The sequence below is a fragment of the Pseudomonas fluorescens genome, from assembly GCF_041354075.1.
Lineage (GTDB): Bacteria > Pseudomonadota > Gammaproteobacteria > Pseudomonadales > Pseudomonadaceae > Aquipseudomonas > Aquipseudomonas fluorescens_CE.
Map to the genome: position 1 here is coordinate 1 of NZ_JARZGC010000005.1, position 55489 is coordinate 55489.

General features: G+C 62.0%; 55 protein-coding genes and 1 pseudogene (1 of these 56 cut by a window edge). 30 read left to right on the forward strand and 26 right to left on the reverse strand.

The window, feature by feature from the left end:
* Positions 1-85: 85 nt before the first annotated feature.
* The 7 genes from QIW53_RS07900 to QIW53_RS07930 form a co-directional block, all read right to left on the reverse strand.
* Entirely contained in the window at positions 86-1336 is a 1251-nt protein-coding gene (locus tag QIW53_RS07900; RefSeq protein WP_371049081.1) for a 2-aminoadipate transaminase, read from the reverse strand.
* 249 nt (positions 1337-1585) lie between these two features.
* The gene (locus tag QIW53_RS07905) at positions 1586-1924 is read right to left on the reverse strand and encodes a HopJ type III effector protein (RefSeq protein WP_371049082.1); all 339 of its coding nucleotides are present in this window, start codon (positions 1922-1924) and stop codon (positions 1586-1588) included.
* Positions 1917-2213 carry a DUF1244 domain-containing protein gene (locus QIW53_RS07910; RefSeq protein WP_371049083.1) on the reverse strand — a complete coding sequence of 99 codons (297 nt, stop codon included), beginning with the start codon at positions 2211-2213 and terminating at the stop codon, positions 1917-1919. The genes QIW53_RS07905 and QIW53_RS07910 overlap by 8 nt, the downstream gene beginning before the upstream one ends.
* 97 nt (positions 2214-2310) lie before the next feature.
* Entirely contained in the window at positions 2311-2682 is a 372-nt protein-coding gene (gene folX, locus QIW53_RS07915) for a dihydroneopterin triphosphate 2'-epimerase (RefSeq protein WP_027924563.1), read from the reverse strand.
* A 2-nt stretch (positions 2683-2684) separates the two neighbouring features.
* Positions 2685-3260, reverse strand: a complete 576-nt coding sequence (gene folE / locus QIW53_RS07920) for a GTP cyclohydrolase I FolE (RefSeq protein WP_192309763.1) — start codon at positions 3258-3260, stop codon at positions 2685-2687.
* A 21-nt stretch (positions 3261-3281) separates the two neighbouring features.
* Positions 3282-3992, reverse strand: coding sequence for a dihydromonapterin reductase (folM, locus tag QIW53_RS07925; RefSeq protein WP_371049084.1), 711 nt, complete (start codon positions 3990-3992; stop codon positions 3282-3284).
* Positions 3993-4186: 194 nt separating this feature from the next.
* A complete protein-coding gene (locus tag QIW53_RS07930) occupies positions 4187-4756 on the reverse strand; it encodes an antibiotic biosynthesis monooxygenase (RefSeq protein WP_371049086.1) in 570 nt (189 codons plus the stop codon).
* Between the two features lie 205 nt (positions 4757-4961).
* On the opposite strand from QIW53_RS07930, the gene QIW53_RS07935 reads away from it, so the two are divergent.
* On the forward strand, positions 4962-5918 hold the full coding sequence (locus QIW53_RS07935; protein WP_371049087.1) for a MerR family transcriptional regulator: 957 nt from the start codon (positions 4962-4964) through the stop codon (positions 5916-5918).
* A gap of 16 nt (positions 5919-5934) precedes the next feature.
* Here QIW53_RS07935 and QIW53_RS07940 read toward each other — a convergent pair whose 3' ends face one another.
* Positions 5935-6540 carry a hypothetical protein gene (locus QIW53_RS07940; protein ID WP_371049088.1) on the reverse strand — a complete coding sequence of 202 codons (606 nt, stop codon included), beginning with the start codon at positions 6538-6540 and terminating at the stop codon, positions 5935-5937.
* A gap of 72 nt (positions 6541-6612) precedes the next feature.
* Positions 6613-7071, reverse strand: a complete 459-nt coding sequence (locus QIW53_RS07945) for a PAS domain-containing protein (RefSeq protein ID WP_371049089.1) — start codon at positions 7069-7071, stop codon at positions 6613-6615.
* Positions 7072-7172: 101 nt separating this feature from the next.
* On the opposite strand from QIW53_RS07945, the gene QIW53_RS07950 reads away from it, so the two are divergent.
* Positions 7173-7628, forward strand: a complete 456-nt coding sequence (locus QIW53_RS07950; RefSeq protein WP_371049090.1) for a flavodoxin — start codon at positions 7173-7175, stop codon at positions 7626-7628.
* Here the strand turns inward: QIW53_RS07950 and QIW53_RS07955 are convergent.
* Positions 7609-8505, reverse strand: a complete 897-nt coding sequence (locus tag QIW53_RS07955; RefSeq protein WP_371049091.1) for a LysR family transcriptional regulator — start codon at positions 8503-8505, stop codon at positions 7609-7611. The two genes, QIW53_RS07950 and QIW53_RS07955, sit on opposite strands and share 20 nt — an antisense overlap.
* Positions 8506-8598: 93 nt before the next feature.
* Here QIW53_RS07955 and QIW53_RS07960 point away from each other — a divergent pair, with 93 nt between their 5' ends.
* From QIW53_RS07960 to QIW53_RS07980, 5 genes are all read left to right on the forward strand, one after another.
* Positions 8599-8985 (forward strand): CidA/LrgA family protein, encoded by a 387-nt coding sequence (locus QIW53_RS07960; protein WP_371049092.1) that lies wholly within the window; start codon positions 8599-8601, stop codon positions 8983-8985.
* Positions 8975-9661, forward strand: coding sequence for an LrgB family protein (locus QIW53_RS07965; RefSeq protein ID WP_371049093.1), 687 nt, complete (start codon positions 8975-8977; stop codon positions 9659-9661). The genes QIW53_RS07960 and QIW53_RS07965 overlap by 11 nt, the downstream gene beginning before the upstream one ends.
* A 131-nt stretch (positions 9662-9792) precedes the next feature.
* Positions 9793-10575 (forward strand): class II aldolase/adducin family protein, encoded by a 783-nt coding sequence (locus tag QIW53_RS07970; protein ID WP_371049095.1) that lies wholly within the window; start codon positions 9793-9795, stop codon positions 10573-10575.
* Entirely contained in the window at positions 10575-11477 is a 903-nt protein-coding gene (locus QIW53_RS07975) for an alpha/beta fold hydrolase (protein ID WP_371049096.1), read from the forward strand. The genes QIW53_RS07970 and QIW53_RS07975 overlap by 1 nt, the downstream gene beginning before the upstream one ends.
* 166 nt (positions 11478-11643) lie before the next feature.
* Positions 11644-12555 carry an SDR family oxidoreductase gene (locus tag QIW53_RS07980; protein ID WP_371049097.1) on the forward strand — a complete coding sequence of 304 codons (912 nt, stop codon included), beginning with the start codon at positions 11644-11646 and terminating at the stop codon, positions 12553-12555.
* A gap of 168 nt (positions 12556-12723) precedes the next feature.
* Here the strand turns inward: QIW53_RS07980 and QIW53_RS07985 are convergent, their stop codons facing one another.
* Entirely contained in the window at positions 12724-13491 is a 768-nt protein-coding gene (locus QIW53_RS07985; RefSeq protein ID WP_371049098.1) for an N-acetylmuramoyl-L-alanine amidase, read from the reverse strand.
* Between the two features lie 14 nt (positions 13492-13505).
* On the opposite strand from QIW53_RS07985, the gene QIW53_RS07990 reads away from it, so the two are divergent.
* From QIW53_RS07990 to QIW53_RS08010, 5 genes are all read left to right on the forward strand, one after another.
* A complete protein-coding gene (locus tag QIW53_RS07990; RefSeq protein WP_371049099.1) occupies positions 13506-13748 on the forward strand; it encodes a hypothetical protein in 243 nt (80 codons plus the stop codon).
* Between the two features lie 321 nt (positions 13749-14069).
* Positions 14070-15863 carry a DUF1302 domain-containing protein gene (locus tag QIW53_RS07995; RefSeq protein ID WP_371049100.1) on the forward strand — a complete coding sequence of 598 codons (1794 nt, stop codon included), beginning with the start codon at positions 14070-14072 and terminating at the stop codon, positions 15861-15863.
* Positions 15864-15886: 23 nt separating this feature from the next.
* On the forward strand, positions 15887-17254 hold the full coding sequence (locus QIW53_RS08000; protein WP_371049101.1) for a DUF1329 domain-containing protein: 1368 nt from the start codon (positions 15887-15889) through the stop codon (positions 17252-17254).
* Positions 17255-17393: 139 nt separating this feature from the next.
* Positions 17394-19940: a helix-turn-helix transcriptional regulator gene (locus QIW53_RS08005; protein WP_371049102.1), complete on the forward strand. Its 2547-nt coding sequence runs from the start codon at positions 17394-17396 to the stop codon at positions 19938-19940.
* A 197-nt stretch (positions 19941-20137) separates the two neighbouring features.
* Positions 20138-20464, forward strand: a complete 327-nt coding sequence (locus QIW53_RS08010) for a hypothetical protein (RefSeq protein WP_371049103.1) — start codon at positions 20138-20140, stop codon at positions 20462-20464.
* Positions 20465-20488: 24 nt separating this feature from the next.
* Here the strand turns inward: QIW53_RS08010 and QIW53_RS08015 are convergent, their stop codons facing one another.
* Positions 20489-21283, reverse strand: coding sequence for an IclR family transcriptional regulator (locus QIW53_RS08015; RefSeq protein WP_371049104.1), 795 nt, complete (start codon positions 21281-21283; stop codon positions 20489-20491).
* Positions 21284-21446: 163 nt separating this feature from the next.
* Between QIW53_RS08015 and hmgA the strand changes: the two genes are divergently transcribed.
* The 3 genes from hmgA to maiA are packed head-to-tail and all read left to right on the forward strand — an operon-like array spanning position 21447 to position 24706.
* The gene (hmgA, locus tag QIW53_RS08020; RefSeq protein ID WP_371049105.1) at positions 21447-22751 is read left to right on the forward strand and encodes a homogentisate 1,2-dioxygenase; all 1305 of its coding nucleotides are present in this window, start codon (positions 21447-21449) and stop codon (positions 22749-22751) included.
* A gap of 3 nt (positions 22752-22754) precedes the next feature.
* Positions 22755-24059 carry a fumarylacetoacetase gene (gene fahA / locus QIW53_RS08025; RefSeq protein WP_371049106.1) on the forward strand — a complete coding sequence of 435 codons (1305 nt, stop codon included), beginning with the start codon at positions 22755-22757 and terminating at the stop codon, positions 24057-24059.
* Positions 24060-24070: 11 nt separating this feature from the next.
* The gene (gene maiA, locus QIW53_RS08030; RefSeq protein WP_371049107.1) at positions 24071-24706 is read left to right on the forward strand and encodes a maleylacetoacetate isomerase; all 636 of its coding nucleotides are present in this window, start codon (positions 24071-24073) and stop codon (positions 24704-24706) included.
* 165 nt (positions 24707-24871) lie between these two features.
* Here the strand turns inward: maiA and QIW53_RS08035 are convergent, their stop codons facing one another.
* Positions 24872-25675, reverse strand: coding sequence for a SirB1 family protein (locus tag QIW53_RS08035; RefSeq protein WP_371049108.1), 804 nt, complete (start codon positions 25673-25675; stop codon positions 24872-24874).
* Positions 25676-25848: 173 nt separating this feature from the next.
* On the opposite strand from QIW53_RS08035, the gene QIW53_RS08040 reads away from it, so the two are divergent.
* Complete coding sequence (locus tag QIW53_RS08040; RefSeq protein WP_371049109.1) at positions 25849-26868, forward strand: Glu/Leu/Phe/Val dehydrogenase family protein; 1020 nt, start codon at positions 25849-25851, stop codon at positions 26866-26868.
* A 174-nt stretch (positions 26869-27042) separates the two neighbouring features.
* Here the strand turns inward: QIW53_RS08040 and QIW53_RS08045 are convergent.
* Positions 27043-27282 (reverse strand): annotated as a pseudogene (locus QIW53_RS08045) (YebG family protein); the annotation flags it as partial.
* 283 nt (positions 27283-27565) lie between these two features.
* On the opposite strand from QIW53_RS08045, the gene QIW53_RS08050 reads away from it, so the two are divergent.
* On the forward strand, positions 27566-28051 hold the full coding sequence (locus QIW53_RS08050) for a phosphate-starvation-inducible protein PsiE (RefSeq protein ID WP_371049110.1): 486 nt from the start codon (positions 27566-27568) through the stop codon (positions 28049-28051).
* Here the strand turns inward: QIW53_RS08050 and QIW53_RS08055 are convergent.
* Positions 28048-28365 (reverse strand): DUF3509 domain-containing protein, encoded by a 318-nt coding sequence (locus QIW53_RS08055; protein ID WP_371049111.1) that lies wholly within the window; start codon positions 28363-28365, stop codon positions 28048-28050. The genes QIW53_RS08050 and QIW53_RS08055 overlap by 4 nt on opposite strands.
* Positions 28366-28868: 503 nt before the next feature.
* Between QIW53_RS08055 and QIW53_RS08060 the strand changes: the two genes are divergently transcribed.
* Positions 28869-29276 carry an HPF/RaiA family ribosome-associated protein gene (locus QIW53_RS08060; protein ID WP_371049113.1) on the forward strand — a complete coding sequence of 136 codons (408 nt, stop codon included), beginning with the start codon at positions 28869-28871 and terminating at the stop codon, positions 29274-29276.
* A 74-nt stretch (positions 29277-29350) separates the two neighbouring features.
* Here the strand turns inward: QIW53_RS08060 and fecA are convergent, their stop codons facing one another.
* From fecA to QIW53_RS08075, 3 genes are all read right to left on the reverse strand, one after another.
* On the reverse strand, positions 29351-31687 hold the full coding sequence (gene fecA / locus QIW53_RS08065; RefSeq protein WP_371049114.1) for a TonB-dependent Fe(3+) dicitrate receptor FecA: 2337 nt from the start codon (positions 31685-31687) through the stop codon (positions 29351-29353).
* Between the two features lie 100 nt (positions 31688-31787).
* A complete protein-coding gene (locus tag QIW53_RS08070; protein ID WP_371049115.1) occupies positions 31788-32726 on the reverse strand; it encodes a FecR domain-containing protein in 939 nt (312 codons plus the stop codon).
* Positions 32723-33229, reverse strand: coding sequence for a sigma-70 family RNA polymerase sigma factor (locus tag QIW53_RS08075; RefSeq protein ID WP_371049116.1), 507 nt, complete (start codon positions 33227-33229; stop codon positions 32723-32725). Before QIW53_RS08075 ends, QIW53_RS08070 begins: the two co-directional genes overlap by 4 nt.
* 210 nt (positions 33230-33439) lie before the next feature.
* Between QIW53_RS08075 and QIW53_RS08080 the strand changes: the two genes are divergently transcribed.
* The 6 genes from QIW53_RS08080 to QIW53_RS08105 all read left to right on the forward strand — a co-directional run bounded on the left by QIW53_RS08080 (position 33440) and on the right by QIW53_RS08105 (position 39784).
* Positions 33440-33745 (forward strand): DUF3649 domain-containing protein, encoded by a 306-nt coding sequence (locus tag QIW53_RS08080; protein WP_371049117.1) that lies wholly within the window; start codon positions 33440-33442, stop codon positions 33743-33745.
* Entirely contained in the window at positions 33742-35322 is a 1581-nt protein-coding gene (locus QIW53_RS08085; protein ID WP_371049118.1) for a PepSY-associated TM helix domain-containing protein, read from the forward strand. The genes QIW53_RS08080 and QIW53_RS08085 overlap by 4 nt, the downstream gene beginning before the upstream one ends.
* A complete protein-coding gene (locus QIW53_RS08090; protein ID WP_371049119.1) occupies positions 35323-35643 on the forward strand; it encodes a DUF3325 domain-containing protein in 321 nt (106 codons plus the stop codon).
* A gap of 9 nt (positions 35644-35652) precedes the next feature.
* Complete coding sequence (locus QIW53_RS08095; protein WP_371049120.1) at positions 35653-36216, forward strand: RNA polymerase sigma factor; 564 nt, start codon at positions 35653-35655, stop codon at positions 36214-36216.
* Positions 36213-37199, forward strand: a complete 987-nt coding sequence (locus QIW53_RS08100) for a FecR family protein (protein ID WP_371049121.1) — start codon at positions 36213-36215, stop codon at positions 37197-37199. The genes QIW53_RS08095 and QIW53_RS08100 overlap by 4 nt, the downstream gene beginning before the upstream one ends.
* A gap of 155 nt (positions 37200-37354) precedes the next feature.
* Positions 37355-39784 carry a TonB-dependent siderophore receptor gene (locus QIW53_RS08105; protein ID WP_371049122.1) on the forward strand — a complete coding sequence of 810 codons (2430 nt, stop codon included), beginning with the start codon at positions 37355-37357 and terminating at the stop codon, positions 39782-39784.
* Between the two features lie 43 nt (positions 39785-39827).
* On the opposite strand, the gene QIW53_RS08110 is transcribed toward QIW53_RS08105, so the two are convergent.
* On the reverse strand, positions 39828-40703 hold the full coding sequence (locus QIW53_RS08110) for a helix-turn-helix domain-containing protein (RefSeq protein WP_371049123.1): 876 nt from the start codon (positions 40701-40703) through the stop codon (positions 39828-39830).
* Positions 40704-40839: 136 nt separating this feature from the next.
* On the opposite strand from QIW53_RS08110, the gene QIW53_RS08115 reads away from it, so the two are divergent.
* On the forward strand, positions 40840-41742 hold the full coding sequence (locus QIW53_RS08115; RefSeq protein WP_371049124.1) for a DMT family transporter: 903 nt from the start codon (positions 40840-40842) through the stop codon (positions 41740-41742).
* A 122-nt stretch (positions 41743-41864) separates the two neighbouring features.
* Here the strand turns inward: QIW53_RS08115 and QIW53_RS08120 are convergent, their stop codons facing one another.
* A complete protein-coding gene (locus QIW53_RS08120; RefSeq protein WP_371049125.1) occupies positions 41865-42839 on the reverse strand; it encodes a 2-hydroxyacid dehydrogenase in 975 nt (324 codons plus the stop codon).
* Positions 42840-42939: 100 nt separating this feature from the next.
* Positions 42940-43908 (reverse strand): LysR family transcriptional regulator, encoded by a 969-nt coding sequence (locus QIW53_RS08125; RefSeq protein ID WP_371049126.1) that lies wholly within the window; start codon positions 43906-43908, stop codon positions 42940-42942.
* 276 nt (positions 43909-44184) lie between these two features.
* Here QIW53_RS08125 and QIW53_RS08130 point away from each other — a divergent pair, with 276 nt between their 5' ends.
* From QIW53_RS08130 to QIW53_RS08145, 4 genes are read left to right on the forward strand one after another with little or no spacing between them, the layout of a single operon-like run.
* Positions 44185-45684 (forward strand): efflux transporter outer membrane subunit, encoded by a 1500-nt coding sequence (locus tag QIW53_RS08130; protein WP_371049127.1) that lies wholly within the window; start codon positions 44185-44187, stop codon positions 45682-45684.
* A 28-nt stretch (positions 45685-45712) separates the two neighbouring features.
* Complete coding sequence (locus QIW53_RS08135; RefSeq protein WP_371049128.1) at positions 45713-47893, forward strand: FUSC family protein; 2181 nt, start codon at positions 45713-45715, stop codon at positions 47891-47893.
* A complete protein-coding gene (locus QIW53_RS08140) occupies positions 47883-48083 on the forward strand; it encodes a DUF1656 domain-containing protein (RefSeq protein WP_371049129.1) in 201 nt (66 codons plus the stop codon). Before QIW53_RS08135 ends, QIW53_RS08140 begins: the two co-directional genes overlap by 11 nt.
* A gap of 24 nt (positions 48084-48107) precedes the next feature.
* Entirely contained in the window at positions 48108-48956 is an 849-nt protein-coding gene (locus tag QIW53_RS08145; protein ID WP_371049131.1) for an efflux RND transporter periplasmic adaptor subunit, read from the forward strand.
* Positions 48957-49039: 83 nt separating this feature from the next.
* Here the strand turns inward: QIW53_RS08145 and QIW53_RS08150 are convergent, their stop codons facing one another.
* From QIW53_RS08150 to QIW53_RS08165, 4 genes are all read right to left on the reverse strand, one after another.
* Positions 49040-50296: a hypothetical protein gene (locus QIW53_RS08150; RefSeq protein ID WP_371049132.1), complete on the reverse strand. Its 1257-nt coding sequence runs from the start codon at positions 50294-50296 to the stop codon at positions 49040-49042.
* 111 nt (positions 50297-50407) lie between these two features.
* Complete coding sequence (locus tag QIW53_RS08155; protein ID WP_371049133.1) at positions 50408-50797, reverse strand: DUF4440 domain-containing protein; 390 nt, start codon at positions 50795-50797, stop codon at positions 50408-50410.
* A 124-nt stretch (positions 50798-50921) separates the two neighbouring features.
* Positions 50922-51746, reverse strand: a complete 825-nt coding sequence (locus QIW53_RS08160; protein WP_371049134.1) for an SDR family oxidoreductase — start codon at positions 51744-51746, stop codon at positions 50922-50924.
* A 29-nt stretch (positions 51747-51775) separates the two neighbouring features.
* A complete protein-coding gene (locus QIW53_RS08165; RefSeq protein WP_371049135.1) occupies positions 51776-52240 on the reverse strand; it encodes a multidrug transporter in 465 nt (154 codons plus the stop codon).
* 159 nt (positions 52241-52399) lie between these two features.
* Here QIW53_RS08165 and QIW53_RS08170 point away from each other — a divergent pair, with 159 nt between their 5' ends.
* On the forward strand, positions 52400-55123 hold the full coding sequence (locus QIW53_RS08170) for an RHS repeat domain-containing protein (RefSeq protein ID WP_371049136.1): 2724 nt from the start codon (positions 52400-52402) through the stop codon (positions 55121-55123).
* 99 nt (positions 55124-55222) lie between these two features.
* Here QIW53_RS08170 and QIW53_RS08175 read toward each other — a convergent pair whose 3' ends face one another.
* Positions 55223-55489, reverse strand: the end of a protein-coding gene (locus tag QIW53_RS08175; RefSeq protein WP_371049137.1) for a mannose-1-phosphate guanylyltransferase/mannose-6-phosphate isomerase. The gene runs 1185 nt beyond the window's last position; 267 of the gene's 1452 nt are visible here — the last part of the coding sequence; its start codon lies beyond the right edge, outside the window; it ends in the stop codon at positions 55223-55225.

Consider the following 55489-nt stretch of genomic DNA (forward strand, 5'->3'; position numbering starts at 1 on the left):
CGCGAAGGCGGTGTGGCAGTCAACATTGATATCGCCTGACACGACGCTTTCGCGAGCAAGCCCGCTCCCACAAGGGAGGGTGTTATCAGGCCAGTTTCTGCAGACATGCTTCAAAAATGTCCAGGCCTTCCTCCAGGACTTCGGCCTCAATGGTCAACGGCGCCAGCAACCGGATGATGTGGCGGGACTTGCCGCTGGGCATCAACAGCAAGCCGGCGTCACGCGCCAGGGCCAGCAGTTGGGTCAACTGGGCGGGCGCCGGCGTGCCGTCGGCGTTGGCCAGTTCGATCCCGCGCATGGCGCCGACACCGGTCAGGCGTCCCAGGTACGGCGACAGGTTGGCGGCGCGCCACGCTTCGTAGCGGCTGACGATCGACTGTTCCTGCTGCGAACCCCAGGCGTGCAGGTTGGCATCGGTCATTTCGTCCAGCGTCGCCAAGGCCGCAGCGCAGGCAATCGGGTTGCCCGAGTAAGTGCCGCCGAGCCCACCCTTGGGCAAGACATCCAGCAGCGCCTTGCGTCCGACCACCGCGCCCAGCGGAATGCCACCGCCAATACTTTTGCCAAGCAGGATCAGGTCCGGCTCGATGCCCAGCCGTGGAAACGCAAAGCGCTGACCGGTGCGCCCGAACCCGGACTGGATTTCATCGGCAATCAACAGGATGTTTTTCTCATCGCACAAGCGTCGCAGGGCTTGGGCGAACTCGACGTCCAGCGCCAGGAAACCGGCTTCGCCCTGCACCGGCTCGACGATGAAGCAGGCCACGTCTTCGATAGCGATTTCGACGCTGAACAGCCGGTCCAGCGCCTTCAAGGCGTCAGCGCAGGTCACGCCATTGTCTTTGCTGGGGAAGGGCAGGTGATAGACCGGGCCGGGCAGCACGCCGACCTTTTGCTTGTAGGGCGCGACCTTGCCATTGAGGTTCAGCGTGCCGAGAGTACGGCCGTGGAAGGCGCCGTCGAAGGCGATGACGGCAGTGCGACCGGTCGCGCCACGGACGATCTTCAAGGCATTCTCCGCCGCTTCTGCGCCGCTGTTGGTGAGCATGCCACTGACGGGGTAGTCCACCGGAACGAACCCGGCCAGGCGCTCCATGAAGTCCAGATAGGGCGTGTGAGCGGCGGCGTTGAACGCGTAATGGGTCAGCCGTGTGGCCTGCTCGCGGATGGCTTCGACGATGCGCGGATGGCAATGCCCGAGGTTCAACACGCCGATGCCGCCCACGAAGTCGATGTAGCGTTTGCCGGCGGTGTCCCACACCTCGGCATTTTTGCCATGGCTGAGGGTAACGGGATGGACGACGTTGATCGACTGGCTGATGGATTCACTGCTCATGCATGACCGACTCGGAAGAAGGAAAACGTCCATTCATCTAAGCCGCGAGCAGTGGTGCCCGGCAAACGAAATAAAGTTGCCGGGTCAGTCTTGAAAGTCGGGATGTTGCAGGACACCGCCGAAACCTTGTAGGAGCGAGCATGCTCGCGAAGGACGCGCAGGCACCGTTGGGTGTCAGGCTGCCAGCGTTATTGTTGACGACCATCGTCGGAACGCCGTCCGGAGCATGCTCGCTCCTACAGGGGGGGCTCAGCGGCGGGTCAACGGCTGCTGATCGAACTTCACCCCGGCCAGGCCATGGGCGATCAGTGCGCGGATGTTGCCGTGGTCGCTGCCCTTGGGCGTGGCGACGACGCTGCGGTAATGTTCGCCGAAGGCCAGCAGCGCTTCTTCGTCGCTCAGGCCTTCGAGCAGGGCCAGGCCCAGGGTCTTGCACGAACCTTCGTTCTGACCGGCGGCGTTTTCCACGCCACCGTTGTTGAACGCCTGTGGCTGGTAGTCGTAGCCGGCGGCGATGAACGCCAGGGTGTCGGCAAAAACGTGCTCGCCGCTCTTGAGGCGGGTGCGCAGCGTGTTCAAATCAGTCATGGGGTTTTCCTTTGGCGAACGCCGCCTGTTGTTCGGCGCTGGCTTCTTGCTGGTATTGGGCTTTCCACTCGGCGTACGGCATGCCGTAGACGACTTCGCGGGCGTCATCGAGGCTGACCTCGATCTGACGTTCGTCGGCCGCCGCCTTGTACCACTTGGAAAGGCAGTTGCGGCAGAAACCCGAGAGGTTCATCAGGTCGATGTTCTGCACATCCTTGCGGCTGTCCAGGTGCGCGACGAGTCGGCGGAAGGCGGCGGCTTCGAGTTCGAGGCGTTGTTGTTCGGTCATGGGGGTCTCTGCGAGGCAGCATTGAGCGGCGAGCTTCAAGCTGCAGGATGGTTTGCGGTGAGTCCTAGCTTACCGCTTGAAGCTCGAAGCTTGAAGCTCAGCGACTTGCGGCGAGCGTAATCGACACCGACTCGGCGAAACGCAGGGCGTGGGGTTTGTCGACCTCCACTTCGGCGTACAGCACCGACGTGTTGGCCATGACCAGATCAAGAATTTCCTGGGTCAGGCGTTCGAGCAGGGCAAAGCGATTGCCCTCGACGTGGGCGATGATGGCCTTGGTGATGGTCCGGTAATTCAGCGCGTGATCGATGTCATTGTCGCGCACCGCTTCCTGGGCCGCGTACAGGATGGTCAGGTTGATCAGCACATCCTGCTTGTTGAGGATCTCGTCCTCGTTGATACCGATGTAGGTGCGCAGGCACAGATCCTTTACCCGGATGCGTGCCATGCCTGGTTGAAGTTGTGGCATTACTACTTGCTCCGTCCAATCAATTGCAGGAACTCCTGGCGGGTGTTGCTCGACTCGCGGAAGGCGCCGAGCATCACCGAGGTGTTCATGGTCGAATTCTGTTTCTCGACGCCGCGCATCATCATGCACATGTGCCGGGCTTCGATCACGACCGCGACCCCGGCCGCCCCCGTGACCTGTTGCACCGCGTCGGCGATTTGCCGGGTGAGGTTTTCCTGGATCTGCAGGCGCCTGGCGAACATGTCCACCAGCCGCGCAATCTTCGACAGGCCCAGCACCTTGCCCGTTGGAATATAAGCCACATGGGCCTTGCCGATGAAGGGCAGCATGTGATGTTCGCAGAGCGAGTACAACTCGATGTTGTCGACGATCACCATTTCATCGTTGTCGGAGGCGAACAGCGCGCCATTGACGATCTCCTCGACACTCTGCTCGTAGCCGTGGCAGAGGTACTGCATGGCCTTGGCGGCGCGCATCGGGGTGTCGAGCAGGCCTTCACGGTCGGGGTTCTCGCCCAGGCCGATGAGAATCTCGCGGTAGCTTTGGGACAGCGCATTCTGGTGCAGGGAAAACGTCATGGATGATCCTCGCTGCGTCGCCTACTTGAGGTGCCGTCCGCCGTTGACGGTCAGGGTCGTGCCGGTGACATAAGGGTTGTCGAGCAAATAACGCAGGCTCTGGTAAATCACGTCGCTGCCGGGTTCGATGCCCAGCGCCGACTTGGCCAGGGCCTTGGCGCGATACGTCGCGTCGTCGTGCGGATTGAACAGTAGCAGGGCCGGGGCGATCCCGTTGACCTTGATGGCGGGCGCGTACTTCGCCGCAAAGGACAGGGTCAGGCTGTCCAGCCCGGCCTTGCTGGCGCAGTAGCCGATGTGCTGGCTGCTGCCCTTGCGGGTCACGTCATCGCTGATGTGCACGATGTCGGCCGGGCTCGAGCGCCGAAGCAGGTCGACGCAGTGCAGGTTGATCAGGTAGGGCGCCAGCATGTGCACGCTGAACAGGCGGGTGAAGGCCTCGGCGTCGGTGTCCGGGGTCTCGGCCAGCCATTCGGACGCATTGTGGATGATTGCGCGCAGGCTGTCGGTGTGGTTTTTCACTTCGTTGATGAAGGCGAAAATGCCGGCTTCGCTGGACAGGTCGGCGAACAGCGCCGTTGCGCCCAGATCACGTAGCGCCTGTACCCCCGGGCGTTCCGTGCGGTAGCTGAACATCACCGCATGCCCGTCTTCGAGCAACCGCTGCGCACAGTGCAGGCCTACACGTTGGCCAGCACCGGTGATGAGGATCGGGGCAGATGAGGAAGTCATGAACGGCTCGCGTCGCGGTAAGAGCAAAACTATACCAGCGCAGCGCGAGGCCCGCTTCCCCGCTTCCCTGTAGGAGCGAGCATGCTCGCGATGGTCTCGAGTGCGCGGAGGGGTATCAGGTACCCAGCGTTATCGTTGACGACCATCGCGAGCATGCTCGCTCCTGCAGATGACCGCATTCCCCTGCAACATTCTCAACGCGCCTGAGAGCGAGCCTCGCTCGACACCCGCCGCACCGGCGCGCTGTTCAACCACCCCGCCAACAACCGGGTCGACAGCGGAATGAAGAAGTAGACCATCAGCGGCGTCAGGCACAGCGTGCTGACCAGCACCCGGGGCAGCAGGCTCATTTCGCCCAGCAGCGGGCCGAGGGCAAGGTTGAACAGCAACGACACCGGAAAGAACGCCAGCCAGATGGCCACTGCCTGCTTCCAGCGAGGAGGGCGCTGGCCGGCAGCACCGAACCAGCCTTCGATGCCGCTCACGCGATGTTCGGTCTTGTGCGCGAACAGGTCGCTGCCCCGGGCCAGCCAGGCCGTGCGCGAGGCAGAGTGTTCCCAGGCGTGCATGGTCTGTTCGTTGGCGAAGCGGAAGATGATCTGGAATTCGTCGCCACCGGGTGGCGGGGCGAGCACGCCCGAGCCGAGATAACCCTGGAAATCGGTGGCCAGTTGTTCGCCTTCGCGAAGCCAGGTCATCAGGTCCTGATAGCGTCCATCGGCGACGCGGCGTGCAACCATCAGTGTGACGGGTGAGGTAGTCATCATGTAACTCCGTAAGTCGAACGCGTCACTCCGGGTAGGAGTTTCGCCAGGCGCAGCGCCGGGGTGATGGGCTGCGTCTTGGTACAAGCAAGGATTACGCCGCATTCTACAGGTTATCTGCGCTCGTCATTGACCTGCGTCTTGAATCGGGAGGGGGTAGGCGAGTTAAGATAGGATCCAATCACTCCACAGCGTCGTCTGCCCAATGCCTGTCTTCATTGACGAAGTCACTGGTTCACCTGCGGCTGTTTCCCTGCATCAGGAAGAGCTGTTTCCGATTCGTGAGGTGTCCCGCCTGACGGGGGTCAACCCGGTGACGCTGCGCGCCTGGGAGCGTCGTTACGGTCTGATCCAGCCAACGCGCACCGAAAGCGGGCATCGTTTGTACGCGTTGGCCGATATCGAGCGGGTTCGCAGCATCCTCGGCTGGCTTGACCGTGGCGTTGCCGTCAGCAAGGTCGGCAGGATCCTGGCCAAGTCTGCGCCGCTTCAGGCGCTCTCGCACATTATCCCCAATGAACTGGTGCAGGCCGACTACGCGCAATGGCAGCAACAGGTCCATGCCGCCGTCAGCGCCTTTGACGATGTTCAACTCGATCAGGTCTATGGGCAGATCTTTTCCAGCTACTCCCAGTCGGTGGTGTTCCAGGACATTCTGATGCCGCTGTGGAAGCGGCTGCTGCAGCATCAGGATCAATTCGGCCAGACCAGCGAGTGGCTGTTCTATGACGGCTACCTGCGCACCCGGGTGCTGCAACGCCTGCTGCTGATGCGCAATTCACCCCGGCGGGTGATCATCAGCGCCCTGGCGGGCCAGTGCCGTGAGCTCGAATTGCTGATCGCCGCGCTGTTCCTGAGCGGCAATGACCTGGGGGTGCGATTGCTGACGATCGGCCAGCCGCTCGATGAGCTGACGCTGGTCTGCGAAAAGATCAAGCCACAGGCATTGGTGCTGTTTTCCAATTACGCACCGGCCCCTGACCTGCCGCGCCGGCTCAATCGACTGGCCATGAGCCTGGATTGTCAGCTGATGCTGGCGGGGGATGCGTCCGAACTGGCGCAGGAAAGTCTCGCCGGAACGTCCATTGGCTGCCTGGGTAATGAGGGAACGGAGATGCGTCAGCGCCTGAAGCAATTTCTGGCGGGCACTCTTGATAGCTGAATCGTGAATAGCTGAATCAGAGGTGCAGGGCGGGATGCGTCAGGCGGTGCTGTTGGAGGATGAACTGGCGCAGGCGCTCGGTTTCATCCGTGTCGCTCTGGCTCAACTGATAGGCGTAGAAGCCGTTCTCGGCTTCTTTCTCGAAGGTGCCACGCATCGCGATGCGTTCATAGCCTGAAGGGCTGAACCACAGGGCGAAATGCTTGGGCGGTTTGGTCTTGTTGCGTACTTCCAGCAACACACCCTTGAACGAAACCTCGTGTACCCAGAGTGTTCCGGGCTGGCCGCTGGCGTTTTCCAGGGCGACCGGCTCTTCGAGCACCAGGCGCCATGGCCGTATCGATGGCCCGTCCTCATAGATGCTGGGAACGCCCAGACGCAGGTGCAGGGCATGAAACTCGTCTTCCACCAGGTGCAACGGGAAGGTCATCTGCTGGTTTTCGAAGCTGGCCTGGATGGTCACCTGCTCGTGCGCCGCCAGGCGCGTGAGCAGGTCACGGATCTGCGAACCACCGTTGACGAGCAGACTCGAGTTCGCATCCCGAACATTGAGTTTCGGGTTGTGTTGCATGGTCTGGATGAAATCCAGCTCGTCCTGGGTCAGGAGTGCGTCACGTTGCATGATCTGCTCGAAAGAAAAAGTTACAAAGGCACCGGTGATTGTAGTTAATGACATTCAATTCTTTATTTTGTTTTAACCGTTCGTCGCTTTTAGTGCGGCGAGCTCGTTTTGCAGACCGGCGACCTGCGCCTCCAGCTGTGCAATGCGTTGTTGCGCCTTGACCTGAGCGGTGATGTCTTTCTGTACGCCGACCGTATAGGTTTGGCCATCGGCAGCGTTTTTCACTGTCGAAAGCGACAGTTCATTCCAGAAGGGGGTGCCGTCCTTGCGATAATTGCGCAGGGTCTGCCGGCAGGCGCCGCCGCGCAGCAAGGTGTCGCGAATCACCGCAAGCGCGTCCTGGTCACGATCGCCGGATTGCAGGAAGCGGCAATCCTGGTACAGGATTTCTTCGCTGCTGTAGCCGGTCAGGCGTTCGAACGCCGGGTTGACGTAAATGAGGATGTTGTCGTGTTCGCCTTCCTTCTCGGCGATCACGATGCCGTCGTTGGACGCGTTGATCACCATTTGCAGCAGTTGCGCGTTGATCATTGGAGATTTCTTCTCTGGGCTGGACCTTCTGAAGTCTAAAAGAACATTCAGGGCCGTGCTGTTAATATCCCGGTCTTTCAGACAGTTCCAGGATCAGATTGATGAAAGTCGCCATCCTTTCCGGCTCGGTGTACGGCACGGCTGAAGAAGTCGCCCGCCACGCCGCGAATCTTTTGAAAACCGCAGGTTTCGAGGTGTTCCACAATCCTCGCGCAAGCTTTGCCGACGTCCAGGCCTTCGGCCCCGAAGCGTTCCTGGCGGTGACCTCGACCACCGGCATGGGCGAACTGCCGGACAACCTGCAACCCTTGTACTTCGCCATCCGCGATCAGCTGCCGACAGCCTGGCGCGGTCTGCCGGGGGCGGTGATCGGCCTGGGCGATGCCAGTTACGGCGACACTTTCTGCGGCGGCGGTGAGCTGATGCGTGAGTTGCTGGGTGAAATGGGCGTTCGTGAAGTGCTGCCGATGCTGCGCCTGGACGCCAGCGAAAGCGTGACCCCGGAAACCGACGCCGAGCCTTGGCTGGCCCAACTGATCAGCGCTCTGCGCGGCTGACGGGCCGCTCGCGCAACAGCGCGAGCCAGGCTTGTGCGGCCTTGGACAGGTAAGCACCTTCGCGCCAGATGAACGCAATGTCCCAGCGCAGGGAATCGGGAGCCTTCAAGGTCAGGCGGACCACGCCCGGCCGCACCAGCCCCCGCGCGACCACCCGTGGCAACAGCACGACGCCCTGTCCGGCGGCCACCAGCGCCGCGAGAAAATCCGCCTGGCCGCTGCGGCCACCTTCTTTCGGGGTGAAACCTGCCTGCTGGCAGGCTTGCAGCAATCGGTCGTTGAGCACGAAGCTGCGCTGGTACAACAGAAACGGCGTATCCGCCAACTCCTCCAGTCCGATGACGGTCTTCGCGGCCAGCGGGTGGTCGGTCGGCAACAACGCGTCCATCGGCTCATCGCAAAACGGCTGGAAGGCGAACTGCGGGTCCTTGGACAGCAAGCTCCCGCCCAGTTCCAGCTCCCCGCTCAAGACGCCCTGTTCGATGTTCAGGCTGCCACCTTCGAGCAGGTGAATGCTGATGTTGGGGTGGCGACGCCGGTACTCGGCGAACAATTCGGCAAACAGTGCATCGCTGCCCAGCAAGGGCAGCCCCAGGCGCAGTTCGCCCCGGGCCAGTTGGGTCAAGTCGTCCAGTTCGCTGAGCAACTCGTTGCGCAGACGCAGCATGCCCTCGGCCCGCTGCAATACCACGGTGCCAGCGGCGGTCAGGCGCAATTGTGAACCGAGGCGTTCGAGCAGCGGCGTACCCAGGCTCTGTTCCAGTTGGGCGACCTGCTTGCTCACGGCCGATTGGCTGATGTGCAAGGTCTTGGCCGCCTGAGTGAAGCCCCCTTGGTGCATGACTTCAACGAAGCTGCGCAGCTGTCTGAATTCCATGGCTAGATTCCATTGTGGAATGGCTTCAAGTCTAACAATTCGTTTCAGGGATGGCAGCCAGCTCCGTAAAATGAGCCGGCGAGGACCGACGACATGAATGCATCCACCCTGAAGAACCTGGGCCGGCTGGCCACCGAATTGGTGGCCTTGCTGGCGATTTATTGGCTTGGCTGCCAGCTGGCTGTCTGGTCGGGTTGGCCAATTCCCGGCGGCGTCATCGGCATGGCGCTGTTGCTGCTGGCGTTTGCGCTGGGCTGTGTCAAGCCGGCCACGCTGCAGAAGGGCGCCGGGCTGTTGATGGCCGAGATGCTGCTGTTCTTTATTCCGGCGCTGATGAGCCTGCTCGATTACGGGGGGCTGTTGCGTGATGAAGGCTGGCGCATTCTGCTGGTGATCGGCGTCAGCACCCTGGTGGTGATGCTGGTGACGGCGTTCACCGTCGAGTGGGTGGTCCGTTTGAGCAAACCCCGTGAAATTTGAGTGGATGCCGATGTTCTGGCTGGGCTTCACATTGCTGGCCTACGGATTCAGTCGCTGGGTGTATCGGCGCACCGGACGTTACCTGCTGTCGCCGCTGATTCTGGTGCCGGCCTTGCTGCTGGCGCTTGCCGTGCCGCTGCACACCGCCTACGCCGAATACTCGAGCAACACCCACTGGCTGATGCTGGTGCTGGGCCCGGTGACCGTCGCCTTCGCGGTGCCGATCTGGCAGCAGCGGCAGATGCTGATGCGGCATTGGCCGGCCCTGCTGGTCGGAATGCTGGCCGGCAGCGCGGCCTCCATCGGCAGTTCGTTTGGCCTGGCCAGAGCGCTGGCGCTGGACAGCTCGGTGACGATGTCGCTGGTGCCGCGTTCGATCACCACCCCTTTCGCCATGCCGTTGGCCCACGACCTGGGGGGCGTGCCTGAGCTGACGGCGGTGTTCGTCATGTTCACCGGAGTATTCGGCGCCATGCTGGGTGGGATCCTGCTCAAGTGGCTGCCCCTGCGCAGTGCCCTGGCCCGTGGCGCCCTGTTTGGTGTCGGCGCGCACGGTGCCGGGGTCAGTCGGGCGCATGAGGTCGGCGGCGAGGAAGGCTCGGTGGCGGGGCTGGTGATGGTGCTGACCGGCCTGTTGAATCTGTTCGCCGCGCCCTTGTTGGCGTCGGTCCTTTGACATGGATCCAGACTTCTTCGGGTACTGACTCGTTCGGCCATCAAGCTGGCTGCCAATGCAACTACACGAAAGGATTAGTCTGTCTAGACTGCTTCACGTGAGCAGAATAATAAGAACAGGAGTTCCTTGCCGTGAGCGTAGCCCCCGTCCAATCGCCCCACAGTGTCAGAGATCAGGTCAGTGCCGCCGAATGGCAGACCCGTGTCGATCTGGCGGCCTGTTACCGCTTGGTCGCCCTGCATGGCTGGGACGATCTGATTTTCACCCATATTTCCGCCAAGGTACCCGGCACCGAGGACTTCCTGATCAACCCGTTCGGGCTGATGTTCCACGAGATCACGGCGTCGAGCCTGGTCAAGGTCGATCAGGCCGGCCACAAGCTGATGGACAGCCCCTACGAAATCAACCCGGCCGGCTACACCATCCACAGCGCCGTGCATGAGGTGCGCCACGATGTGGCCTGCGTACTGCACACCCATACGGCGTCGGGCGTTGCCGTATCGGCACAGAAGCAGGGCATCCTGCCGATCAGCCAGCAGTCGTTGTTCGTCCTGTCCAGCCTGGCCTGTCATGCCTACGAAGGCGTTGCGCTGAACCATGAAGAGAAAGCCCGGCTGCAGGCCGATCTCGGTGAGAGCAATTTTCTGCTACTGCACAACCACGGCCTGCTGACCTGCGGCGGCACCATCGCCGACACTTTCCTGATGATGTTCACCTTCCAGCGCGCCTGCGACATCCAGGTCATGGCGCAGGGCGGCGGCGCCGAACTGATCGCCATCGAGCCGCAGATTCTGGCGGGCGCCAAGGCGATGATCGCCGGCGTCACCAAAAGTGCTCAAGGGATGGGCGGCGCATTGGCCTGGCCAGCGTTGCTGCGCAAACTCGATCAACAAGATGCGGGATACCGACTCTGATGCCTCTCGCCGAGATTCCCCTGAGTGCCTGGCGCAAACGCGGCCAGTCGTTCCAGTTCCACGGCCAGACCGTACGTTACTGGACGGCGGGGCAGGGTGAGCCGCTGCTGCTGATCCATGGTTTCCCGACCGCCAGCTGGGACTGGCATTACCTGTGGCAGCCTCTGGCCCAGCGTTATCGCCTGATCGCCTGTGACATGCTGGGCTTCGGTGATTCGGCCAAACCGCTGAATCACGAATACAGCCTGCTGGAACAGGCCGATCTGCAGCAGGCGCTGCTGGCGCAGTTGGGCGTCAAGCAACCGGTGCACGTGCTGGCCCACGATTATGGGGACAGTGTGGCTCAGGAACTGCTGGCCCGGCACTACGAAGCGCGCATTCATCTGTCCAGTTGCGTGTTTCTCAACGGCGGTCTGTTTCCGGAAACCCACCGCCCGGTGCTGATGCAGAAACTGCTGCTCAGCCCGCTGGGCTGGATGATCGGTCGCGCCTTTTCCCGTGATGCACTGGTGAAAAGCTTCCGGCAGATCTTCGGTCCCCAGAGCCGGCCGACGGAGAGTGAACTGGACGATTTCTGGAGCCTTGTGGACAGCAATCGCGGACCACGGATCCTGCACAAGCTGATCAGCTACATTCCCGAGCGCCGGGTCCAGCGCGACCGCTGGGTCAGCGCCATGCAGCGCGGCGAAGTACCGCTGCGGGTCATCGATGGCGAGGTCGATCCGATCTCGGGCGCGCACATGGTCCAGCGCTATCGCCAGCTGATTCCCAACCCGGACACGGTGTTGCTGCCCGGCATCGGCCACTACCCGCAGACCGAGGCGCCGGCGCAGGTCCTGGAACACTACCTGGCCTTCCGCGACCGCCTGACGCCAGCGCCGCTCAAGGTTGCCTGCTCCTGACGTCTCGTCCCCTGTAGGAGCGAGCATGCTCGCTCCTACAGGATCGGGGCGCAGCATCATCCCCCAGCCTTATCGCACACCATTCAGCCTTGCCCGGGATCATTGTGACCCGACCCCGCGTGGCAGACACTCGGACTCATAGTCCCTGGCCTGCTGGAGTCCTGCAATGAACGAGTCTGTGCGCTTCGAAGATAAAGTCGTGATCATCACCGGTGCCGGCGGTGGCCTGGGGCGTGCGCACGCGTTGCTGTTCGCCCGGCATGGGGCCAAAGTGCTGGTCAACGACCTCGGTGGCTCGACTCAGGGTGAAGGTGCCAATGCTTCGGCCGCCGACCGCGTGGTGGCCGAGATCCGCGAGGCGGGCGGCATTGCCGAGGCCAACCATGATTCCGTCACCGACGGCGAAAAAATCGTCCAGCACGCCCTCGATGCCTTCGGCCGGGTCGACGTCGTGGTCAACAACGCCGGCATCCTGCGCGACAAGACCTTCCACAAGATGGACGACGCCGATTGGGATCTGGTGTATCGCGTTCACGTCGAGGGCGCCTACAAGGTCACCCGCGCCGCCTGGCCACACTTGCGCGAGCAGAACTACGGCCGGGTGATTTTCACGGCGTCGACCTCGGGCATCTACGGCAACTTTGGCCAGTCCAACTACGGCATGGCCAAGCTTGGTCTGTATGGACTGACCCGCACCCTGGCCATCGAGGGTCGCAAGAACAACATCCTGGTCAACGCCATCGCCCCCACGGGCGGCACCCGCATGACCGAAGGCCTGATCCCGCCGCAGGTGTTCGAGCAACTCAAGCCGGAACTGGTCAGCCCGCTGGTGGTGTACCTGGCCAGCGAAAACTGCCAGGAAACCTCCGGACTCTTCGAAGTGGGTGGCGGCTGGATGGGCAAGGTGCGCTGGGAACGCAGCCTCGGCGCGGGGTTCGACCCGCGTGCCGGTTTCGCCCCTGAAGATGTCGCGAACCACTGGCAGCAGATCTGTGATTTCGACGGTGCAGCGCACCCGAAAGACAACATCGAAGCGCTGAAGGAAATGATGAACAACCTGCAGAAGTATGCGATCTGAAACCTTGATCGCTCACATCCTGAGATCCTGTGGGAGCGAGCCTGCTCGCGATGGTCGTTAACGATGACGCTTGGCATCTGACCCCGGCGGTGTCTGTGCCACCATCGTCGGAACGCCGCCCGGAGCAGGCTCGCTCCCACAGGTATCAACGATCAGCTCCAGCGTCATTCACGGAAAATACTTGCTCACCAGCGCCGCCAGGTTCGCCGCCGTTTGCACATCCATGACCCCGTCGTATCGCGCGGGGCGGAAGTGCAACTGAAATGCCCGGACCAGTTGGGTGAAGCCTTGATCATTGGCAGCATTGCAGATGTCATAGCCGTAGGTCTTGAACAGCCTGAGCAACTCGGCCCGCTCGGGCATTCCCGTCTGCGTGTACCGATCCTGGAAAGTCTGCTGGGTGGCTTCATCGAACCAGGCCCCGACGCCTTTCAAGTACAGCGCATGCCAGGGAAACATCGGTCCCGGGTCGCTTTTACGCCCGATGGAAACATCGGAATGCCCGAGTACCTGGGTCGGCCCGATATCCGGGTAACGTCCGAGAATATTCAACGCCAGCGCTTCGGTCGCCTCGATCTGCGCCGGGTGATAGGGCGGAAAAGTGAATACCCCTTCCTTGAAGGACGCCAGGTTGACGATTTCCACGCCGATCGCGGTGTCGTTCAAACTGTTTCGACTGCCCCAGGCGCTGACACCCGCGTGCCACGCACGATGCTGTTCATCGACCAGATTGAAGATTTCCTGCTCACGATAGCCTGCATCCAGATAGCTCTGGTCCGTGATGTCGGGTATCAGGTAGTGGGCGCTCACATTCGGGCCCGTCAGTGTGCGGACAGAACTGGAAAAGTTGCCAGCGGTGTAATGCAAAATCAGAAAACGAATGCGGCTGTTGTAACTCTTTGTGGAGCGGCTTTTGTTGTAGAGGATGGGTTTCATGAACATGCTCTCGTATGAATAAAGTTGATCCTGCGGGAACGGCAGTGATCAGCTTCATTCATCCGGCGGTTCGCGTGTTTACCGATGGCTGTAGTCGCTTTCCGAGAATGTCGCAGGTAAAAAAACAACGAAAAAAAACCGCTGCAAACGCAGCGGCCAAGGTAAGACGTTGGATCAAGGAGCTACAAATCAACGTCAGTGCACACAGGGTGAAGAGCCGAAAACCTTCGACTCCTCTGAATGTTGTCGCCGCATGACAGTGCGTCGCGACGGGCTTGCGGGCGGTTGCCTTGAACGCCAGGCAAGAATAAGCGCCTGAGTCCAAAGGAAAAATAGCGATTCCCGACATGCAGTATTGCAGGCTCGGCAACAGTCGGGGGCCGGGATTCGCCCGGGACTGTTACATCATGCGTCTGACTGATCAGCCCCTATCCACTGCGTCCATGCATCGCCCAACCCCATGCGCTGCAAGGCCATTCATCCTTTCGAGCGACACCGCAAATACCTCCTTCGTGCGCTTATCGGCTTCCGGTGGCGGCAGTAGGGTGTGGCCTTCTGTCACTCACCGGGGAAGACGCATGACAAAAACAACAATGCGCGCCATCTTCACGCCGCAGGCGCTGGCCGCTGCGGTGGCCTTGGGTTGCTGTGCCCAGGCGCAGGCGGTCTCATTCAATTTCGGCGAAATCGAGGGCACGTTCGACTCTTCACTGTCGGTCGGCGCGAGCTGGGGCATGCGCGATGCCAAGGAGTCGCTGGTGGGCACCGTCAACGGTGGCAGCGGCCAGGCATCGACCGGCGACGACGGACGTCAGAACTTCACCAAGGGCGAAACCTTCTCGAAGATTTTCAAGGGCATCCACGACCTCGAGCTGAAGTACGGTGACACCGGTGTGTTCGTGCGGGGCAAGTACTGGTACGACTTCGAGCTCAAGGATGAAGACCGGCCGTTCAAGCCGATCAGCGATCACAATCGCAAGGAGGGTTCCAAGTCCGCTGGTGCGGAAATCCTCGACGCCTTCGTCTATCACAACTACTCGATTGCCGATCTGCCGGGCTCGGTGCGTGCCGGCAAGCAGGTGGTCAGTTGGGGGGAAAGCACCTTCATCGGCAACTCGATCAACAGCATCAACCCGATCGACGTTTCAGCGTTTCGCCGACCGGGCGCCGAGATCAAGGAAGGCCTGATACCGGTGAACATGCTGTTCGCCACCCAGGGCCTGACCGACAAGCTGACGGTGGAAGGCTTCTATCAGCTGGAGTGGGACCAGACCGTCCTCGACAACTGCGGGACCTTCTTCGGTGGTGACGTCGCGGCGGACGGTTGCACCACCGGCTACACCGTTGCCAGCCCCGCCATCGCCCCGTTGCAACCCATCGCCGCAGCCTTTGGCCAGGGCTTTCAGGTCGGCCGGGAAGGGGTGATCGTGCCCCGTGGCGGCGACCGTGATGCCCGCGACGGCGGGCAGTGGGGCACAGCGTTGCGCTGGTTGGGTGACGACACCGAATACGGTCTGTACTTCATGAATTACCACAGTCGCACGCCGTACGTCGGCACCAGCACCGCCGGCGCCAGCACCCTGGCGCAACTGCCGGCGATCATTGCCACGGCAAACGCCATCGCCCCCGGCAGCGGAGCGGGGCTGGCCCAGAGTGTGATGCTCGGGCGCGGTCAGTATTACCTCGAATACCCCGAAGACATTCGCCTGTACGGCGCGAGCTTCTCCACCACCTTGCCCACCGGCACCGCGTGGACCGGCGAGATCAGCTACCGGCCCAACCTGCCGGTGCAGATCAACAGCACCGACCTGACCCTGGCCATGATCAACCCCATTGCAGGCGGCGCGGCTTCGCCCATTGCCACGCGCCCGGGTGCGGACAACAAAGGCTATCGGCGCAAGGAAGTGACGCAGATCCAGAGCACCCTGACGCATTTCATCGATCAGGTGGCCGGGGCTGACCGGCTGACGCTGGTGGGCGAGGCGGCGGTGGTTCACGTCGGCGGGCTGGAGGATAAAAGCAAGCTGCGCTACGGCCGTGACTCGGTCTATGGCCAATACGGCTTCGGCGGCGACACCGACGGGTTTGTCACCTCGACCTCCTGGGGTTATCGCGCCCGCGCGATCCTCGATTACAACAACGTGATCGCCGGGATCAACTTCAAGCCCAACCTGTCCTGGTCCCACGACGTCGCGGGCTACGGCCCCAACGGTCTGTTCAACGAAGGCGCCAAGGCAATCAGCGTCGGCGTCGATGCCGACTACCGCAATACCTACACCGCGAGCCTGAGTTACACCGACTTTTTTGGTGGTGACTACAACACCCTGGAAGACCGTGACTTCCTGGCGTTGAGCTTTGGCGTGAACTTCTGATCTGGCTGAGAAGGATGATTTCAATGCGCAAGATGATGTTGCAGTGCGGCGTTCTGGCCCTGGGCCTGTTGGCTGCCAACGTAATGGCGGCTGTTTCGCCGGAAGAAGCGAACAAACTCGGCACCAGCCTGACACCGCTGGGCGCCGAAAAGGCCGGCAATGCCGATGGCTCGATTCCGGCCTGGACCGGTGGCCTGCCGACCAATGCCGGTGCGGTGGACAGCAAGGGCTTCCTGGCGGACCCCTTCGCCAATGAGAAACCGCTGTTCACCATCACGGCGGCCAACGTCGATCAGTACAAGGACAAGCTGTCCGACGGGCAGGTCGCGATGTTCAAGCGTTATCCGCAGACCTACAAGATTCCGGTCTATCCCACCCATCGTACGGCAGCGGTGCCGGCAGACATCTACGAATCGGCCAAGCGCAGCGCCTTGAACGTGACACCGGTCAACGACGGTAACGGCCTGGCCAATTTCACCGGCAATCGTTACTACGCCTTTCCGATTCCGAAGAACGGCGTGGAAGTGATCTGGAACCACATCACCCGCTATCACGGCGGCAACCTGCGCCGCACCATCACCCAGGCCACGCCGCAATCCAATGGTGATTTCACCGTCATCCGCTTCAAGGACGAAGTGGCCGTGCCTTCGCTGCTGGGGGACTTGAAACCGGGCAGCGACGATAACGTGCTCAATTACTTCAAGCAGGAGGTCACGGCACCGGCGCGGCTGGCGGGCAACGTGCTGCTGGTGCACGAGACCCTCGACCAGGTGAAGGAACCGCGCAAGGCCTGGATCTACAACGCGGGGCAGCGCCGGGTGCGGCGTGCGCCGCAGGTGGCGTATGACGGCGTCGGTACCTCGTCCGATGGTTTGCGGACCACCGACAACTTCGACATGTTTTCCGGCGCCCCGGATCGCTATGACTGGAAGCTGGTCGGCAAGAAGGAAATGTACATTCCCTACAACAGCTACAAGCTCGACTCGCCCAACCTCAAGTACACCGATGTGATCAAGGCCGGGCACATCAATCAGGACCTGACCCGCTACGAACTGCACCGGGTCTGGGAGGTCGTCGCGACGGTCAAGCCCAACGAGCGCCACGTCTACGCCAAGCGTCACATGTACATCGACGAAGACACTTGGCAAGTGGCCCTGGCCGATCATTACGACGGACGTGGGCAACTGTGGCGTGTCGCCGAAGGCCACGCGCAGAACTACTACGATCACCAGGTGCCGGCCTATACCGTTGAGGCACTGTACGACCTGATCGCCGGACGCTACATCGCGTTGGGCATGAAGAACGAGGAGAAGCGCAGCTTCGAATTCGGGATCGACGCCAAAGCAGGTGACTACACCCCAGCAGCCCTTAGGAGTACAGGCGTTAGGTAAACTTCCTACAGGCTTTGTTGAAAAAGGTGACTTTACGGTCACCTTTTTTATAGGTGCCAATCAGTATGTTGAATACTTCTTCAACAAGCTGTGTGCGGAGGGCTAGGGTGGCGCAACAAAAATAACAAGGCGCACCGCTATGACCGCCATGACAGCATGGCCGGACCGTCCTGGATTCCTGCCCCGTTTATCCACCCATCACCTGTCTCGCGACCGGTTGATCGAGCCGTTGCTGGCTTCGACCGCCCGGGTCAAGCTGATCTGCGCACCAGCCGGCAGTGGCAAGAGTGCGCTGCTCATCGAATGCCTGACCCGTGCGCCGGCGGCATGTCAGGTCTGTTGGTTGCCGTTGAACGGGGTGTCGATCAGTGTCGATGAATTTCTCCGGCGCCTGGCGCGGGAATTGGGGTCGGATGCGACGGACGAGGCCGGACTGCTCGCGCACCTGGCGCGGGTGCAAGCGCCGGTCTGGCTGGGCCTGGATGATTATTGCCGCACGCCCAATCCGGAGCTGGACCTGTTGCTCGACCGCCTGCTGACCCTCGGCAACCCGCTCGTCACCTGGTGGCTGAGTGCGCGCCGTCGCCCGCTGTGCAATTGGCCACGGCTGTTGCTCGCTGACGAACTGTACGACTGCGAGCGTGAAACCCTGGCGTTCAGCCAGACCGAAATCGCCGAACTGTTGCATCACCTGGATCCGGAGCAGGCTGCCAGGCATGCCGGTCGAATCATCGAATCGAGCGGCGGCTGGTGCGCAGGTGTGCGCATTGCGCTGCTGCAAAAATGCGACCGGTCGCGCAACGAGCAACTGCACGGCCGGCCGGATACGCTGCATGACTACCTCGAACATGAGCTGTTTGGCGTGCTCACCCCGACCCTCAGTGAAGCCTGGCGCGTGCTGGCACATTTGCCACGCTTCAATGCCCGCCTGTGCGAACACTTGTTCGGTGCCGGGGAGGGCGCCCAGTGCCTGAGCACGTTGCAGGCGTTGGGGTGCTTCATCGAGCCCTGGCGGGACTCCACGGACTGGTTGCAGGTTTTTCCACCGCTCACCCAGTTGATGCGCGAAGAACACTGGCCGCAGGCCCGATCCTGGCATCGACGCGCCTGCCAGTGGTTCACCACCGAGCGCGACTGGAAAGCGGCCTTCGAACAGGCGTTGCTGGCCGAAGAGTTCGAAATCGCGGTCAGCCTGTTGCGGCATTTCAGTTTCGAGCACCTGTTCGAGGAGCAGACCATCGTGCTGTTGTTGCGCCTGCATGAGCGCAAGGGCGAGGCGTTGATGCTGGGTTCGCCGCAACTGGTGGGGCTGATCAGCGCTGCCTTGCTGATCGCGGGGCGCTTCGAGCAGGCCGGTGAGTGCATCGACACGCTGTCGCGCTTTGTGCCTCAGCCGTCGGCACTGCTGCAGCGGCAGTTGATCGCGCGTTGGCAGACCTTGCAGGGGTGGCTGCTGCATTTGCAGGGGCGCATGGAACCGTCGCAAATCCATCTACAGGAAGCGCTCGGCGATCTCGGCCCCGAGGTCTGGAATGCCCGCGTGATGTGCCTGTCGGCGCTGACCCAGCAGGCCCTGCTGCGCGGCGAGCTGGACGTGGCGCAGGCCCTTAACCGCGAGGCGCTATCGCTGGCCCGTGCGCAGGGTTCGCTGGTGTTCGAGGGGCTGCTGGAACTCGACCACGCGCAGTGCCTTGAGCAGCGTGGGGCGCCGTGTCGGGCGGAGAATCTGCTGGCGCATCTTCACCAATGGTTGAGAGAGCGGGTCGAGTGCCCCGTTCCGCTGTTGGGGCGAATTGCCGTGCGGCGCGGTCGACTGGCCCTCAGTCGGGGCGAAGACGAGGCCGCTCGCGGTTTCTTTCAGGTCGGCCTCGAGCATTGCCTGCACAGCCAGGATAAACGCGTGCTGTTCGGCTTTCTCGGGCAGGCGCAGATGGCCGCGAACCAGCGCGATTACGGCCTTGCGTTCAATCGACTGCGCGACGCCGAGCGCTTGATGCAGCAGCGGCAGATTCCGGACACCGTCTACCGGGGCGTATTGCTGCAACTGAGCAGCCAGTTCTGGCTGCAGCAGGGGCGCCCCGAGTTGGCCTGCGAGGCCCTGACCCGAGTGCTGCGCCATTATCGCGGGCCTGATGCACGGCAGGCCCCACCAGCCACGCTGCAATTGATTGCGCGTATTGAATACCAGTTGGTGCTCGCGGAGACCTATCTGCACAAGGCGCAAAATCCACTCGATACCCTGCAGGCCTTGCTTGAACGCGCCCAGGCCCAGGGCATGCTGGCTCTGGAGATCGAGTTGCATCTGGCCATCTGCGAAGTGGCGGACCTGAGCGGCCAACCCGCGCAGGCCAGTGCTGCCTTGCAGTCAGGCCTGGAGCTCGCGGCGCGCTGCCAGTTGCAGCAGCCGCAGCGTGAACTACGCCTGCGTCGCCCGAGCCTGTTCAGTCAGATCCAGGCGGATACGCCTGAGGCAGCTGATGCAACCCAGGTGCACGTGTTGAGTGGTCGTGAGCTGGAAGTCTTGAGCCTGATCGCCCACGGCAACTCCAATCAACAGATTGCCGAGCAATTATTCATTTCGCTGCACACCGTCAAAACCCATGCACGGCGGATTTACAGCAAGTTAGGTGTTGAACGACGTACGCAGGCGGTGGCACTGGCGAAAAACCAGGGTTTGTTTCCCTGATGTAAGGAAACTTTTGTAAAAGTTCGTCCAGTGCTATTGTTAGTTGTGCTTAGTGTTGTTCTCTGCGCAATAAATTAAAACACACTGCACGATTACAAGTTCCGTGGTTTTAACTAAGATCCGCTCCAGTGCTTAAGGGTCAGGCAATAATGGAATTGCTGATTGGGCACTGTAATTTATTAGTTAAGGATTAGAAAATGGAAAGTCTGAATATTGATCGCGTGCGTGCCATCCTGCATGCACGTGTGAGTGGCCGTGGTATCGATGTCGATAAAGTTTATATTACCGGCGTGAGTACAACTCAGGAAAATCTGGTGATTTACTCGGAGTCTCTGGTCTGGGCGTGCTTTCTGATGTTGCAGGAAGGGCAAGTTCCGAAGTTTGGTGGCGAGCACATGGGGGTTTTCTCCGAGCGTCATACCTTCGACGATAAATACCGCTTCAAAGGCCTGGAGTTTGATGAAATCAATGGCCTGGGTGAGGACATGGCCAAGGTTTTTCTTGCTGAACCTGCCATGGCCTGAAACCGGGTGTTAAAAACCCGTCTGTCATGAACCCGGTGCGGTAATTTCAAATCCCATACGCCAACTAACGGCCCGCGTCGCAGCCAATAACCGCTGCGCTGCCGGGCCGTTTTCGTCGGCGTGGAACAAAGAGGCGGGGCCAACGATGGTCATGACCGCAACCACGTTGCCCAACGCATTGAACACCGGCGCCGACAACGCATCGACCCCCGGCATCAACAACCCATGTACATGATGCAAGCCGCGCTCGCGGATCTGTTCGCACAGTGTGGCGTAAGCCTGATCGTCCGCCAGTGCATGGGCCTTCACGTTGTGCAGTTCCTGCTCGCGCAGGTCGATGGTTTCGCGCTTGGGCAGAAAGGCACCGAACACCAGCCCGGTGGATGAGCTGAGCAGCGGCAGCACCGAGCCCAATTGCGTCACGACCGTCACCGCGCGCACGGCCGGCTCGATGTGCACCACCGTTGCGCCCTGATTGCCCCACACCGCCAGGAAGCAGGTCTCGTTCAACTCGTCGCGCAGTTCGGCCAGGGGCAGGGCGCCGACTTTCAGCACGTCCATACTGTTCAACGCGGCCAATCCGACCCGCAACGCTTCCCGGCCGAGACCATAGTGGTTGGTCGCGCTGTTCTGCTCGGCAAAGCCGCTGGCGATCAGTGCCTGTAAATAACGATGGACCTTGCTCGCCGGCATCTGCACGTGCTCGGCCAGGCGCGACAGCGAAGTCGAGGGCGACAACTCGGCCAGTGCCTTGAGGATGTCGGTGCCGACCTCGGCCGAGCGGACTTTCTGTTTATCGTTGTTGCGCGGCGTTTCCATGGTGGCTATCTGATCCGGGACGAATGGGCGTCTTTATAGCTTGACGGTCAATACCGATCAAATTACGTTAATCGTAATTGAATTACGATAAAAATAACCCAGGCGCGCCGCCACCTCTGCAACAGAGTGCCGGACGTTGCCTACTCCCTGTTCAGGAGGCTCCATGAACCTCGATTCAACGTCGCCAGCGCTGGCTTATCAGTCGGGCTTCGGCAACGAATTCAGCAGCGAAGCGTTGCCCGGCGCGCTGCCCGTCGGCCAGAACTCGCCGCAAAAAGCCCCGTACGGCCTGTACACCGAGCTGCTGTCCGGCACCGCGTTCACCATGCCCCGCCATGAAGCGCGACGTACCTGGATGTATCGCATCCAGCCGTCGGCCAATCACCCGGCTTTCGTCAAGCTCGAGCGGCAATTGTCCGGTGGCCCGCTGGGCGAGGTGACGCCCAATCGCTTGCGCTGGAATGCTCTGGAGATGCCGGCCGAGCCGACGGATTTCATCGATGGCCTGATCAGCATGGCCGCCAATGCCGGTGCCGAAAACCTGACAGGCATCAGCATTCACCAGTACCTCGCCAACCAGTCGATGGAGCGGGTGTTCTACAACGCCGATGGCGAACTGCTGCTGGTCCCGCAACTGGGGCGACTGCGCATTGCCACCGAATTGGGCGTGCTGGAAGTGCAACCGCTGGAAATCGCCGTGTTGCCACGGGGCCTGAAGTTTCGCGTCGAGCTGCTCGATCCGCAGGCCCGTGGCTATGTCGCCGAGAACCACGGTGCGCCGCTGCGCCTGCCGGATCTGGGGCCCATCGGCAGTAATGGCCTGGCCAATCCGCGAGACTTCCTGACCCCGGTCGCGCACTACGAACACCTCACGCAACCGACGGTGCTGGTGCAGAAATTCCTCGGTCAGTTGTGGGGCTGCGAACTCGATCATTCGCCCCTCAACGTGGTCGCCTGGCACGGCACCAACGTTCCGTACAAATATGACCTGCGTCGCTTCAACACCCTCGGCACGGTCAGCTTCGATCATCCCGACCCGTCGATCTTCACCGTCCTGACCTCGCCGACCAGCGTTCACGGCCTGGCCAACCTGGACTTCGTGATCTTTCCGCCTCGCTGGATGGTGGCAGAGAACACCTTCCGGCCGCCGTGGTTCCACCGCAACCTGATGAACGAGTTCATGGGCCTGATCACCGGCGAGTACGACGCCAAGGCCGAAGGCTTTGTGCCCGGTGGTGCATCGCTGCACAGTTGCATGAGTGCCCACGGACCGGACGGCGAGACCTGCACCAAGGCGATCAACGCCGATCTCAAACCGGCGAAAATCGACAACACCATGGCCTTCATGTTCGAGACCAGCCAGGTGCTGCGCCCGAGCCGTTTCGCCCTGGACTGCCCGCAACTGCAAACCCGCTACGACGCTTGCTGGGCCACGCTGCCCGCCACTTTCGACCCGACCCGGAGATAACCCATGACGCAGACTTCCATCACTCGCAGCTGGATCGCCTCCGCCAATGGTCATGGGGATTTCCCTTTGCAGAACCTGCCGCTGGGCGTGTTCAGCGTGCAAGGTTCGGCGCCCCGCAGCGGCGTGGCCATCGGTGAGCATATCTTCGATCTGGAAGCGGCACTCGAAGCCGGTCTGTTCGACGGCGCTGCGAAAGCCGCCGTGCAGGCCACCCGTGGCGGTCAACTCAACGCCTTCTTCGAACTGGGACGCGACGCGCGTTTGGCCCTGCGCGAACGCTTGATCGAGCTGCTCGGGGAGGGCAGCGCGCTGCACGGCAAGATCGAAGCCCAGGGCGCAAAACTGCTGCCGCTGGCGGCTCACTGCCAGATGCACCTGCCGGCCAGGATCGGCGACTACACCGATTTCTATGTCGGCATCGAGCACGCGCAAAATGTCGGCAAGTTGTTCCGTCCCGATAATCCCCTGCTGCCGAACTACAAGCACGTGCCGATCGGTTATCACGGCCGGGCCTCGACCGTTCGCCCCTCCGGAACCGAGGTGCGGCGCCCCAAGGGCCAGACCCTGCCGGCCGGTCAGACCGAGCCGACGTTCGGCCCTTGCGCACGCCTGGACTACGAGTTGGAACTGGGCATCTGGATTGGCCAGGGCAATGCGATGGCCGAGTCGATCGACATCGCCGAAGCGGGTGATCACATCGCCGGTTTCTGCCTGCTCAACGACTGGTCGGCGCGGGACATTCAGGCCTGGGAGTACCAGCCGCTGGGGCCGTTCCTGTCGAAGAGTTTCATCACCAGCGTTTCGCCGTGGGTGGTCACCGCCGAAGCGCTGGAACCGTTCCGCCGAGCGCAGCCGGCGCGACCTGAAGGCGACCCGCAGCCACTGCCCTACCTGTTCGACAGCCGCGACCAGGCCGCGGGCGCTTTCGACATCGAGCTGGAAGTGCTGCTGATCACCGAAGGCCTGCGCGAGCAGAATTTGCCGGCCCATCGCCTGACACTGAGCAACACCCAATACATGTACTGGACCGTGGCGCAGATGGTCGCGCACCACAGCGTCAACGGCTGCCAGTTGCAGGCCGGCGACCTGTTCGGTTCGGGCACGTTGTCGGGGCCGGAAAGCGGCCAGTTCGGCAGCCTGCTGGAAATCACCGAAGGCGGTAAGAAGCCGATCGAACTGGCCTCTGGCGAAGTGCGCAAGTTCCTGGAGGACGGCGACGAAATCATCCTGCGCGCGCGCTGCCGTCGCGACGGATTTGCCTCCATCGGTTTCGGTGAATGCCGTGGCAAAGTGCTGTCGGCGCGTTGAGAGGAGCGAGTATGGAGCTCTACACCTACTACCGTTCGACTTCGTCCTATCGGGTGCGGATTGCGCTGGCGCTCAAGGGGCTGGATTACCAGGCCTTGCCGATCAATCTCGTCGCACCGCCCGGCGGCGAGCATCGCCAGGCGCCTTACCTGAGCATCAACCCACAAGGCCGGGTGCCGGCCTTGCGCACCGAAGAGGGGGAACTGCTGATCCAGTCACCGGCGATCATCGAGTACCTGGAAGAGCGTTATCCACAGGTGCCGCTGCTGTCGAAAAGCCTCGCTGCCCGCGCCCGTGAGCGCGGTGTGGCGGCGGTCATCGGTTGCGACGTGCACCCGTTGCACAACGTCAGCGTGCTCAACCGCCTGCGCCAGTCGGGGTCCGATGAAACGCAGGTGAGCGAGTGGATCGGTCACTGGGTCAGCCAGGGCCTGGCAACGGTCGAACAGTTGATTGGCGATAAAGGCTTTTGCCTGGGTGAGAAGCCGGGGCTGGCGGACGTGTACCTGATTCCGCAGCTGTACGCGGCCGAGCGCTTCAATGTTTCGCTGCAGGCGTATCCCAGGATTCGTCGGGTGGCGGAACTGGCGGCGCAGCATCCCGCGTTCATCAAGGCTCACCCGTCGAATCAGCCGGACACACCTTGATGGGGTCAACCGATCACATGTAGGAGCGAGCATGTTCCGGGCGGCGTTCCGACGATGGTCGTCAACGATGACGTTGGGTATCTGACACCCAGCGGCGTTCTCAAGTTTTTCGCGAGCATGCTCGCTCCTACAGAAAATCCGGATTCGTGCATAAATGATCGGATTTCAATGGACAACCGAGTTAGGCGGCAAATGCCCCAGCCGTTCGGTCAGGCGAATCCGCTGGATCGGGTCGTCGGTGAGCAGCAGGGCGCGCTCGAGGTCGAAACGCTCGGCGTTGGGACAGTCCAGCCGCTGGTAGAGACTGGCCCGGGCCAGGTAGTCGGCCGTGGTGCCATTGCCCAGTTCCAGCACCCGCTCGGCGTCGACCAGCGCGTTGATGCAGTCGTCGTGGGAAAGGTACAGCTGGCGCAGGTTGCGCGACAGTCGCTGCAACATCTGCGTGGGTTCGGCAGTGAGCAGGTGTTCGGCGCTGAGCTTCAGGTTCGGGCCGTATTGGCGTTGCAGCAGTTCGCGGCAATCGTTGGGGTATAGCCGGCGTCCGCCGCACGGGTCGAGCAGGTGGTCGGCGCCCGGCACGCGTAACAGGAAATGCCCCGGAAAGTTGACGCCCACCAGGGGGATTTCCAGGCCCCTGGCCAGTTCCAGCGCAATCAGCCCCAGGGCCAGGGGCTGCCCGCGCCGGCGTTCCAGCACCTTGTCGAGCAACGCCGCTTGCGGGCGCAACGGGGAAAAGTCGTCCTGAGCGAAGCCCAGGTCATTCAGGCGGCGCAACAAGGGTTGTGCCAGCTCGCTCACCGGCAGCATCGGCAAGCCATGGCTGACGCGCTGTTGCAGCTCCCGCAGGTTGGCCATCACCGTCGCCGGATTCACGTCCCTGTCGTGTTCGACGGCGATCCACAGTGCCGCCTCGAACAGCGCGGGCGGTGATCGTTGCAGGCACTCGAAGAAATGTTGGCGAGGCGTCATCAGAATCTCCCCTGAATGCCTCGTTTTAGCCCCGTCGTCGGGATTCGTCCAGTGGCAGGTCGGGTTATGTCCGAAACCCCGAACAGGCTCGCTGCTTATTCCGGCGTGCTTCAGCAATTTTTGGGCGCCAGCCTATACTGGCGACTACAAGAAGTGATTCGGGAGCCCTTACGATGTTCGCTCTCATGCAAAGCACTCGCCTTGAATCGCTGCATCTGAGCGTCGACCCGGTCACCGGGCTGAAGGCGGTCATTGCCATCCATAGCAGCCGTCTCGGGCCCGCCCTGGGAGGTTGTCGTTACCTTGCCTATCCGAGCGACGATTCAGCGGTCGAGGATGCGATTCGTCTCGCCCAGGGCATGAGCTACAAGGCGGCGCTGGCAGGGCTGGCGCAGGGCGGCGGGGTGGCGGTGATCGTCCGTCCGGTTCACGTGGAAAACCGCGCCGCGCTGTTCGAAGCCTTCGGCCGCTGCATCGAGCAGCTCGACGGTCGCTACATCACCGCCATCGACAGCGGCACCTCGGTGGCGGACATGGACTGCATCGCCCAGCAGACCCGGCATGTCACCAGCACCACTTCGGCCGGTGACCCGGCACCCCACGCCGCCATGGGCGTGTTCACCGGCATCCGCGCCACGGCGATGGCCCGCCTGGGCAGCGATAACCTCGAAGGTCTGCGCGTGGCGATCCAGGGCCTGGGCAACGTGGGCTATGCGCTGGCCGAGCAGTTGCACGCCGTGGGCGCCGAGCTGTTGGTCAGCGACATCGATCACGGCAAGGTGCAACTGGCGATGGAACAGCTCAACGCCCATCCGATTGCCAACGACGCCTTGCTCAGCACCCCGTGCGACATTCTCGCACCGTGCGGCCTGGGCGGTGTGCTCAACAGCCACAGCGTGTCGCAACTGCGGTGTTCGGCCGTGGCGGGTTCTGCGAACAATCAACTGAGCCACCTGGATGTCGCCGACCAGTTGGAGCGACGGGGCATCCTCTACGCACCGGATTACGTGATCAATTCCGGCGGGTTGATCTACGTGTCGCTCAAGCACCGAGGCGAAGAACTGGCGACCATCACCGCCCACCTGTCGAAAATCAGCTCGCGGCTGACCGAAGTCTTTGCCCACGCCCAGGCGGAAAAACGCTCCCCGGCGCGGGTGGCGGACCAGTTGGCAGAGAAAGTCCTGTACCGCTGAAAGCGTCTTTATCCCAGGCATGAAAAAGGCCCCGAGCCATTCGACTCAGGGCCTGTTCAATCCGCCTGATTACTTGGCTGTCCTGGCCGCCTTGGCTGGCTTGGTCGGCGCCGCTTCCTGCGCCTCTTCAACGGCCGGAGCCGGTTCCTCGGCCACTTCAACCGGCGCATGAATCAGCTCGGACAGGGCATCCGGCTGGCTCTTGAAGGCCTTGGCAAATACCTCGCGGTTCTTCGCCATGTAGATCCCGACTTCGTCCACCTGCTGCTCATTCAGGGACGGGACGGCTTTTTGCAGCACTTCAGCCAGCAATTCGGCCAGTTCGAGCATTTTGTCATGACGGTCAGCTTCGGCTTTATCCATGAACAAGCGCTCCAGATCTCGGCTGCTGCGGTATACCACTTCGACGGCCATTCACCACCTCACATGCCTTCACGATAGTTGTCTGTTTCGACCACTGTATTTATATACAGCGAAAAGGATAAGCGAATCCCTGCGCTTTGGGTAGTGGCTTTTTAATGTAGACCGGAATCAGGATTTGTCAGTATCCCCGGCAGGTGCGACCAAACGCCACGGCGCGCCTTTTCGGGGCGCTCGCCATCATGCTGCGGGCGCCTCTGGCCTTTTTTCTGCATGCAGAACAACCGTCACGTCCAACCCGCATCATCCGCTCGAACCGAGCTAAGGAAGAAACATCGTGAAAATCAACTGGGCCGAAAACCTGCGGCAGAACGTGCATGAACTGGCCGAGTCACTGGGCAATCTGTTCGTCGAGAGCTTCCACTACCTGGCACTGTTCGCCATCGGTGCGGTGACCGCCTGGGCAGCGGTGATGGAATTTCTGGGAATGCTCGACAAGGGCCACATCAAGATCGACGACATCCTGCTGCTGTTCATCTACCTGGAACTGGGGGCGATGGTCGGGATTTACTTCAAGACCAACCACATGCCGGTGCGTTTCCTGATCTACGTGGCGATCACTGCGCTGACGCGCCTGCTGATCTCCAACGTCTCCCACCACAACCCGCCGGACCTCGGCATCATCTACCTGTGTGGCGGCATTCTGTTGCTGGCGTTTGCGATCCTGGTGGTTCGTTACGCCTCCTCGCAATTCCCTTCGGTGAGGATCGAACACCCGCAACGCAAGGTCGGTCACCCCGAGGTGGAGAAGGGCGAACTCTAGAGGCGCAGGTCCGGCCGCTGCTGGCCCTTGGCGGGCGGTGGCGGCAGGGTGCGGCTGTCGCCATCGGTCATGGCTTCGAGAATGGTCATGGCGCTATGACCCTGCTCGATGGCAATGCCGAACTGGATGCTTTGCACCAGGCGCTTGAGGCGCTTGGGGTCGTTGCGCTGTTCGCTGCTGATCATCCGCTTGGCCACGATGCGACCGCCGTTGGAGAGGGTCAGCATGATGCTGCCATCCAGCCCCTGAATGCTCAGGTTGATCTGGTAGTCCGGTGCAAAGGCATCGGTAATGAGCTGAAAAGGGTTGTCCATGATGCGTCACCGCCTGATTGAACGTGCATGGGTTGACCGGACAAGATCGGGTTGGTTCGCAACTCCGGACCACCGGACACATTGCAAGCCCCATGCCCATCCCCGCACACCGCCCCCTGTAGGAGCGAGCACGCTCGCGAAAAACCAGAGAATAACGCTGGCTATTGGGGTAAACCCGAGGCAAGACCGTTCATCGAAAACAAGATTTGTCTTCGAGAAGTCTTCAAGGAGTCTGCCCGATTCAGGGCACGCAGAAGATTCGATGAGCGCTCAAGGAGCGGCGGATGTGAGCAATTATGACAAGGAAGTGAAACGACCCAACTCCCGACCTTACCAGTGCTTTTGCCCGTTGTCCGGCTTTTTTTGCGAATGAATATTTATCTTTTTTTGGGGGTTGAAATGTTCGTCCCACAGACCGATTGTGTAAGCAAGAGGCCAGGGTGAAGACGCCCAACGGCCAGCCGAGAGGCCTCTTGCGAGCTAGCTGAAATAAGGGATGAACTATGCAAATCCAAGTCAACAGCGATAACCATATTCAAAGCAGCATCCGACTGGAGGAGTGGGTACGTACTACCATTGAGAGCACGCTCGAACGATATGAAGAGGACCTGACCCGCGTCGAGGTTCACCTGCGGGACGAGAACGGCGACAAGCCAGGTCCCCACGATTTGCGCTGCCAGCTGGAGGCGCGGCCCAAAGGCCATCAACCAGTATCCGTCACTCACAAAGCCGACACCCTGGAGCAAGCGATCGACGGTGCGGCGGAGAAACTCGAACACGCACTGGAGCACCTGTTCGGCAAACTGCGAGGCAAGCCACGTGCCGCCATCGTGCCGTTCGAGCGGGACACCGCCGATGCGCTGCTCGAAGATGAATTTCTCGAGAATGAACAGGCTGCACAAAACGCCTGATTCGATTTTTCTTCCCCCCAATGAAAACGGGTCTGCATGAGCAGGCCCGTTTCTTTTTGTGCGTTGCGCTCGGATCAGAACGCGACCGACGTCTGCACATACACCGTGCGCGGTTCTCCCACGTACTTGCCCTTGTTGTTGTCGTCGAATGAGCGGGTGAAGTACTGGTGGTTGAAGATGTTCTTCACCCCGACGGCCACGTTCAGGTCCGACAGCTCAGGCCCGAAGTCATAGGCGGCTCGGCTGCTGAACAGCATGTAACCCGGGATCGTGCCGGTGCTGCCATCGGCCGATTCACGCGAGGTATTGGCGTTGTCGGCGAACTGGTCGCTCTGATAGCTGCTGTCGAGGTTCAACTTCCACGCGCCTTCGGTGTAACCCACGCCCAGCGTGCCCTTGTGTTTCGACGAGAACGGCACGCGATTGCCCTTGTTCGTCCCGTCTTCGCGAATGGTCGCGTCCACGTAGGCGTAAGTGGCGTAGGCATCGAAACCGGCCAGTGCCGGGCTCAAGTCATCCAGGGCGTAGTTGATGCTGGTTTCGATGCCCTGATGACGTGTTTCGCCACGGGCGATGACCGAGTCGTTGGTCTGGTTGCTTTCGTACTGATTGTCGAAGTTGATCAGGAACGCGCCGATTTCCGCGCGCAGCGCGCCGTTGTCGTACCGGGTGCCCACTTCCCAGGTCCGCGCCTTTTCCGGTTTGACTTCGCCGCTGCTGACCCGGTTGGGCATCTGGCTGTATTGCACACTCCCGAACGAGCCTTCGGTGTTGGCGTACAGATTCCAGCTGTCGGTCAGGTGATAGAGCACGTTCAACGCCGGCAGGGCGGTATTGTAGTCACCCTTGTATTTCTGGCCCGTCAGGTTGTTGGTCTGTTGCGACTCGATCATTTCATAGCGGATGCCCGGCGTGATGGTCCATTTGCCGATGTCGATCCGGTCGTCAACGAAGAACGCGTTGGCTTCGGTGCCGCCACGGGTGTCGCGGTCGTTGCGGCTGTTGGTGGTCGGGTACTGCTGGTTGCCGGTAATCGGTGTGCGATAACGCAGTTCGTGGCCGGCTTCATTGATGTAGCGGTAACCAACGCCGACTTCATGACTGGTCGGACCCAGGTCGAATCCTTGGGCGAAACGGGTTTCCAGGCCGCGTACCCAGTACTCGCGCGGTGACAGCGACAGGAAGGTGCCCTGGTCCAGATAACCACTGCGCAGGGTTTTGGTGAAGAAACTGTTGACCGTGAATTCGCGGCGATCCTGTTGATAGCGATAGCCAACGTTGAACATCGTGCGGCGTCCCCAGAACTGGTCTTTCAGGCGGGTGGACTGATAGGGGTCGGCATCGTAGTCGGCGACGTTCAGGCCGCCGGGCATGTCGGCCTTGCCTTCGTAATATTGCGCCATCGCATTGAAGCTGTTGGCGTCGTCGAGCTGGTACTTGCCCTTGAGGATCAGGTCGTCGATTTCGGTGTCGCTGTGCTCGCGCCAGTCACCGCCCCGGGTGCCGGAATACAGCAGGGCGCCGCCCAGGCCATTGTCGGCGGTGCCGCCGGCGAGCAGATTGCCCGTGGTCTTGAAACCATCATGGCTGGAGGAGGGACTGGTTTCGGTCTGCAAGCCGCCCTTGACCGTCGGTTCATCGGGAATCGCGCGGGTCACGAAGTTGACCACGCCGCCCACGTTCTGCGGGCCGTAACGCACGGCACCACCGCCGCGCACCACGTCCACCGCGTCCATGTTGCCCATGCTGATCGGCGCGAACGACAGCTGCGGTTGGCCATAAGGCGCAAAGGGCACCGGGATGCCGTCCATCAACACGGTCGAGCGCGACGCCAGGCGCGGGTTGAGGCCACGGATGCCGAAATTCAGCGCCATGTCATGGCTGCCGGTGCCGTTGTTGTCCGGTGCGTTGACCCCGGGAATACGGTTGAGCACGTCCCTGGCCTGGGTCGCGCCCTGGCGTTCGAATTCCTCGCGGCGGATCACGTCACGGGCGCCCGGATGCTCGAACACGTTGATCTGCGCGGCGTCGCCCAGCCAGTCACCGACGATTTTCGACGAGTCCAGTTCCAGCGGCGCGTCACCCAGCGGTTGCAGGCTGAAGGCCTTGTCACCCTCGGCTCGAGCCTGCAGGCCCGTGCCTTCGAGCAGGGCATTCAAGCCCTGCTCGGCGGTGTAGCTGCCTTCCAGCCCACGGCTTTGCACGCCGCTGGTGATGTGCGAACCAAACGAAATCAGCACGCCGGCCTGCCGACCGAACTGGTTGAGGGCGGTTTCCAGCGAGGACGGGGCGATGTGGTACGACTGGGCGCCGTCGGCCATTGCCAGCGGCAGAGCGCCGAAGCTCAGGCTGGCGCCCAGCAGCAGTTTGCGCAGGGTTCGGGCCAGCGGGGTAAGGCGGGTGGGTTGCATGAAGGACGATCCTGAGAAGGTTGAATCAAGGTGGCTTTCCTTCCCTGTCACGCGAGGTCTGAAAAACGGCTCATTTATTTTTCATGAACAACAATCGGCTTCAGGCCCGTGCCTCGACCGTCACCCAATACCGGGTGAAACGCCGGACTTTCACCGGCAGGCTGATTTCCAGCAAGTCCAGAATTCGCTCGCTGTCGTCCAGCGGATAGGTTCCGGAGATCAACAGGTCGGCAACCTTTGCCTCGCACTTGAGCTGGCCGTGACGGTAGCGGGCGAGTTCGGCGAGGAAGTCCGCGAGGCGCATGTGCGCAGCGACCAGCATGCCGTCGGCCCAGGCGCCGCTGTTGGCGTCCAGCGGTTGTGGCGGGCTGGTGTCCTGGGCGCTGAAACTCGATTGTCGGGTGCTGGCCAATGTCAGTGGCGAACCCCTGTCCGGGTTCAACTGGACACTGCCCTCGAACACCGCGACCTGGGTGCGGTCGGCAAACTGCCGGACGTTCAGGCGCGCGCCGGTGGTGGTCAGCAGGCCCTGGGTGGTGCGCACCTGGAACGCTTGTCGGGTGGTCAGCAGCATCTCGCCTTCGAGCAGGCGGATCAGCCGTTGCGCACCGTCGATCTGCACGTCTGCCGAGCTCGCGGTGTTGAGCTGCAATTGGCTGCCGTCACCGAGGTTGATCTTGCGGCGTTCGCCCACCGGGCTGCGGTAGTCCGCCAGCAACGGTGGCAGCAGCAGGTGTTCGCGCAGGCCCCAGGTCACGGCGCTGCCGGCCCCGAGGATCAGCAGCAGTTTCAAGGCCTGACGTCGGCCGGGAGAGGTCGGAGCGTTGAGGGCGGCATGGGCCAGCGGCGAGGACAGCCCTCGCAGTCGCTGGTTGACCCGCTGAATATGTTCCCACGCCCGCTGATGTTCGCTGTGCCCGTCCAGCCAATGCTGCCAGGCAAGTTGCTGGCGCGGGCTCAACGGTCCCTGCTGCATTTTCATCAGCCACTGCACCGCCTGCTCGGCGACCTGGGGCGAGAAATCCGTGGAGCGGTTCATAGGGCAAAGTAGCAGCGCATCGCCGCTTTGTTCAGGTGACGCTTGACCGTGGCGACGGAAATCCCCAGTTCGCTGGCGATCTGTGGATAAGTCAGGCCATCGACCTGGGCCAGCAGGAACGCGCGCTTGACCGGACGTGGCAAGCCGTCGAGCAGTTGGTCCAGTTCCATCAGGGTTTGCAGGATGATCGCCCGTTCTTCCTCGCAGGGCGCGACCTGTTCCGGCATCTGCGCCAGGGCCTCGAGGTAGGCGCGCTCCAGATCCTGACGCCGGTAATGATTGAACAGCACGCGCTTGGCCAGGGTGGTGAGGAAAGCCCGGGGTTCGATGATCTGCGGGGTTTCCCTGGCGGTCAGGACCCGCATGAAAGTGTCCTGGGCCAGGTCTGCCGCGCTGTCAGGGCAGCCGAGCTTGCGCCGCAGCCAACCGGTGAGCCAGTTATGATGGGCCTGATAGAGGACTTCGACGCTAGTGTTGGGCTGCAACGGGAAACTCCGACGCATTCGGATGCTGTAGAGAACAAGAATTGTTCGCATTGTAAGCGGGCAAGCTTTCATTCAGCTATCAGATGTGTTTTGCGTATGAGAATATTTATCATTAATATTGCAGCCTTGCTGGCCCACGTTTATCTGCCGGGACTTTGGCAAATATCCAGACACCGCTCCCACAGGGACTGCGGTGAATTCGCTTCCCGAGCATCTGCAGGTTGAAACATGAAAGGCAGAACCCGTTCGCTCCCCGTCTCCTATCGACTGGCCGTCACCTCCCGGGTGCTGGCGGCCGTCGTGGGCGGTTACATCGTCGCAGCGCTCGCCAGCGTCAGCCTGAGTTCGTGGGTGCCCATGGCCCGGGCTGACGCGGTGGTCACCGGCATGATGACCTCGTTCCTGGCTTACCTGGGCGCGGTGATCTGGTGTTTCGCCTGTCGCACCGCAAGTCGAGCCTGGCTCGGGTTGAGCGTACCGTGCCTGTTGCTGGCGGCGGTGTCGGGGCTGGCGTACTGGATGGAGCGCACATGAAAGAGGGTTTTCGTCAGGCGATGGCCTGGTTGCACACCTGGGCCGGTCTGACCTTCGGCTGGCTGCTGTTCGCGATTTTCCTGACCGGCACGCTCGCTTACTTCAAGGATGAAACCAGTCACTGGATGCAGCCGGAAATTCCGGCCCGCGCCGTGAGCTCCGAAGCCAGCCTGAACGTGGCGCAACATTACCTGGAGCAACACGCGGCCGGCGCCTCGCGCTGGCTGATCGAACTGCCGGATGCCCGTGAGCCCGGCTTGTCGGTCCGTTGGCAACAGACGCCCGCCAAGCGCGGCGAACGTGGCCAGTTCACCGAGAAACTGCTCGACCCGCAAACCGGCGCCGAAGTGCAGGGCCGGGCAACCAGCGGCGGCGAGTTCTTCTATCGCTTCCACTTCCAGTTGCAGATGCCTTACCCATGGGGCCGCTGGCTGTCGACCCTCGCGGCGATGGTGATGTTCGTCGCGCTGATCAGCGGGATCATCACCCACAAGAAAATCTTCAAGGATTTCTTCACCTTCCGCCCGCGCAAGGGCCAACGCTCCTGGCTCGACGGCCACAATGCGGTGGCCGTGCTGGTGCTGCCGTTTCACCTGATGATCACCTACAGCAGCCTGGTGATCTTCATGGCCATGGTGATGCCGGCGAGCATCCTGGCCTCTTACAAAGGCGATGTGCGGGGGTTCTACGACGAGGTGTTTCCCGCTTCCACCACGCCTGAGCTGTCAGGCCAGCCCGCCGCGCTGGCGCCCTTGGCTCCGTTGCTGGAAAAGGCCCGCGAGCAGTGGGGCGGTGGCCGGGCCGGGCGCCTCACCGTAAACAATCCCGGGGATGCCAACGCCTCGGTGGTGCTGGTGCGCGATGGCGCCGATCGCGTGGTGCATGACTTCGGCAGCGCGGTGACCTTCAACGGCGTGACCGGGCAACTGCTTGGCACGACTCCGGAACCCTCGCTGCCCAGGGCGATCGCCGGCAGCTTCTACGGTTTGCACATGGGGCACTTCGCAGGCCCGGTGATGCGCTGGCTGTACTTCCTTTTCGGCCTGGCGGGCACGGCGATGATCGGCACCGGGCTGGTGATCTGGTTGGGCAAGCGTCAGCTCAAGCATGCCAAAAGTGCGGCGTTGCCGTTCGAGTTGCGGCTGGTGCAAGTGCTGAACATTGCCAGCATGTCCGGGTTGATGGTCGCGGTGGCCGCGTTTTTCTGGGCCAACCGGCTGTTGCCGCTGGACGTGGCCGGCCGGGCGGGGTGGGAGGTGAACAGTTTCTTCATCGTCTGGGGCTTGAGCCTGCTGCATGCGATGTTGCGTCGTGGCCGCCAGGCCTGGGTCGAGCAATTGACGCTGGCGGCGGTGCTGTTCGGCGCGGTGCCGCTGCTCAATGCCCTGACCACGCCTTATCACCTGGGGACGAGCCTGGCGCAGGGCGATTGGGCGATGGCCGGTTTCGATCTGACCTGTCTGGCCACGGGGGTGTTCTTGACCTGGGCTGCCTGGAAAATGCAGCGCGCCGCAAAAGCTGAACGCGTGAACGGGGTGCGCGTGCGACCGATCACCCTTGAGCAGGAGGCGCACTGAATGCTGCTTGCCCTGTTGCTCTGTTACGCCGGTTTTACCGCGCTGTGTCTATCCATGGATCGGCATCATGTCGAGCTGTTGGGCGGTAAAGCCTCGCCGCGCCGTCGCCAGGGCCTGAAGCTCGGCGGCGGCTTGTTGCTGACCTTGTCGGTGTGGCCGGCGGTGGCGTCCACCGGATGGGGCCTGGGGCTGGTTCAGTGGTGTGCCATGTTGATGCTCAGTGCGATGCTGCTGGTGCTGTTGATCCCGTACCGGCCACGCCTGGCCCTGGTGCTGGCGGGCCTGAGCCTGCTCGCCAGTCCCGTCGCCGTGTTTGCGTAGCAGGTCTCGATGATCAGCATTCCCCCGGACGCCCGCGACGACGAACCGCTCGGCGCCCGTGCGCATTTCCTCAAGGTGTTCTTGTCCCAACGCTCGCAGATGGAGGCGCTGGTGAGCCGTCGCGTGGGGTGTCGGGCGACGGCGGCGGATCTGGTGCAGGACCTGTTTCTGCGCTTCTGGCGGCGGCCGCTGGTGCAGGTCGAAGAACTCGGCACCTACCTGTTGCGTTGCGCCGGCAACATCGCCATCGACCATCTGCGCAGCGAAGGCACGCGGGCGCGGGTGAACGAGGGCTGGCAACCCGATGAGCCGGACAGCCACGGCAGCGAACCCCAGGCGGCGCTGGAGGCCGGCAATGATTTGCGCCACGTCGAAGCGGCGTTGCGCGCCTTGCCCGAGCGTACGCGGCAGATTTTCCTGCTCAATCGCATCCATGGGCGCAAGTACGCCGAAATCGCCCAGGCCATGGGTTTGTCCCAAAGCGCCGTGGAAAAACATATGATGCGCGCCCTCGAAGCCTGCAAGGCCAGCCTTCGGGATCCTGAACCGCGCACGCCAAGGAAAGCCCCGTGAACCCGCTCGACCTCGTCACTCCGACCCCCGTCCAGGAACAGGCCGCCCTGGCCTGGCTGAGCCTGTTGCACGATCAGCCGAGCAGCGCCGATCAGGCAAGGTTCAGCCAATGGCTGCAAGCCGACCCCGCCCATGCCGAGGCCTATGCCCGGGCGCAGGTGGTGTGGGAGCTGAGCGAAGGGCCGGCGCGGACCCTGGCCGATGAAGATGCCCTGGCCTTGCAGCGCTACCTCAACGCCATGAGCGCGCCCCGTCGCCACAGCGTTCGACGCTGGTCCGGGGCGCTGGCGATGGCTGCCTGCCTGGTGTTGATGATCGGCCTCGGCGCTGGCTGGCAGCCGCTGCGCTGGGTCGATGACCTGGGCGCGGACTACGTGTCGGCGCCGGGCGAAATCCGCACCGTGACCCTGGCCGATCAATCCCGCGTGACCCTCGACGCGGACAGCGCCATTGCGGTGGACTTCAGCGGTGGCGAGCGCCACGTGCAACTGCGTCGCGGCGCGGGTTTTTTCAGCGTGACCCATACGGGCGAGCCGTTTGTGGTCGACGCCGAAAAGGGCCAGGCGCGGGTGCTGGGCACGCAATTCGAAGTGCGCCTGCGCGACCACGGCGCCCAGGTGACCGTGCTGTCGGGCCGGGTAGGCGTGACGGCAGACCCGCACGCCGAACAGCAAATCCTCGGCGCGGGTCAGCAGGTGGCCTACGGTAACGGCGTCGCGGAAAAACTTCACGCCGTGGACAGCGAGGCGCAGTTGGCGTGGCGCCAGGGCTGGCTCAATTACTACAAGGCGACCCTGGCCGAGGTGGTCGGGGATCTGCAGCGCTACTACCCGGGCAGGATCATGCTGCTCAATGACCAACTGGCGGCGCGGCGGGTCAGTGGCAGTTTTCCGAGCAAGGATCCGCAGGCGGTGCTGGGGGCGTTGCAGGGGGTGATGGGGTTTGAGCGGGATTCTCTGGGGAGTCTGGTTATTTTGCGGTGAGGCAGCCTGCTCGCGATGGGGCCAGAACAAACACCCCATTACCCAACTAAAAATAATTTCAAAAATCCAGTGAGGTAAACCCAACCCCCATCCGTGTAGTGACTGAAACTGCGAGTCATTCGCATCCGTAGCGGTTCTACACAGGTCATTGAGCAATGAAGTCCAGGGCAAAATCCGGTTCGGTCAAACAGTGGTTGGGTGCTTCGGCACTGGGTATTTCGGCATTGGCGTTGCTGCCGTCAAGCGTGGCACTGGCTGCCGAGTCCGATACGGCGCAGCAGCAGGCGCAGTTCCGCTTTGCGATGGCGGCCAAACCGTTGCCCCAGGCCCTGAGCGACTTCAGCCGCATCACCGGTCTCAGCGTGGTCTACACCGATGAAGCGCCTTATGGTCTCACCGCCCCGGCGGTCAGCGGGCAGATGAGTGCCGAGCAGGCACTGCAGCGTTTGCTCAGCGGCTCGAATTTCACGTTCCGCCGCACCGATGCCCACACCCTGGTACTGGAGCCGGTGCCAACCGCCGGCGCGCTTAACCTGGGCGCGACCACCATCACCTCGGTGATGGATCAATCCATGAGCTACCAGCCGCCACCCACCAGTTCGGTGATGCGCTCCTCGGCACTGCTTCAGGAAATCCCCCAGACCGTCAACGTGATTCCGGCCCAGGTCATTCGCGACCAGGCGCCGCGCAACCTCGACGATGCGCTGGCCAACGTCAGCGGCATCACCCAGGGCAACACGCTGGGCAGCACCCAGGACTCGGTGATGACCCGGGGCTTCGGTGACAACCGCAACGGTTCGATCATGCGCGACGGCATGCCGGTGGTGCAGGGGCGCGGCCTGAACGCCACCGTTGACCGCGTGGAAGTGCTCAAGGGCCCGGCCTCGTTGCTCTACGGCATCCAGGACCCGGGCGGTGTGGTCAACATGGTCAGCAAGAAGCCTGAACTGGGACAATACAACGCCCTGACCCTGCGCGGCTCGACCTACGGCGACGGCAAGAACGGCAGCGGTGGCGGCCTCGACAGCACCGGCGCCCTCGGTGATTCCGGGCTGGCGTACCGCCTGGTGCTGGACCACGAGGACGAGGACTACTGGCGCAACTTCGGCACCCACCGCGAGACCCTCGTAGCACCATCGCTGGCCTGGTTCGGCGACCGCACCACGCTGTTGTTCGCCTACGAGCACCGGGAATTCCTCACCCCGTTCGACCGTGGCACCCTGATCGACCCGCGTGACAACCATCCGCTGGACATCTCCCGCAACCGGCGTCTCGACGAGCCGTTCAACGACATGGAAGGGCGCTCGGACCTCTATCATTTCGAGGCCGACCACGAGCTCAACGACAACTGGAAAGCCCACTTCGGCTACAGCTGGAACCGTGAAACCTACGACGCCAGCCAGGTGCGTGTCACGGCCATCAACACCAACAATGGCACGCTGACCCGCAGCATGGACGGCACCCGGAACGCGATCAGTACCGACCGTTTCACCACCGCCAGCCTTGAAGGCAAGGTCAATGCGCTGGGCATGCAACATGACCTGGTGTTCGGCATCGATGACGAGTACCGCAAGATCTACCGCGCCGACCTGATCCGCCAGAAGAGCCTGACCACCTTCAGCTACCTCAACCCGGTGTATGGCCGCGAGGTGGAAGGCACCACCGTCAGCCCGGCCGACAGCGCGCAGACCGACATCCTGCGCAGCGATTCGGTGTTCCTGCAGGACTCGATCCACCTCACCGACCAGTGGATTCTGGTGGCGGGCGGGCGCTTCCAGGAATACGACCAATACGCCGGCAAAGGCGTGCCGTTCAAGGCCAACACCGACGGCAACGGCCAGAAGTGGGTGCCCCGCGCCGGGCTGGTCTATCGCTACACCGACGCATTGTCGTTCTACGGCAGCTACACCGAATCGTTCAAGCCCAACTCGACCATCGCCCCGTTGAGCGGCAGCAGCACGGTGCTCGACGGCAGCATCGCGCCGGAAGAGGCCAAGTCCTGGGAAATCGGCGCCAAACTCGACCTGCCAGGGCGCGTGACGGGGAACGTCGCCCTGTTCGACATCAAGAAACGCAACGTGCTGGTGGCCAATTCCGAGGGCCCGGTGACGCTTTACAGCGCGGCGGGTGAAGTGCGCTCGCGTGGCCTGGAAGTGGACCTGTCCGGTCAGCTCAGTGACCGCTGGAGCCTGATCGGCAGCTACGCCTACACCGACGCCGAAGTCACCGAAGACCCGACCTACAAAGGCAAGAAACTGCAGAACGTGGCGAAGAATTCCGGGTCGCTGTCGGCGGTGTATGACTTCGGTACGATCATCGGCGGCGATCAACTGCGGGTCGGCGCGGGTGCGCGTTATGTCGGTGAGCGGGCGGGGAATGCCGTGAACGACTTCGACCTGCCGAGCTACACCGTGGCGGATGCCTTCGCCACCTACGACACCCAGCTGGACGGGCAGAAGGTCAAGTTTCAGCTCAACGTGAAAAACCTGTTTGATCGCACGTACTACACCTCGGCGGCGAGTCGGTTCTTCGTGTCGATGGGGGATTCGCGGCAGGTGACGTTGTCCAGCACCTTGGAGTTCTGAGCCTGCTCGCGATGGCGGCCTGTCAGACGCTGAAGATCTGGGACTAACGCAAGAACGCCTGCCGATACTCCCCGGGCGTTGCGCCCAGCACCTGGCGGAACCGGTTGGTGAAATGGCTGGCACTGGCGAATCCGCAGGCCAGTGCGATCTCTCCCAGTGGCTGGGAAGTACCGCGCAACAAGTCCCGCGCCCGCTCCAGACGCCGCGCCAGCACATACTGGTGCGGCGGCAGGCCGAAGCTCTCGCGAAACATCCGAGCAAAGTGATATTCGGACAGCGCGCACAACCCCGCCAGTTGACCCAGGCTGATGGCCTCGGCCATTTGGCTGTCGATGAACTCCACCAGTTGCCGACGTTGATGCGCGGCCAATCCACCCTTGAGCCGCAGGCCATCGCGCTGGCCAACCTGGCCCAGCAACACGTGGCTGAGCATTTCGTGGGCCAGGCTGCTGGTGAGCAGGCGTTCGCCCGGTTCATCCCAGTTGAGCGTCAGCATCTGGCGAAAGCGCCGGGCCTGCTGCGGATCGTCGAGAAAGGTGCGCTCGCGCAACTGCAATTCCCGAGGCTCGCGATCCAGCAGGGTGACACAACCCAGGGCGAACTGTTCCGGGCTGAAATACACATGGGCAAGACGAATGTCGCCGTTGATCACCCAGCCCGACTGGTGTTCGGCGGGCAGGATGCACAGTTTGTCCGGGCCGCCCTTGGTGCCAGGCTGGTCGCGGCGAAAGGTGCCGGTGCCGCCGGCGATGTAGCAGGACAGCGTGTGGTGGCCCGGCGCTTCGTAGTCCTGGGCGTCGTGGTGGTTGCTCCACAAGGCTGCGGCCATGCCGTCACCGAGCTCGGCGCTGTGCTCGAGACGAGCATGGGGCGAGCGGTTGAGGGCTTGAAAGACTTGCAGTGATTCCAGTGCGGGCATGATCCGTTCTCCAACGCCTTGCATCCTACTCCGTAGTCGCCGGCCTGCCAGCCCGTGCGCCGACAAAAGCGCAAGTTTATGCAAGTGCGAACGCAAGGGGTGCGGGACACTGCAGGCCTATCGAGGAGCCTGTGCCATGAACCTTTCGCTGTACCTGCTGACCGTGCTGATCTGGGGCACCACCTGGATTGCCCTGAAATGGCAACTGGGCGTGGTGGCCATACCGGTTTCGATCGTCTATCGCTTCGGCCTCGCTGCGCTGGTGCTGTTCGTGCTCTTGTTGCTCAGCCGCAAGCTGCAAGTGATGAACCGGCGAGGGCACCTGATCTGCCTGGCGCAGGGGTTGTGCCTGTTCTGTCTCAACTTCATGTGTTTCCTGACCGCGAGCCAGTGGATACCGAGCGGCCTGGTGGCGGTGGTGTTTTCCACGGCGACGCTGTGGAACGCCCTCAATGCGCGGGTGTTCTTCGGTCAGAGGATCGCGCGTAACGTGCTGCTGGGCGGCGCCCTTGGCCTGGCCGGGCTTGGCCTGTTGTTCTGGCCGGAACTGGTCGGCCACACGGCCAGCCCGCAAACGCTGCTCGGCCTAGGCCTGGCGCTGCTCGGCACGCTGTGTTTTTCGGCAGGCAACATGCTGTCGAGCCTGCAACAGAAAGCAGGGCTCAAGCCTTTGACCACCAACGCCTGGGGCATGGCCTATGGCGCGGCGATGCTGTCGGTGTGGTGCCTGTTCAAGGGCATTCCCTTCGACATGGAGTGGAACGCGCGCTACATCGGCTCGTTGCTGTACCTGGTCATCCCGGGCTCGGTGATCGGTTTCACCGCCTACCTGACATTGGTCGGGCGCATGGGGCCCGAGCGTGCGGCGTATTGCACCGTGCTGTTTCCGGTGGTGGCGCTGAACGTGTCGGCGTTTGCCGAAGGCTACCAGTGGACCGCCCCGGCGCTCGCCGGGTTGGTGCTGGTGATGCTGGGTAATGTGCTGGTGTTTCGTAAGCCGAAGGCGTCGAGTGCGCTGGGTAACGGTAAATTGGCGTGAAATCCGTACCCTGTAGGAGCGAGCTTGCTCGCGATGGTCTTGAGGTCGCGTCGGCTAACTTGATGCCCCGCGTCATCGTTAACGTCCATCGCGAGCATGCTCGCTCCTACAGAGGTTTCGCTTCAGCCTTTGAAAACCTGCGGGTTCACCAGATCCTGCGGGCGTTCACCCAGCAACGCACTGCGCAGGTTGGCCAGGGCGCGGTTGGCCATCGCCTCGCGGGTTTCGTGGGTGGCCGAGCCGATATGCGGCAAGGTCACGGCGTTTTTCAGTTGGAAGAGCGGTGATTCGGCGAGCGGTTCCTTTTCGTACACGTCCAGGCCGGCACCGCGAATCTGGTTGTTTTGCAGCGCTTCGATCAACGCCGGTTCGTCCACCACCGGGCCCCGGGCGATGTTGATCAGGATGGCGCTTGGCTTCATCAGCGCCAGCTCGCGACGGCTGATCAGGTGTTTGGTCTTTTCGCTGAGCGGCACCACCAGGCAGACGAAATCAGCTTCGGCCAACAGTTCGTCAAGGCTGCGAAACTGTGCGCCGAGCTCGTGTTCCAGCGCGGTCTTGCGGCTGTTGCCACTGTAGAGAATCGGCATGTTGAAACCGAGCCGGCCGCGACGGGCCACGGCGGCGCCGATATTGCCCATGCCGACGATGCCCAGGGTCTTGCCATGCACATCGGTGCCGAACAGCGGGGCACCGACCGAGGCTTGCCATTGACCGGCCTTGGTCCAGGCATCCAGTTCGGCCACACGGCGGGCGCTGCTCATCAGCAGGGAGAAGGCCAGGTCGGCGGTGCTTTCGGTGAGCACATCCGGCGTATTGGTCAGCATGATCCCGCGTTCGTTGAAGTACGGGACGTCATAGTTGTCGTAGCCCACCGAGACGCTGGACACCACCTCCAGCTTGCTGGCGTTTTCCAGTTGCGCCCGGCCGAGTTTGCGGCCCACACCAATCAGGCCATGGGCGTGGGGCAGGGCTTCATTGAATTGCGCATTGATGTCGCCATTTTTCGGGTCCGGCACGATGACATCGAAATCCTGCCTGAGGGTTTCGATCATGGCAGGCGAGATGCGGCTGAAGGCGAGGACAGTCTTTTTCATGGGAGGAAGGCTCGTCGGGCGTGGAATGCCAAGCACGCTAACATTCTTTCCCCTGTGGGAGCGAGCAGGCTCGCTCCCACAAAGGGGCGCCGCCGCCAGATCAGTTGGCCAATCGTGCGCCGCTCAGGCTTCCGCTCAACTCATACGCCGCCAGCTCGGCCTGATGTGCCGCGAGGATTTCCGGCAACGAACCCCGCAGGTACTCGACCCAGGTCTTGATCTTCGCGTCCAGGTACTGGCGCGAGGGGTAGATCGCGTACAGGTTCAGTTCCTGCGAGCGGTAGTTGGGCATCATGCGCACCAGCGAGCCGTTGCGTAGCCCTTCAATCGCCGCATACACCGGCAGCACGCCCACCCCCATGCCACTGATGATCGCGGTCTTCATCGCGTCGGCGGAGTTCACCAGGAACGGCGAGCTGTTGATGGTGACCATCTCCTGGCCTTCCGGTCCGTCGAAGGTCCACTTTTCCAGCGGGATCACCGGGCTGACCAGGCGCAGGCACGCATGGTTGAGCAGGTCGCTGGGCTTTTGTGCGCAGCCGTTGGCTTTTACATAGGCGGGCGAAGCGCAGACGATGCTGTAGGTGATGCCCAGGCGCTGGGAAACGAACCCCGAGTCCGGCAACTCGCTGGCCAGGACGATGGACACGTCGTAACCCTCGTCCAGCAGGTCCGGTACGCGGTTGGCCAGCGTCAGGTCGAAGGTCACGTCGGGGTGGGTCTTGCGGTAGCGGGCGATGGCATCGATGACGAAGTGCTGACCGATACCGGTCATGGTGTGCACCTTGAGCTGTCCGGCCGGACGCGAGTGGGCGTCGCTGGCCTCGGCCTCGGCTTCCTCGACATACGCCAGGATCTGCTCGCAGCGCAGCAGGTAACGCTTGCCGGCCTCGGTCAGGGCGATGCGCCGGGTGGTGCGGTTGAGCAGGCGGGTTTGCAGGTGGGCTTCCAGGTTGGAAACCGCGCGCGAGACGTTGGCCGTCGTGGTATCGAGCTGCACGGCGGCGGCGGTGAAGCTGCCGGCTTCGGCCACGTAGCTGAAGGCGCGCATGTTTTGCAGGGTGTCCATGGAGTGCTCTCGGGTGCGATGGCAAATTGTGACACGAAGTTTCAGGGTCTGAGACCCCCGACTTAGGGATTATCGCGCGAACGGTAATAAAGATTCACAGGAATTCCAGCTTATCGCCTTACAGGGTCCCTCATAGAATTGCCTGCCTGTGGGAGCGGGCTTGCTCGCGAAAACGGTTTGGTGGTCACGTTCCATGTTGACTGAGCAACCGCTTTCGCGAGCAAGCCCGCTCCCACAAGGACCCTTGCGCCTCCCTCACCTCAGGAAATTGCAGCAGTGCCGCGTCGCATCAAAAGAGCGTTTCAGACGCTCAATGTTCTGGCTTTAACCCTGGCAATCAGCGGCTGCATCGGAACCGGAGGTATTGCCCCGCAAGGCAAGGCACTGGAGGCCAATTCACTGACCACCGACGAAGCGATCCAGAGCGCCGCGCAAGACGCGAACTGGCCCACGGTGCAATGGTGGCAAGCCTATGGCGACCCGCAACTGAACCACTGGCTCAACCTCGCGCTGCAAGGCAGCCCGACCCTCGCCATGGCAGCGGCGCGAGTACGCCAGGCCAAGGCCATGGCCGGTCTCGCCGAGTCGGCCGAGTCGCTGCAGATCAACGGCGAGTCCACCCTCAAGCGTCACAACTGGCCCACCGATCCGTTCTATGGCCCCGGGGACCTGGCCAACAGCACGACCTGGGACAACAACGTCGCCCTGGGCTTCAGCTATGCCCTCGACCTGTGGGGCCGCGAAAGCAACAGCACCGAGCGCGCCGTCGACCTGGCGCACATGAGTGCTGCCGAAGCGCGCCAGGCCCAGATCGAGTTGCAGAACAACATCGTGCGCGCCTACATCGAACTGTCGCTGCACCACGCGCAACGAGACATCGTCGCGGCCACCTTGAAACAGCAACAGCAGATCCTCGACCTGGCGCAAAAACGCCTGGACGGCGGCATCGGCACGCACTTCGAGGTCAGCCAGGCCGAGACGCCGTTGCCGGAAACCCATCGCCAACTCGATGCCCTCGACGAAGAAATCGCCCTGACCCGCAATCAGCTCGCCGCCCTGGCAGGCCTTGGCCCGGGAGAGGGCGCGCGGTTGCAACGGCCGACGCTGGTATTGGGGGCTGCGTTGAAGCTGCCATCGTCATTGCCGGCGCAATTGCTCGGGCAACGCCCGGACGTGGTCGCCAGTCGCTGGCAAGTGGCGGCGCAGGCCCGGGGCATCGATGTCGCTCACGCAGGCTTTTTCCCCAACGTCGATCTGGTCGGCAGCCTCGGCTACATGGCCACCGGCGGCGGGGCGCTGGAGTTCCTGACGGGCAAGAAGCTCAACTACAACGTCGGCCCCGCGATCTCGCTGCCGATCTTCGATGGCGGCCGCCTGCGTGCCGAACTGGGCGAAGCGTCGGCCGGGTATGACCTTGCCGTGGCGAAGTACAACCAGACGCTGATCAATGCCCTGAAGAACATTTCCGACCAGTTGATCCGCCGCGAGTCCATGGACAAGCAGCAGACCTTCGCCGCCGAATCCGTCGCCACCGCGCAGAAAACCTACGACATCGCCATGATTGCCTACCAGCGCGGGCTCACCGACTACCTCAACGTGCTCAATGCCCAGACCCTGCTGTTCAAGCAGCAGCAGGTCCAGCAGCAGGTCCAGGCCGCGCGCCTCAGCGCCCATGCCGAGCTGGTGACGGCGCTCGGTGGCGGGTTGGGGGCGGGGAACGATGTGCCGAAGGACAGCCGGACGCTGCCCCCGAAAAAACCGGCCGTGCTCAATTGAACATCGTAGCCAATGTGGGAGCGGGTCGATGACGCCTTTGCGCTGGCTGTACGCCCTGGACTGGCGCCGGGGGTTCTTCGAGTGGGCACGCAGCGACGGCGTGACCTGGGTCTACATCTTCAAGGTGTTGCTGGCGGCGTTCCTGACTCTGTGGCTGGCGATGCGCCTGGAATTGCCGCAGCCGCGCACGGCGATGATCACCGTGTTCATCGTCATGCAGCCGCAGAGCGGCCAGGTGTTCGCCAAGAGCTTCTATCGCTTCCTCGGCACCCTCACCGGTTCGGCGGTGATGGTGGCGCTGATTGCCCTGTTCGCGCAGAACACCGAACTGTTCCTCGGCTCGCTGGCGATCTGGGTCGGCATCTGTACGGCAGGGGCGGCGCGTTATCGCAACTTTCGCGCCTATGGTTTCGTGCTGGCCGGTTACACCGCCGCGATGGTGGGCTTGCCGGCCCTGGCCCATCCGGACGGCGCCTTCATGGCGGCGGTGTGGCGGGTGCTGGAAATCTCCCTGGGGATTCTCTGCGCCACGCTGGTCAGCGCCGCGATCCTGCCGCAAACCGCCAGCGCGGCGATGCGCAACGCGTTGTACCAGCGCTTCGGCGTGTTCGCGCTGTTCGTCACCGACGGCTTGCGCGGTCGCAGCCAGCGCGAGGCGTTCGAAGCGGGCAACGCGCGGTTCAGTGCCGAAGCGGTTGGCCTGGAGGGGCTGCGCAGCGTCACCGTGTTCGAAGACCCGCACATGCGCCGGCGCAACGGCCGGCTCAGTCGTCTGAACAGTGAGTTCATGAGTGCCACCACACGCTTCAACGCCTTGCACCAGTTGCTCGAACGCTTGCGTGGCGCGTCGGCCGATCAGGTCGTCGCCGCCATCAAGCCCGGGTTGCAGGACCTCGCCGAAGTGCTCGACGGTTTCAGCGGTCGCGCCCTGACCAGCCCGGATGCGGCGCGCCTGGTGCGGGCCCTGGCCGCTTACAAGGAAGCGCTGCCGGCGCGGGTGCGCAGCCTGCGGGCGGCGTTCGAGCAGAGCGCGTCGAGCGACGCCGACCTGCTGGATTTCCACACGGCCTACGAACTGCTCTACCGCTTTGTCGATGACCTGCACGGTTATGCCCAGACCCACGCCTCCCTGGCCGATCACCGCCACGAACGCGAGCAGTGGGACGAACCCTTCACCCCGCAAACCAACTGGATGGCCTCGGCGGCGTCGGGCATCCGCGCGGCGTTCATCCTGGTGGTGCTGGGCAGTTACTGGGTGGCGACGGCGTGGCCGAGCGGGGCGACCATGACCTTGATCGCGGCGGCGACGGTGGGCCTGTCCGCCGCCACGCCGAACCCCAAACGCATGGCCTTCCAGATGGCGTGCGGCACATTCCTCGGTGCGCTGATCGGCTTCGTCGAGATGTTTTTCATCTTCCCGTGGATCGACGGTTTTCCCTTGCTGTGCGTGATGCTGGCGCCGGTGATCGTGCTCGGTTCGTTCCTGACCTCACGCCCGCAGTACGTCGGCGTCGGCCTGGGCCTGCTGATTTTTTTCAGCACCGGGTCCGTGCCGGACAACCTGACGATCTACAACCCCTACACCTTCATCAACGACTACATCGCCATGGTCCTCGGCATGCTCGTGTGCGCCGCCGCCGGGGCGATCATCATGCCGCCCAACAGCCGCTGGTTGTGGCGCCGGCTGGAGCAGGACCTGCGCGAACAAGTGGTGTATGCCATCAGCGGCAAACTCAAGGGCCTGGCGTCGAGCTTCGAAAGCCGCACCCGCGACCTGCTGCACCAGGCCTACGGTTTCGCCGCCGGCCAGCCGCAAGTTCAGCGCGAGTTGCTGCGCTGGATGTTCCTGGTGCTGGAAGTCGGCCACGCGATCATCGAGTTGCGCAAGGAACAGGCGATTCTGCCGGTGCACCCGGCCTACGCCGAATCGCAGCCGTGGCGCCAGGCAATCCGCGTGATGGGGCGCTCGCTGGTGCGCCTGTTCCTGCAACCGAGCGCCAGCAACCTGGAGCGTGGACTGGTCGCGGTGGACCATGCGATCAGCCGGGTGCAAGCCACCGACGAACCCTTCGCCCCGCACTTCGACACCTCGGTCCTGCGCCGCGTGAAGAGCTACCTGCACTTCATCCGCAGCTCCCTGCTCGACCCGCAATCACCGCTCGCCGCCTACGTGAAGGCTGCGTCCCAAGGACTCGCCCATGCCTCGTGAAATCGCTTTCCACGGCGTGTACATGCCGACCATGACCCTGATGTTTGTGATCGCGGCGGTGCTGGCCTGGGCGCTGGACCGGTTTCTGTCCGGCTTCGACCTGTACCGTTTTTTCTGGCACCCGGCGTTGCTGCGCCTGAGCCTGTTCACCTGCCTGTTCGGCGCCCTGGCGCTGACGGTCTACCACTGACGCTCGACCAAAAAGAAGGCCCTGATGAAAAAGCTTTTCAGCCTGCTCGCCACCCTGCTGGTGCTGGCCCTCGCACTCTGGGTCGGCCGCACCCTGTGGGAGCACTACATGAACACGCCATGGACCCGCGACGGCCGGGTGCGCGCCGACATCATCAATGTCGCCGCCGACGTCACCGGCGAAGTGGTGGACGTGCCGGTGCGCGATAACCAGCAGGTCAAGAAGGGCGATCTGCTGATGCGCATCGACCCCGAGCACTACCGTCTCGCGGTCAAGCAGGCCCAGGCGCTGGTGGCCTCACGCAAAGCGACCTGGGAAATGCGCAAGGTCAACGCCCACCGCCGCGCCGACATGGATGCCCTGGTGATCTCCAAGGAAAATCGCGACGACGCCAGCAACATCGCCGACTCCGCCCTGGCCGATTACCAGCACGCCCAGGCGCAACTGGAAGCCGCCGAACTCAACCTCAAACGCACCGAAGTGCGCGCAGCGGTGGACGGTTACGTCACAAACCTCAACGTCCATCGCGGCGACTACGCACGCATCGGCGAAGCGAAAATGGCCGTGGTCGACATGAACTCGTTCTGGGTCTACGGCTTCTTCGAAGAAACCAAACTGCCCCACGTGCGGGTCGGCGACCAGGCCGACATGCAACTGATGAGCGGCGAAGTGCTCAAGGGCCACGTGGAAAGCATTTCCCGGGGCATCTACGACCGCGACAACCCGCAAAGCCGCGAACTGATCGCCGACGTCAACCCGACCTTCAACTGGGTCCGCCTGGCACAACGGGTGCCGGTGCGGATTCACATCGATGAAGTGCCGGAGGGGGTGCTGCTGGCGGCGGGGATTACCTGCACGGTGGTGGTGAATTAGACGAGCAAGGCCTAGGGGGCACTGCCACTCGCCACTGATCAGCGACGGCTTGTCAGTGTAGGCGTGCGAGTGGCGACGGTTGTTTAACTCGCAGGAAGGATGATTCGCTGAAATCGTGGAAATAGAACTTTCGGACAACGTATATAGAACTGTATGGTTACATTTTGGCCCGGATTCGCATTTCGTGCGTCAATGGTCCATTCGATTTCGTCCTCTGTTATGAGTACCGGTTGCCCCGGGGCGGGTGAGAAGATGACACCTGCTGACGCAGAACATTCAAGTGTGAGTGTGATGCCGTTGAGTGGGTTGTCAGGGTTAGGCTTGAATTTAAATGAGTGAACTTTGTTTCGCGTGACTGGAAGATCCTGAAATGACGCGGTTCCATCGAACGTGAACAGTCCGGCCAGATGTAAATCGTCAGCAACGGACAACATGGGAATTGTGCGTTTCATCACCGGTTTGCCTGGCGGTTCGCATGTCCAGAGCAGCGCGGACTTCACATGGGTTCCGGTGGTGGAGATGAGCCATTCAATTCCCGCTTCGGTAAGCTGTTTGGGCCGCTTGAAAGGCTCATTATGGATGATGTGATTCAGTGGGACCGCCGAGAAATAGCTGCCTATAAGCTTCGTGTTTTTGGGATCTATCCGAAACTTTCGGTTGGTGTCCCTGCGCGCAAAAAAACCTTCGCCGACGGTAAAAGGCTCGTCGATATACGAAAACTGCAGGTCGGACGCCCAGGGTGAAGTTTCGAGTACCTCGAAGCTAAACTCATGTTCGATGAATTGATTATCATACGGCGACCACATTTTTGCCTTCACACTTGTGTTTCCAATACGCTCCGGTTTGAAGTCATATTTGCACCAACCGTCGGCGCCGGTAGGGAGGTTAGTCGCGTGGCCATCGACCAGCCACTCGATTTCAGCGTCCTGTATGTATTTGTCTTGGATATAGAAAGAGCGGGCTCTTACTGCTAGACCGACGATGTCCTCTCCCAGAACGATTGGACCCGGCGGCTGAATGGTCTGGCTGAAAGTGAGCCGATAGTGCCCTGTTGAAACAGTCATCGGATACGGCTGCGCCGTGAACTCATTGAAAAGCGTCAACACCGCTTCAGTATCGCCCCCATCGGCGGGAAGGGTCACGGTCCAGAGAGCCTCTGCCCCGAACACTTGATAATCACCGGGTGGCGGGACGAAAGTCGCCTGCAGCGTGTTTTCAAGGCGTACCCTCTGGTTTATCCAGGGGTTGTCGGGTTGTGGAAAGAAACGCAGTTGATGTTCACCCCCGTGACACAACAGCACTGGAGAGGACGCACTTGTTGATTTTCCCTGACTCGCCATGGCACTTCACTCCAGAAGCAATCTGAAGAGTTTTTCTACTCGGAGCGAGAAAGGGCAACTACTGTCACATATGACAGTGCCGACCAGCGGTACACGCCTTGGCGGGGCTGGTCAGCAGAACGTCTCCTGCAAGTGCCGCCACATCACCCGGCCCTCGACTTTCTCGAACACCACCGTCGAGCGTCGGTCGGAGTGCAGGCCGGTGGCGTCGGTTTGCTGTTCGCGGTAGCTGACGGTGGCGCCGGCGTCGTGCAGGGCGAGGCCGCGCAGCTCGCTGAGGGCGATGCGAAAGCCGAGCTTCTTGCCGCCGGCCAGCATGAACAGCTCGTTCAGCGCGGCAAAGTCCAGCTCCCGGCCCAGGGGCGAGACCATGGAGAACTGCGGCGAAAAGCGGCTCAGCAATTGATCCAACTGCGCCGGGTCCTGTTCCTCGGCCAGCCATTGTTCGATGGCGATGTGGGCCTGGATCACTTCGTCGAAGTATTGGGTGTAGTCGGTCATGGTGTTTCCTTCAGAGCTTCAGCGTCTGTTCTGCCGTCATCGCGAGCAGGCTCGCTCCCACAGGGGGCGGCGTGCACGGTCAAAATGTGGGAGCGGGCTTGCTCGCGATGGCCTCGCTGCGGTTTCAGAGCTGCCCCCGCAACCCAAACCGCCGCATCAACGTCGACTCCAGCAACCCTTGGGGCAGCAACGTCGCCAGCAGCGGCAATGCCCGGCTGCCGTTGCCGAGGCGAATCAGCCTTGGCGGTTTGTCCTGCTGCACGGCCTTGAGCAAGCCGGCGGCAAACTCGCTGGCCGGCGTCGGTTTGTCCTGGGAAGCCCGGGCCCGTGCGCGAATCCCCTCGCGCAGGGGGAACCAGGGTGACTGCGCGCTGATCAGTTGCTCGGCTTCGTGCCCGGCGTTCTGGGCGAAGCTGGAGGCGATGGCCCCCGGCTGCACTTCCATCACCCGCACGCCGAACGGCGCCAGCTCCATGCGCAAGGCGTCGCTCAAGGCATGCACCGCCGCCTTCGAGGCGCAGTAGGCGCCGGCGAACGGCGTGACCAATACGCCCGAAACACTGCCGATGTTGACCACGATCCCCTTGGCCCGGCGCAACACCGGAAAAAACGCCCGGGTCACGCCGACGATGGCAAACACATTGGTTTCGAACTGGCGCTGCATGGCCGGCACGCCGCCGTCCAGCAGCGGGCCCATGGCGCCGTAACCGGCGTTGTTGATCAGAACGTCGAGGCCGCCGTGCCGTTGGTTGATCTGCTCGCTCAACTGCTCCAGCGCCGGTCCGTCATTGACGTCCAGTTGCACGGCGTTGAAACCCGCCGCCGCCAATGCCGCGACGTCTTCGGCCTTGCGCGCGCTGGCCCAGACCTGGTAACCGGCGGTCTTGAACACATCGGCCAGTGCGCGGCCAATGCCGCTGGAGCAACCGGTAATCAACGCAACAGGCATGGCGCGGTCCTTGTGTAAAAGAGAAGGGATCAGTCGGAGAAACTGCCTTGCAAATGCTCGGCACGAAACTCCAGGGTTTGTGGGCGATAACCGGGTCGCAGGGGCGGCATCGGCAGGCAATCTTCCCAGCTCGCGCCGGCCTGCAACTCGCCCGGCCCACGGTAGCGTGGGGCGTCGTACTGATTGTCGGCCAGGTTGACCGTGTCGCCCGGCGCATAGGCGGCGACACGCCAGCGCAATTCGGTGAGCGGCACGTCGTTGCCATTGTTCATGGTCAGTTGCAGGGGACGATCGGCCGGACATTGCGGCGGCGCGTAGGCAATGCGCAACTCGAGGCGCGCCAGTTGCTTGACCTCGCGGTTGTCCATCCAGATCACCCAACTGGCGACCAGCCCCAGGCCGATGGCGGCCGCCACCGAGACGGGCAGGGCCTTGGCCGGGTAACGGACCAACAGGATGATCCAGGTGATGACCAGCAGAACGCCAATGAACATGTCGCACAACCTCGCGCAAGAGAGGGCCATCCTACCTAAGGGCAGGTGAGCTTGGCGATGGGCGAGCGCGGTTGACCGTTTGTCGAGCCTGTAATTTGTGACAGTAGATACACGTCGCGTTTGAGCATTAGCTGCTGCAAACCGACTTGAAGACGCGTGATGCAACCTCCGCTCGCTTCCCTGCACCGCGACACACCAAAACTGGCGGTCATTGAACCGAGGGGACTGGCTGTGCGATCGGTGGACTACCATCGCGCTGTGGAGGGTGAGGGCGTCGAGGTGCAGGTCAATCGGTCGGTTTATGACCCGCAAGGTCGAGCGAACGATCTGCGGGATCCGCGGTTGTTCCTTGAGGCGTCGTCACCGGCCAACCTGAGCATGACCCATAGCCTGAGCGGCGCTGTCTTGTGCAGGGTCAGTGTGGACGCAGGCCTGCGTCTCAGGCTGTTGGGCGAGGACGGCCAGCCGGTTCACGATTGGGATGGCCGGGGCGCCCGGCGCCTGATGCACTACGACACTCAACGACGGCTGACGACCTTGTTCGAGCAGGCACAGGGTGGCGAAGCCGTGTGTGCGGAGCGTTTGAACTACGCGGCCAACGATCAGGCGGAAGCCGATCACAACCAATGCGGGCGGTTGATCCGCCACGACGATCCCGCCGGAACGCTGCACTTCATCCATTACGCTTTGACCGGTTCGGTGCTGGCGCACAGGCGCCATTTCACCGATGCGCCATTGCCCGGTTTCACGACGTCTGTGCGCCTCAATCCGCTGGGCGAGTCGCTGTCCCGGACCGATGCCCAGGGTAACGAACAGCAGTTTGCGCAGTCTCTGGCCGGTCATTTGCGCAGCGTGTGGTTGCGCCTGAGCGACACGACCGAACGACGGCCAATCGTCGCCGCCATCCATTACAACGCTCAGGATCAGGTCGAGAAGGAAGTCGCCGGCAACGGCGTGGTGACCACGCTTGAGTATTGTGCGCAAAGCGGGCGCTTGACCCGGTTGGTTTCGCGGCTCGAACAGCACGCTCCCTTGCAGGACTTGCAATACGCCTACGACCCGGTGGGCAATGTGCTGAGCATCGAAGACGCCGCGCTGCCGGTTCGCCACTTCGCCAATCAGCAGATCGAGCCGCTCAACCGCTATCGTTACGACAGCCTTTACCGCTTGATCGACGCCACAGGGTGGGAGGCCGGAGGCGCCGATCATGGGCCGGCGTCCAGGGCCAGCGCTGACCCCGCCATGCCCGGCAACTATCGCCAGACCTACCGCTACGACCGTGGTAACAACCTGCTGGAACTGACTCACGTCGGCCCCCAGAACCATGGACATCGGTTGGTTGCCGACCGCCACAGCAATCGTTGCCTGCCGGTACGCAACGGGATCGAACCCACGGAACAGGATTTTCGCGACAGCTTCGACGCCAACGGCAACCTGCGAGTGTTATACCCGGGACAGACGCTGAGCTGGGACCTGCGCAACCAGCTTCGCGAAGTGCGCCCGGTCGAGCGTGACGGCGGGCCCAGCGACAGCGAGCAATACGTCTACGGCGCCGACGGCCAGCGCGTGCGCAAAACCCGCTCGCTGCAAACCCACGCGCAATCGTTGCTGCTTGAAACGCTGTACCTTCCCGGCCTGGAAATCCGCACGCACAGTGGCACCGGGGAAATACTGCACGTCATCGACGTCAGCACCGGGCGCGGCAGCGTGCGGGTGTTGCACTGGCAGGCAGGAAAACCCGATGGCATCGCCAACGACCAGCAGCGCTACAGCCTGACCGATCACCTGGGATCCAGCACGCTGGAGCTGGACCAGGATGGCCAGGTCATTACCCAGGAGCGCTATTACCCCTTCGGTGAAACGGCGTGGTCCAGCGGCGAAGCGGTGCAGGTCGGTTACAAGACGGTGCGTTATTCGGGGAAGGAGCGGGATGCGACGGGGCTTTATTACTATGGGTTCAGGTACTACGTGCCGTGGTTGCAGCGCTGGATGAATCCGGATCCGCTGGGTTATGTCGATGGCTTGAATTTACTTTGCTTCGTTTCCAACTCGCCACTGAGGTTCGTCGATGTAAAAGGTGGAGCGAAATTTCCCATGGAGTCAATTTGTTCCGAGATCGTTAAAAGTCTGATTCAAAGCGGAAATATTACGGAGGCTCAGTCTGTTGCACGTTCAGAGTTTCCCTCTGATGCAACCGTTATAAATGAGTGGGTGTCTTCACTCGTATCTGAAGTCGACATGCAATCCATGACAGTCTTTCAAGCCAGACTCAATAATACGATCTATAAAGTTGAATCTTCAGTGCAGAACGTCAGTTTTCTTGTTAAGAAAATGCAGGGGCCGGAAGGGCCGCATCGTGAGGAATTCGCTTATGTCGTCAGCCAGAAACTGGGTATGAATTTTGTTCCGCCCACAAAAGCCAAAGCCAAATCAATGATTCAGCAGGAGGTCCAAGGGGCCGTCAGTGGCGCAATACAGCCTCGGGAAATACCTGAAGCAGCCAGGCTGTTCTATTTTTTGATAAATGAAACGGATGACAACTCTGGCAATCAGCTGAGAGATTCTCGAGATAATTATTATTTAATTGATCATGAGGTGGCTTTTTCAGAACAAAAGAATCAAGTTCATAATCTGGCCACGATTGATTTATCCAAGGCGTTCGATGCTGAGTTATGGGGGAAATTTACATCAATGACGCGTGGCAAGTGGAAGGCGTTAATGAGGGGAAAATATTCAACGCTGTCAAAAGGAGAGGTCACCGCATTTTTGGAGAGAGTTGAAAAGACCCGTATGGCGGTACAGCGTAGTATCGATCGCGGCACTTTGAATTTCGGTGCAAAGCGTACTTTCATACAACGAGCGCTCGGCAAAAAGGCTGCTTGAGACAGTAGCCGTGTTGATCTCGAAAAAAAAGCCCCCACCCCACCCACTGCGGATAGGGGACGCAGCGGGTGGGGCGGGGGCTTTTGTTTTGCCGAACGCTTATTGCGCGATGGTTTTCACCGACACGCCGCGTTCGATCGGCGTGGACCGACCATAGATGTCCTCGAAACGCTCGATGTCGTCCTCGCCCAGGTAGCTGCCCGACTGCACTTCGATGATCTCGAGTGGAATCTTGCCCGGGTTGCGCAGGCGGTGAACCGAGGCAATCGGAATGTAGGTCGACTGGTTCTCGGTCAGCAGGAACACGTTTTCGTCGCAGGTCACTTCGGCGGTGCCGCTGACCACGATCCAGTGTTCGGCGCGGTG

Bases quoted from the DNA above. Each gene is read 5' to 3' on its own strand.
- QIW53_RS07960 (WP_371049092.1), top strand. From the start codon at position 8,599: ATGAATGCATCCACCCTGAAGAACCTGGGCCGGCTGGCCACCGAATTG.
- QIW53_RS07990 (WP_371049099.1), top strand. From the start codon at position 13,506: ATGAATAAAGTTGATCCTGCGGGAACGGCAGTGATCAGCTTCATTCAT.
- QIW53_RS08105 (WP_371049122.1), top strand. From the start codon at position 37,355: ATGAAGTCCAGGGCAAAATCCGGTTCGGTCAAACAGTGGTTGGGTGCT.
- QIW53_RS08120 (WP_371049125.1), bottom strand. From the start codon at position 42,839: ATGAAAAAGACTGTCCTCGCCTTCAGCCGCATCTCGCCTGCCATGATC.
- QIW53_RS08165 (WP_371049135.1), bottom strand. From the start codon at position 52,240: ATGTTCATTGGCGTTCTGCTGGTCATCACCTGGATCATCCTGTTGGTC.
- QIW53_RS07935 (WP_371049087.1), top strand. From the start codon at position 4,962: ATGCCTGTCTTCATTGACGAAGTCACTGGTTCACCTGCGGCTGTTTCC.
- maiA (WP_371049107.1), top strand. From the start codon at position 24,071: ATGGAGCTCTACACCTACTACCGTTCGACTTCGTCCTATCGGGTGCGG.
- hmgA (WP_371049105.1), top strand. From the start codon at position 21,447: ATGAACCTCGATTCAACGTCGCCAGCGCTGGCTTATCAGTCGGGCTTC.
- QIW53_RS08005 (WP_371049102.1), top strand. From the start codon at position 17,394: ATGACCGCCATGACAGCATGGCCGGACCGTCCTGGATTCCTGCCCCGT.
- QIW53_RS08135 (WP_371049128.1), top strand. From the start codon at position 45,713: ATGACGCCTTTGCGCTGGCTGTACGCCCTGGACTGGCGCCGGGGGTTC.
- QIW53_RS08155 (WP_371049133.1), bottom strand. From the start codon at position 50,797: ATGACCGACTACACCCAATACTTCGACGAAGTGATCCAGGCCCACATC.
- QIW53_RS07950 (WP_371049090.1), top strand. From the start codon at position 7,173: ATGAAAGTCGCCATCCTTTCCGGCTCGGTGTACGGCACGGCTGAAGAA.
- QIW53_RS08115 (WP_371049124.1), top strand. From the start codon at position 40,840: ATGAACCTTTCGCTGTACCTGCTGACCGTGCTGATCTGGGGCACCACC.
- QIW53_RS08090 (WP_371049119.1), top strand. From the start codon at position 35,323: ATGCTGCTTGCCCTGTTGCTCTGTTACGCCGGTTTTACCGCGCTGTGT.
- QIW53_RS07955 (WP_371049091.1), bottom strand. From the start codon at position 8,505: ATGGAATTCAGACAGCTGCGCAGCTTCGTTGAAGTCATGCACCAAGGG.
- QIW53_RS07905 (WP_371049082.1), bottom strand. From the start codon at position 1,924: ATGACTGATTTGAACACGCTGCGCACCCGCCTCAAGAGCGGCGAGCAC.
- QIW53_RS07930 (WP_371049086.1), bottom strand. From the start codon at position 4,756: ATGACTACCTCACCCGTCACACTGATGGTTGCACGCCGCGTCGCCGAT.
- QIW53_RS08110 (WP_371049123.1), bottom strand. From the start codon at position 40,703: ATGCCCGCACTGGAATCACTGCAAGTCTTTCAAGCCCTCAACCGCTCG.
- QIW53_RS08170 (WP_371049136.1), top strand. From the start codon at position 52,400: ATGCAACCTCCGCTCGCTTCCCTGCACCGCGACACACCAAAACTGGCG.
- QIW53_RS08040 (WP_371049109.1), top strand. From the start codon at position 25,849: ATGTTCGCTCTCATGCAAAGCACTCGCCTTGAATCGCTGCATCTGAGC.
- QIW53_RS08070 (WP_371049115.1), bottom strand. From the start codon at position 32,726: ATGAACCGCTCCACGGATTTCTCGCCCCAGGTCGCCGAGCAGGCGGTG.
- QIW53_RS08140 (WP_371049129.1), top strand. From the start codon at position 47,883: ATGCCTCGTGAAATCGCTTTCCACGGCGTGTACATGCCGACCATGACC.
- QIW53_RS08145 (WP_371049131.1), top strand. From the start codon at position 48,108: ATGAAAAAGCTTTTCAGCCTGCTCGCCACCCTGCTGGTGCTGGCCCTC.
- QIW53_RS07975 (WP_371049096.1), top strand. From the start codon at position 10,575: ATGCCTCTCGCCGAGATTCCCCTGAGTGCCTGGCGCAAACGCGGCCAG.
- QIW53_RS08055 (WP_371049111.1), bottom strand. From the start codon at position 28,365: ATGGACAACCCTTTTCAGCTCATTACCGATGCCTTTGCACCGGACTAC.
- QIW53_RS08080 (WP_371049117.1), top strand. From the start codon at position 33,440: ATGAAAGGCAGAACCCGTTCGCTCCCCGTCTCCTATCGACTGGCCGTC.
- QIW53_RS08035 (WP_371049108.1), bottom strand. From the start codon at position 25,675: ATGACGCCTCGCCAACATTTCTTCGAGTGCCTGCAACGATCACCGCCC.
- QIW53_RS08160 (WP_371049134.1), bottom strand. From the start codon at position 51,746: ATGCCTGTTGCGTTGATTACCGGTTGCTCCAGCGGCATTGGCCGCGCA.
- QIW53_RS07995 (WP_371049100.1), top strand. From the start codon at position 14,070: ATGACAAAAACAACAATGCGCGCCATCTTCACGCCGCAGGCGCTGGCC.
- QIW53_RS08010 (WP_371049103.1), top strand. From the start codon at position 20,138: ATGGAAAGTCTGAATATTGATCGCGTGCGTGCCATCCTGCATGCACGT.
- folX (WP_027924563.1), bottom strand. From the start codon at position 2,682: ATGCCACAACTTCAACCAGGCATGGCACGCATCCGGGTAAAGGATCTG.
- QIW53_RS07940 (WP_371049088.1), bottom strand. From the start codon at position 6,540: ATGCAACGTGACGCACTCCTGACCCAGGACGAGCTGGATTTCATCCAG.
- QIW53_RS07985 (WP_371049098.1), bottom strand. From the start codon at position 13,491: ATGAAACCCATCCTCTACAACAAAAGCCGCTCCACAAAGAGTTACAAC.
- QIW53_RS08085 (WP_371049118.1), top strand. From the start codon at position 33,742: ATGAAAGAGGGTTTTCGTCAGGCGATGGCCTGGTTGCACACCTGGGCC.
- QIW53_RS07910 (WP_371049083.1), bottom strand. From the start codon at position 2,213: ATGACCGAACAACAACGCCTCGAACTCGAAGCCGCCGCCTTCCGCCGA.
- QIW53_RS08015 (WP_371049104.1), bottom strand. From the start codon at position 21,283: ATGGAAACGCCGCGCAACAACGATAAACAGAAAGTCCGCTCGGCCGAG.
- QIW53_RS08060 (WP_371049113.1), top strand. From the start codon at position 28,869: ATGCAAATCCAAGTCAACAGCGATAACCATATTCAAAGCAGCATCCGA.
- folM (WP_371049084.1), bottom strand. From the start codon at position 3,992: ATGACTTCCTCATCTGCCCCGATCCTCATCACCGGTGCTGGCCAACGT.
- QIW53_RS07980 (WP_371049097.1), top strand. From the start codon at position 11,644: ATGAACGAGTCTGTGCGCTTCGAAGATAAAGTCGTGATCATCACCGGT.
- QIW53_RS08125 (WP_371049126.1), bottom strand. From the start codon at position 43,908: ATGGACACCCTGCAAAACATGCGCGCCTTCAGCTACGTGGCCGAAGCC.
- folE (WP_192309763.1), bottom strand. From the start codon at position 3,260: ATGACGTTTTCCCTGCACCAGAATGCGCTGTCCCAAAGCTACCGCGAG.
- fecA (WP_371049114.1), bottom strand. From the start codon at position 31,687: ATGCAACCCACCCGCCTTACCCCGCTGGCCCGAACCCTGCGCAAACTG.
- QIW53_RS07900 (WP_371049081.1), bottom strand. From the start codon at position 1,336: ATGAGCAGTGAATCCATCAGCCAGTCGATCAACGTCGTCCATCCCGTT.
- QIW53_RS08150 (WP_371049132.1), bottom strand. From the start codon at position 50,296: ATGGCGAGTCAGGGAAAATCAACAAGTGCGTCCTCTCCAGTGCTGTTG.
- fahA (WP_371049106.1), top strand. From the start codon at position 22,755: ATGACGCAGACTTCCATCACTCGCAGCTGGATCGCCTCCGCCAATGGT.
- QIW53_RS08075 (WP_371049116.1), bottom strand. From the start codon at position 33,229: ATGCGTCGGAGTTTCCCGTTGCAGCCCAACACTAGCGTCGAAGTCCTC.
- QIW53_RS07945 (WP_371049089.1), bottom strand. From the start codon at position 7,071: ATGATCAACGCGCAACTGCTGCAAATGGTGATCAACGCGTCCAACGAC.
- QIW53_RS08095 (WP_371049120.1), top strand. From the start codon at position 35,653: ATGATCAGCATTCCCCCGGACGCCCGCGACGACGAACCGCTCGGCGCC.
- QIW53_RS08000 (WP_371049101.1), top strand. From the start codon at position 15,887: ATGCGCAAGATGATGTTGCAGTGCGGCGTTCTGGCCCTGGGCCTGTTG.